The following is a 57,671-nucleotide window of genomic DNA, read 5'->3' as shown; positions in this document are numbered from 1 at the left end:
AAATTTTGGAAGTGGCTTTCCAAACCTCAAATCAACAAGCACAAGCCATAGCCTTAGCCGGACTGGGTAGTCTACTCACTTGTTGTTATCAGTATGAAATGGCAATTGAATATTATCAACAACAATTAACTGTTTCAGTCAATATTAACGATTTTGTGTGGCAAGCAGATGCAATATGTAGCTTAGGCTGTCTACATTATTTGCTTAAGAATTACGACAAGGCTAGAGAATGGCAAGAGAAATGTTGTGGTATTTTGAATGAAATTGAAATTCCCGAGATAAAAGCAAGAAGATTACGTTGTATGGGTATGATTGATTGTGAATTCCAATGGTATAAAATAGCAATAAATTTTTATAAACAATCTATTGCTATTTATCGAGAAATTCAATTACCACTAGAAGAGGCGGAAACTTTAGTAAATTTAGCGTTCGCGGAAAGAGAAGCCAAACGTTCTCAATCTGTCGGAAACTTAAGCCTAGTCGATTTAGAGTCAGTTGTAGACAATTTATATAAAGCCTACTCTATCTCTGATACACTAGGAGATAGTGCTTTGAACGCAAAAGCTCTGAAAGAATTAGCAATAACCTATGAACTAACAGGTAAAATAGATATAGCCAAAAGCAAATGTAATCAAGCCTTAAAGGCTGCTACAAAAATTCAAAATCATTATTTAATCAATGAATGCCAAGAAATGATAAAAAAATATACAACCTATGAAAATGAACGAGAAGAAGAATATAGTCTAGAGGAGCAAAAGTGGTACTCGCCATCTTTCCCACAAACCAAAGTAATTGATGAAAAAGAATCTCAAACAATAAAAGATAGTAGTGATGTTGTAATAATTACTGCAACAGGTGTTGAACTGCAAGCAGTATTGAAATTGCTTGAACCTTATCCTGACCAAGAACAGGTTTTACGGGTATACGCTAAATCAGGAACATACTATTGTGGAAAGTTAGGCCGTTACAACACGGTTGTTACTAAATGCAGGATGGGAGCAGTCGATGAGGGTGCATCTACCTTAGCAACTAATCAAGCTCTGGATATGTGGAATCCTAAAGCCGTGATTATGGTGGGTATTGCTTTTGGTAAATGTACGACAGAGCAGAAAATAGGAGATGTTTTAGTTGCGTCAGCAATTATTTTCTACGAAAGACAGCGCCAGGGAAGAGAAATAACACCGCGAGGTAGTATTCCGCCCAGTGACGGCACACTACTGAATCGCTTTGAAAATGCTTATGAATGGGAGTTTTTTCTTCCCAATGGCAAGCTATCTGCAATTATTCCTGGCGCTATTCTCTCAGGAGAAAAGTTAGTTGACGATCCCGAATTTAAAGCTATGCTATTTAAGCAGTTTCCGCAAGCCAAAGGAGGAGAGATGGAAGGCTCGGGACTTTGTGCAGCAGCCAGAGAATCAAGGACGCCGTGGATTTTAGTGAAATCCATCTGCGATTGGGGAGACGGGACAAAACATAAAAAACACCAACCATTGGCTGCTGCTGCTGCTGCTAACCTAGTGCATTATGTGTTGTCTCAACCCTATGTACTCGATGCAATTAAAAAGCCTTGCGTTTGACAACTTACTACTTATTAAAATTTTCCTAAATCATTCACACTAATTACGTCTAGCTTATGATTAACAAAACCGAATTAAATAATCAAGATGAATTGACTTTACAGGAAGTTAGCATTACACCTTCCAGCGATTTAGTTTTAGCAAAACTTGGAATCGATCCAGCCGATTTAAAATCTATCAAACCCCGTTGGAAACGCACCCAATACAGAGCGATAGTTAATTGGCTAACCAAGTATAAGCCTAATCCTGATGCTTCCAACTTGGAAAAAGTAAGAGGTTTATTAGAGGCATTTCACCATCTTTGCGAAGTAGAAGCTTGGGAACAAGCTAAGAATCTCCTCTCTATTAACCTCAATACACCTACTCATGAAGAATTGCACGTGCAGATGCGCCTTTGGAGTGAGTATGATGAAGTATCAGATCTGTACAAGAAACTATTAGGCAAGTTAGATTCTAGATGGGATGCTATTTGTTGGAATGGTCTAGGCATTGTTGCTAATTCTACTGGAAACTACCACCGAGGAATTGAGTGCCATGAGCAGCATCTGGAACTCGCGCCATCGCTAAGTGATAGTCAGCAAGAAGCAATGGCACTGGGGAATCTTGCTATTGCCTACAATTCTTTAGGTGACGTTACCCATGCGATTGAATTCTACGAAAAGTGTTTAGCCATTGTACGGAAAATAGGCGATCGCCAAGGAGAAGGAAGGGTATTAGGGAATTTAGGCATTGCGTACAATTCTCTAGGGAACTTTTCCCGCGCTATTGAATACCATCACCAGCATTTAGATATAGCGCGCGAAATCGGGAATCATCAGGGAGAAGGAATAGCACTCAGCGGTTTGGGTTTTGCTTATTACGAGCTTGGAAATTACAAGCAAGCAATTGATTACCACCAGCAGCATTTGGCTATTGCACTAGAAATCGGCGATCGCCAGGGAGAAGGGATGGCACTAGGAAACTTAGGCAATACTTACAATTCATTAGGAAATTACAAGCAAGCAATTGAATACCACCAGCGGCATTTGACAATCGCACGGGAAATCGGCGATCGCCAGGGAGAGGGAAATGCGCTGGGAAATTTGGGTAATGTTTACCATTTGCTGGGAGATTACAGTGGTGCAATTAAGTACCACGAAAAATATTTAACCATCGCACAGATAATAGGGGATTTTCAGGGACAAGGAACTGCATTAGGTAATTTGGGAAATACCTACTATTTTCTAGCAGAATATGCTAAAGCCACTGATTGTTATCAGAAGCATTTGGCTATTTCGCGGGAAATCGGCGATCGAAAAGCAGAAGGGAATGCACTAGGCAATTTGGGCAATGTCTTTGATGCTCTAGGAAATTACGAGCAAGCCATTAATTACCAGCAGCAGCATTTGGCGATCGCGCGGGAAATCGGCGATCGACAGGGAGAAGCTGGTGCTTGGGGTAATATTGGCAATATCTGTGATTCATTAAGAAATTACGAGCAAGCCATTGAATACCACCAGCAGCATTTGAGAATTGCACGGGAAATTGGCGATCTCCAAGGAGAAGCAACTGCATTGATGAATTTGGGTAGTGCTAATTATTCCCAAAAAAATTTTTCTGGTGCAATAGATTACTATCAGCAGGCTTTAATAATCGCAAATGAAATCGGAGATAGACAAGGAGAAGGAATGACATTGTGTAATTTGGGAGCTATTCTCATTGAATGTGGTCAGTATTCACAAGCGTTAGAATCTTTGCAGCAAGCCCTAGACATTTTGCATGAAATTGGTGATATTTCTACTGAGGCTACTGCTCTATATAACTTAGCAAAGCTTTATAAGAAGTTGACGTATTCCGAGCAAGCGCTGATGTATTGCGATCGCGCCTTGTCCATTGCCACCGAGTTAGATATCCCTCTACAAAAAAAATGTATAAAATTAAAACAACAATTGGAGCGCCGCCATAATTGATTCAACATCAAACTTCTGATTGGTACTAAAGAATGGATCAAATAACACCCTGTATCGAGACATTTTTAGCTGAACTTGGTATTGAACAAGCTACTTTAAAACTTATTACTCCTAAGTGGAAACTTACTCAATACAGAGCGGTAATCAACTGGCTCACAAAGTATAAGCCCGCGACAGATGCTTCAAATCTAGATCAGGTACGAGGTTATTTGGAAGCATTCCATCATCTATGTGAAGTCGAAGCTTGGAATCAAGCTTTAAAAATTTTAGTCATTAATATTACTTATCCTGAAAATGAACAGTTACATAATCAACTATTTACTTGGGGATATTATAGAAATCTATTAGAATTGTACAAGAAATTTTTAGAAGACTTAGCTAATATCCATCCCTATTATCAGACTATTTTCTTATACGGTATGGGCAAGGTATATTACGCTCAGGGATACCTGGAAAAAGCCATTGAATATTATCAACAGGCATTAGAACTTGCACGTATACTTCCCGATTGTCAGCAGGAAAGTGCAATTTTAAATAGCCTCGGACTTGTTTACTTATATTTAGGAAATCACTCCCAATCAATTAATTACACTTGGCAAGGTTTAGTTATTGCATGGAAAAATCATAACTATCAAGGACAAGCTATCGCTTTGAACAGCTTAGGGCTGGTGTTTTGTCAAAAGGGAAAATACTCCAAAGCAATTAAGTACCTGCAGGAGAGTCTGAGGATTTTACGTCAAAGCTACAACCCTTCGTATGAGGGAAGGGTTTTGGGAAGCCTCGCGCAAGCTTATGGTGGTTTAGAAAATTACGAGAAAGCTATTGAATACCAGCAGCAACATTTAACCCTTATGCAAACTACCCAAGATCGTGCAGGAGAGGGGGACGCATTATTTAACTTAGCAACTACACTAGCAATTTGTAAGCGGGATTCAGAATCCATGAAATATTTTCAGGAATCTCTGGACATCTGTAGAGAAATTGGCAATCGTTTGACAGAAGTTAATGTCCTTTTAAATTTAACAGCCTTTTATCAAAGATTAGGTAATAAAGATTTGGTTCGTAAGTATTGTCAACAGGCTTTTTCCATTGCCGATCAACTAGGTATACCGCTTGACTCCTTTCAGCAGTTAGGCCTAAGATTGCAAAAAACTCAAAAAGAGGCTGCTCAATGAACAGGCAGGAACAAATGATTCTGGAAACAGATGACCTGGTTCAAGCTGGGCAAACAATTCTATTTCACTTAGGGCTTTCTACTGCCGGTGGGCGACACACACTCGTTTCACACCTGGAGCGTGCCCACTATAAAGCCGTTAAGAACTGGCTGACAAAATATCAACCAAAGGCTGAGGCAACCAATATAGAGCAAACGAGAGGTCTTCTGGAATCGTTTCACCACTTGTGTGAAGTAGCCGCGTGGGAACAGGCAATTGAGTTAATGTTGATCTCAGTCAATCTTGTGAATAAGAGCTTGGAAGGCTCTCTCATTGAGCCATTCCACCATCAGTTAGGGCGATGGGGATACTATCCCGAGCAAGTCCTGCTTTATAAAAGACTCTTAGGTCATTTGACTCCAGAGACAGAAATGGTTTGTTTGAATGGTTTAGGTCTGGCTTATCAGACTCTAGGTGATTATTCGAGGGCTATTGAATATCATTCCCAGCATTTGAACCTCGCCAGACAAACAGGTGATTTGGAAGCCGAAAAAAACGCGCTTGTTAACTTGGGAAATGTCTATGGTGCAACGAGGCAATACCTTGTGGCAGTTGCTTGCTATGAAGAGGCACTAAACTTGGCGCGTCAGTTGGGCGATCGCAAAGGGGAAGGAAAACTTTTGGGTAACTTCGGCGTGTTGCAACGATTGCAGAGCAATTTTGAGGAAGCTATCGCGTATCATCAGCAACACTTGCAGATTGCCTGGGAATTAGACGATCAAGAGGGGGAAGCAAACGCTTTAGAAAACCTGGGAGTCGCTCAGTATTACCTGGGAGTCCACGATATTGCCAGAGATCTCTTCCAGAGCAGTTTACGAATTAGCGCTCAAATTGGTAACAAAAAGGCGATGGCGGTGACTTTAGGCAGTTTGGGCAACGTTATTACCGAATTGGGAGATATTCAGGAGGGCCTTCATTACTATCAACAACAGCTTGAAATATCTCGTGAAATCAACTATCTGGAAGGACAAGAAAAGGCTTTGGGCAATATTGGTACGATTTACAAAGACTTGGGTAATTACGAAGTCTCATTGGAGTACCTTCGACAAAATCTTTCCCTTGCTCGCCAACGTCAAAGCCGTCAGAGTGAAGCCTATGCTCTCAGCAATATGGGTAACACCTACACTTGCTTGGGTCAGTATAAAGAGGCAATTCGATGCCAGCAAGCCAGCATAGAAATTACTCAGGGGATGGGCGATCGCTGGGGATGCGCGGCTGCTATGTATAATTTGGGGGATGGCTATCGATTGTCCAAGCAGTTCGATCTGGCTGTCTCCAGTCTGCTGAATAGTCTACTCATTTTTGACTCACTGCCAGCCTCTCAAATAGAAACAGTAATCGTACTGCTAACCCAAATCGCTTTTGAGGTTGGTATTGAAGAGTATATTGAACTGGTGGAAAAACATTTGGCGACCATTCAGGAGGCTCAGGGCGAAGATGCAGTATTTAGGTTAAGAAAACATTTATTTGAGGAGTAAATCATAACCACAAGTGGGCAAAATTCTCTGAAATTCTTAAAATAAAATAATAGACAGTGATACAAAAGTATTTACCAATGCCTCGTGCAGTCATCCTAACCTCTCATCCTGATGATTACCAAGCTATTCGTGTTCATTTAACGCACCTTGCAGAGGAAACGCATTCGCAAGGTACGGTCTATGAGTTAGGGCAATTTTCTACAAATGGACAAACGTGGGAAGTCGCAATCGCTGAGATTGATAACAGCAATACCAGTGCAGCTTCAGAAGCGGAGCGAGCAATCAGTCATTTCAAGCCAGATGTCATCTTTCTGGTAAGCGGTGCTACTGGCATCAAAGATGTATCTCTGGGTGATGTCGTAGTTGCTACTAAAGTTTATGGTTACGAGTTGGGTAGAGCAGAAAATAAATTTTTACCCCGACCAGAGACGCAAAAGCCATCCTATCCGCTTGAGTCAAGAGCCAAAGCGGAACGGAGACACCCTCACTGGCGGAATAGGCTATCTCCTGAAATATCTAATTCATCACCTTCTGTTCTTCTAGCACCGATCGCATCTGGAGAAAAAGAAGTTGCTGATGAACAGGCGGATCTTCTAAAGTTTTTGCGTTCTCAATATAGTGATGCTGTCGCTGTTGAGAATTTAGGATTCGGCTTTCTCAAAGCTGTTGATGCTAACCAGAACGTTCTTGCATTAACAGTACATGGTATCTGCCGTCTGATTAATGATAATCCAGACTTGGGAATTCAAGCAGATTCCAGATCCATTGGGTCACAGAATGCAATTGCATTCACTTTTGAGATTCTTGCTAAGTACAAAACAGATAATGCAGAAACCACTGAACGAGTTCAAGGAGTTGTGTCATACGGCATAACTCCTGATGATCTGCTAGCTGGAATTGGAAAACGAATTAAAGAAGCAGTGAATGGTGGCTCAAGCAGCCTTATGGATGAACGTCATAAACGTATTGATTATGCACAAACCTTAATCCAACAGGGACAATTCAATCAGGCAGTTCAATATCTAGAAATGCTGAATGCGGACCTATGGTATCAACTAGATGACATACTCAAGTATCGTCTTCTAACAAATTTAGGTATGGCAAAGCTGGGTCTTGACGAAAGCAGTGATGCTGCTGCTGCAAAATTTGTGGAAGCACAGCAATATAATCCGCAAGATGACGCAGCATTAGCCCTAGCAGCAATGGGCTATGTGTTTCAAAAAGACTATCCCAACGCTGAGAAATTTATTGAGACAGCATTGCAGAAAAACCCAGCGAATGCCCTTGCATACTCGTTGCGTGTTAGGATAGCTTCAGTCACAGAATCTATTGAGTCAGTGCTAGAACAAATTCCTCCTGCGTACCACGAATGCACAGATGTTTTGGTAGCACTTGGAGAAGCAGCTCTGAAACGTGGACTATATGAAAAGGCAGAAGAATGGTGGCAAGCTGCTCTTAATAACAACAATGGCAACAGCATGGATAGCGTCAAAGCTTTTCTGGCTGTTGCTTTAATGGAACCTATTATTCAAAACTATCCACTTATTGCTGCTGGTCAGCTATTAGATTCCCAAAAGCATAGTTTGGAACGGGCTGTTTCCCTCTTCACTGAAGTTTTGGGAGGAGCCTACGTAAATCCAAATGATTTATCACCCCTAAAATTCACAGCGTTGGTTAATAGAGCAGGAACTCTGCGATTGCTAGGTCATTATGATGAAGCAATTCGTGACATTGAAATTGCTCTTCGGAAAAAACCCAAAGAGCCTTACTTGATTAAACAACGTGCTCTGTTAGCCCATGAAAAAGGAAACGAAGAAGAAGCTTATAACTATGTGCAGCAAATTTTGTTTTCTCCCGAAACACCAGAAGCATCGTTGTTAGCTGCTAGCTCCTTAATGGCTCTCAAGCGCGTTAAGGAAGCGGAAGACATATTGAACCAGTTTTTGCAAACAGACAGTCCTGAATATCTCAAGCAGGAAGCTAAGCGCCTCAAGTTTGACCTGTTCTTAGAACGTGACGATCGCAAGAATGCAGAGGACATACTTCAACAGGTAAACAACGAAGACCCAGAAAGCGTTTTTACACTTATTCAAAACATCCGGTGGCAGAAGTATATTGGTTCAGAGGAAAATATTCCAGCGTTAGTTGAACAAGCTAAAGCGGCTCTTTTTTCCAAAAGTTCTACTCATGCCCAAATTATTCTTGCTGATGTTCTTTATTCATTGAGTTACTATCGGGATGCAGCCGAAGTTTATGAGCACTTTGTTGATAAAACCCTTAATACTGCACTTTCTCGCCAGTTGGTACAAGCTCACTATTTCGCAGGAAACTACAGAGATGCGCTGAATTTATGCCAACAGCTTCTCGATAAATATGGTGTTCTACCGACTCTCTCCGAAATAGCTGCCTCTATCTATAGCGATATAGGTAATATGGATGCTACTAGGCAAATTTGTGAGAATTACCTCAATATTTTTCCCGATAATGTAGTAGTGCAGTTGCTATTGGCATCAGTGCACTATGCTACAGGAAAATATGAGGAATTAGATCGATTTCTTGATTCAAGACCAAGTATTAAAACTTTAAAATTAGCTAACATTAAGAAACTTGCTCAATTTTATAAAGTTAGGGATCGGATCGATAGCTTTTTTGAAGTGATTTATGAAATGAGGCATTGTTTCTATAACGATGGGCAAGTTCATGCCTTCTATCAGATATCATATCTTGAGGCAACCAAAATCCAATCGGGCATTCAGAATTTTGAGACAGTAAAAGATGGATGCGGAGTTCTCTTGAGGAATATTTTTGGTAAAGACCAGTGGTACATCCTTGAAGATCGACCAGATGTAAATTTAACCCAGTATGAACTTAACTCTAGCCAATCACTTTATCAATACTTGATTGGTAAGCATATTGGAGAAGAAGTTGTTCTAGTAGAAGATAACTTCGGACGCAATACTCTCAGAATTTTAGCTATCACAGATAAATACTGTGCGGCAGGTAAGCAAAGCTTCTCTGTATTAGAAAATCAGACTAATATCAAGGGTTTTAGGATAGTTCCTGTTCCAATGGAAGGAGATAGTCCCTCCTCTAACTGGGTGCAACAGTTTATTGAAGGATTGAAACAGCATCAAGAGGACTTCAACCTCATTAAATCTGAATATGTTTCAGGTAAGCTTCCTTTTGGTGCTGTTGCCATTCTGGTGAATCGCAATCCAATAGAACTTTGGCAGATTTTGGCATTTGGATCGTCACCTTTCATTCATGCATGGTCTAACTACCAACAGGAGAAGTTTGAAGATGCTTTAATCACTCTTCAAAAGGGTGGACTTATCGTTATCGATCCTATCTCATTAGTTACTCTTCACCATTTAGGGGTCGCAGATGATGTTGTGAGACTTCTCGGAAAATTTGGAATTGCCCAGTCAACAATCGACCTGTTTCAAGCAAAGCTCGACACAGCACAAGGTTTACAGGGTGAGGGATTTACAACTTTTGGAGTAGAGGATGGGCAAGGTATCAAACAAGAGGTTACTTCAGAACAGATTGCTCGAGAAAAAACTTTTTTTGGACAAGTTATTAATTGGGTTAGAGAGAATTGTTTTGTTTTACCTTGCCAGAGAAAACTGGATATCAACCATGACGAGCGAACCAAACTATATGAGTCGATAGATGCAGTGTTTATTGATACAATGCTAATTGCTGGAGAGCCTGGACGTATTCTATATTCTGACGATCAGTGGTTACGCTGGTATGCAGGTGCAGATTCGAGTGTACCGGGAGTTTGGACGCAAGTTGTTTTGAGATACTGTTTAATACAGCAAAATATTAACGAATCTCTTTACCGTAAAGCAACACTAGGACTTGCAAATCTGGGTTACAGATACACAATTATTGATGCTAAAACTTTGATGGAGGCAGTCAGACTCACCGAATGGAAATTACAGCCAATTTATGCTTCAGCATTAAAAGCACTTGCTGATAAAAATACTCCTCTGGAATATGCAGTGTCCGTCGCAGCGGATTTTCTCCGTCAACTTTATCTTGACGTTGTTATAACACATACTCAGTTGATTGACCCTCGTGATGCTTTAGTTTTCGAGATGCTGAAGATACTCACAGAAAAACGTTCAGCAACAATTTTTGTCAAAGAACTTGAACGGGCTATTCAAGAAAGATTTCATGTAATTCCTTTGCAACAGCAAGAAGTTCAAAGAGTGATTAATGCCTGGTTCAATTCGCAGTCATTCATCACATAACGGAATTAGGAAATCCGTTGATTGAGTTTATTGAAAATCCCTGTATCAAACCTGAATCAATGTAAATTTAATTAGTTCCGAATCGCTCTTTTTCTACCGGAGTTTTAGGCGAAGGCGATCGCAGCGGTCAAATCCGGTGGGAATTAGAAAAGTGCGATCGCCGGCTCGAAACTAGAACTTAGACCCGCCACTACCGCAGAAAGCAGAATAACAGAGTTCTACAGGTTTAATCAATGCGGCGAAAGCTGGTGGTCTTTGACCGGGGGCTGGTATGTACCGCCCGATTTAACAAACCCCTGCCGTTTATGTGAAGGGATTCTTGTTTCACACCCAGCAAAAGCAACTGACACATCATAGCGATTCACCCCGTCACCAACCAATGCCATTGCTGACAAAACTGCAACAATCGTAATCAACCAAAACCTCGATGTTTTAGTAACAATGGCTATTCCTGGTATGATTGTCACTAAGAAGTAACTTATTAACCCAACAACCGCAGTTACTATCAAAATTGCTTCTTGTTGAACGCGATGGAATTGGTAAAGCGCCAAAATAATGGGAAGCAACCCTCCTGATACATTTAAACCAATATAACCATAAATTTTAGATGGGGTTTTGTATGAAGGTAAGCAACGCTTGAACAATAAAAGCGGAAGTAGTTCAAAGCTGACTTGCTGTTTTGATTGGCCCTTTGCTGTCAATATAAAAAGTGGTAAATTGATAAAGTACCCCAAAAAAACTGCAATAAGGAGAGGTAAACCTAACCCTGGGGCAATGCCCAGTCGAGTAATTAGGGTTGAAAACACAATTGGATAAATTTTGAAAATCATAATACTTGTGACTCCCAAACTAATTATTAGGGAAACCACAAAAAGTAGGAAAAAGATAAGGCATCCTAGACCTGATTTTGGATGAAAAACCCAGCTCGACTGCCCTTCTCTAATGACGTAAAGATTATCGTTTAACCAGCGGATAAATTGTTGCTTTAAGAAATACATCGCCAAGATTAGTATAGTAGATGTTACATCTTTTTCTTCAAGCTCTTATGCTGCTAGAATTACGGATTTATACCGACGTTTTTATTCATAAATCATATTTGCAACGGAAATCTAGTTGGGCGATTTTGATAATTTGAGATTCACTTTAGTTTTGGGTAAAGAATGCTTGATTTGAAATTAATTAACATTATTCCATAAGCGAGATAATCGGTCAATTCATAAAAGTCATAACCTTAATTTCATAAAAGTCATATTTTGAATCCGTGGACTTGTTTAGCATTGAAGGGCTCGATCGATTTTTTCGATCGCCACCGTGGCCACCGCCACCATAACCGCAGCCAATGCTATAACCGTCTCCACCACCATGATTGATTGTCTCTAACTGAATTCAAGAGAAATCGGAGGTGGTATCCGTGTAAGTTGTTGCTTGCGAATCGCATTTATCCTGTACCCGCAGAGCCAACTCAACACCAGATAACATTTTTGGCTCCATCCCGTACAAATCATTCAGAACAAGCTTGACGTTGGGAAACACAAAATACTCTGTCAGGAGAGCCAATTCGATAATTAAAAGAACGATTGCCAATTAGAGCAACGATTAAGGATGTAACAGGGGATTATTTCTAATTTCCGATAAACATTCTTCTAAAGATAAACCATGCAGAATTTCCCACCATTGCCCGGTATGTCTCATGTAGGCAACATTAAAACAATCCTGCCCTACATATTCTAAACGGGCGGAGCGAGACTCAAAAGACGGGGAAATCGCCCTCGGACTCGGACAATTATAAGTCGAGCAAAAGTAAAAATAGTTGCGATACCACTTGCCAAAGATATCCGTTCGATAGTTGAAATCATGGTCAGTGGGGGGAGAATCGATATATTTGGGCTTGAATTCTGTCTCAATTAACTCATTACATTTTTGTTCGATTAATTGTTTCTCAGTATCAGGCACTGTAGGTTTAGACTGTTTGGGAGAAGAAGAAAGCCAGAGCTTTTTTGCTTTTTTTGCCATTGAATTTGTTCCCCTGATTATTCTAAATTTTCTTTAAAGTGAGCGGGGTACAACAAGGGGTCAGACCCTACATTATGCCCCATCGCTAAATATATAACGCAAAAATCGCAGTTTGAGGGTGTCTAGCGTTCTGGAAAGCGATCGGGGTACAGCGAGGAGTCACACCCCCTAATATGCCCTGAACACTAAAAACACAACGCAAAATCAATGGTTTGAGTGTGTCGTTCAAACGCTCGAAGCGATCGGGGCAGAACGAGGGGTCTAACCCTACATTATGCCCCGATCGCCTTAAACACAACGCAAAAATCACAGTTTGAGAGTGTCGAGCGCTTCGAGCGAACAAAGACTGATTTTCTGGATTTGGTGGGACAAGCAGCTCGAACAATCCCTTAACTCATTTACGGGACAGGTTTGCAAAGCCCGTGCGTTCGCCTAGGTTGACTGATTGCCAGCGGAATCTGATTGTTCGCGATTGAGTACATCCACCTCAATCTCACTCAGCAGTTTGGGTTCCATCTCATATAAATCATTCAAAATAGGTTTGACATCGGGAAAGCAAAAATACTCGGTCAGTTTCCCAATCCGGTAATTAAAAGGTTGATATCGGTGTTTGAAATACAGCTCAACATTCCCCCGGTGTTCCCACAATCCCAGTAGGTTAACAGCGACATCCGAGTAATGTGCTCTTACATCCCGCTGCACTTCGGTGATGCGCTGCTCAATCTGACGGGTAGTAACGCCAATTTTGTAGAAAATGTTGCCATCAGCTTTCACCTCTAAAAAATAGAGCGAGTTCACCAGAATCCGACGAAGTTGCGCTCGATAAATCTGCAAATCAGCCCGCCGTTCTTCCAAGCAAGATAACCCCGCAGCAACGGCCATTTCTACAGAGCCTTCTAACTTCATTAACTCCGACAGCAGCAGGGGTTCCTGGACTTTGTTGAACAACGCCAGGGGAAGAGCGCCGACGGGGATTTTACCGAGATTGGTGAACCGGTACGAGCGATCGCCCTCCGACTCTAGCAACCCTTTCAACTCCCACCGAAAGTTTACCAAGTCTTTGGGAATCGATCGCTTTTGGACCCCGTACTCTTTCCACAGCACTTTCAACTGTTCTAGTTCATCACCCTTGAGTTCGATGTTGAAATTATTGTAGAGGGGCAGCGCGGGGAAAGCTTTGGTTTTAATCCGCTGCGAGACTGGTTTACAAGTTTCCCCGGTGTGCGCGAAGTGATGTTCTTTCACTGACCCCTTTTTCGCTGTCAATCCGCCTCCGCAGTAGAGACAAGCGAGGTTAGTTTTTCCGCGCACAACCTCATCAATGCTCGTCAGTTCACCGCTGAGAGCAACACCAAATTTAAGCCACATTGTCAACAATTCTCCTTTCAGCAGGTTTCGCAGGTGCACCCGCTAACGTATTGAGGATTCTAACAAATCTAGGGGTTAGGGCTTCTGCCTTGGGAAAGAAAGCGATCGGCATTCCATTTGGGATGCGTGACTTTCATCCAAAATCCAAAATCCAAAATCTAAAATCTAAAATCTAAAATCTAAATTGCTCGTCACCAGTCGGGAATTTCTTGGGCTGCGTCGGATTGGGCTTGTGACAGTTGGTGAGGGGGCAACGGTTTGTCTGGGGTTAGGGGAGCTGAATCAGGATAAGTGGGTTTCCTGACATAGGAAAGGGTAGAGAGGGCGGAGACAGCCCCGCGCACTTGGTCGGGCCGCACTTCTAAGTATTTCTGCAACTGTTCTAAGTTGCGGTGGCCGCTGATTTCTTGAATAATCCGCAGCGGAATCCCGGCATTGCTCATCTGAGTTAGTGCCGTCCGCCGCAGGCTGTGGGTAGAAGCGCCGATGATGCCAACAAGTGAACAGGCTTCTTGGAATAGGTGAGAGGCGGCTTCCGGGTTCGCGTGTTTCCAGCGGTGGTTGAGGTGGCGGCTGGGGAACAGGTAGGGGTGATCGGGATGCTTGTAGGTTTCTAACAGCAGCCTCAACTCTTGAATGATCGGGATAGTGCGGGTGCCGAGCTTGCCTTTGGTGTTGCCTTTGCGGATGATCATTTCTGAGCGAATGACACCCGCCGGGGTGAAAACATCGATGACTTTCAAGCTGCACGCTTCCGCTACTCGGCAAGCCGTGTACAAACAAACGCCAAACAAAGTGCGATCGCGATCGGTTTGTAAACCTTCGTTGAACAGCAGTTCGATTTCCTCTTGAGTGAGTATCTTGGCTTGTCCGTGTCCCTCAATCTTCATTCGTGGTGTATACCCGACCCGACGCTTGAAAGTCTGGCATATTTGTTGCATTACTGCATCCGTCGGGGGTATTTCTTAACGTGGCGGGTGAGCGGGGTCAAGAAAAAAGAAGAGGCGATGGCATCCGGGGTGAGGAATAATCGGTTCAGGGACTCTAAAAATAAATAATGTTGGAAAGTTCATCGAAAAACACCGCTCGAATGATTGTTCGCGATCGCCAGGAACGAGAATACCGACTGCAAGTAGACCCGGACGAAGAGCAATATTTTACTGCCAAACTCCTGTACCGTAACAGCGCAATTGGTATGCTTCAATGCGTTTTATATCCGCCCGATAAATTGGTGATAGGCGATATCATTATTCACAGCGAGGTCATTCACGCTCCAGATCACTTAGGGACAGCTCTTTTGAGACTGCTAGTTGAACCCAAGCCAATCGATTACCGTCGCCGGGGACTGGGAACTCACCTGTTGCAGTTTGCGATAAAGAAAGCTCGTCAGCGGGGAATTAAGCGGATCTACGGTTCTCTAACTCAAGAAGACATCAACAACAATCCGAACCTTGTCAAATGGTACGAGAAGCATGGATTTAAGGTACTTCCGCCTTCAACGGAGAACATCGAAAATGCAGTTTGTGGGATTTCTCTGGATTTAAGATAGAAATCAAATTAATTGTGTTTTGCGACGGTGTAAATTTGTTCTTGAGGGCGATCGGTGCCTTTCGACCCAATGCCTGAGAATGCCTTGTAGTTGCTGCATGAATGCACCTGTCTGTGGGATGGAGTGCCGGATGCTGTGGACGAGAAGTCAGGAGAAAAAGCGCAGAGAGCAAACACTATTTTGCGTAAATCTACAGATATTCTTATATTTCCTTTGCTCGCTCAATACTTAAAAACTTCAATCTTCTGAAGATTCAACCTCTCGTGAAGATTCGCTATTTATCCCTCGATTCACATAGGGTATTGATTGTTTCGGTATTGCTACTTGTTTCTTTATTTGCTCTATAAATCGATTCTGATTTTCGATAGTTTGATTTACAGAGGCCATAAATTTATTTTGTTCTGACATCAGGCCTGCTATTGCTATATTATCTCTCAATCCATACTTGTCTATATTTGTCAATCGCATCGCTTCAGTGACTGATAATTGTTTAGCAAAGTCGGCTATACTACTCACGGGATTATTGGCAGCAGCCACTAAACGTTCTATATTGCTCACCGGATTATTGGCAGCAGCTATTAAATGTTCTATATCTCTTAATCCATACCCATCAATTGCTGATAATTGTCTGGAAAAAGTATCATGTAATTCTGGTTCAGATAAACTATTTGAAACAGAAACTTCTTCAACTTCTTGTATGGATTTATCGGCTATTTCTAGTTGTAAATAACTTTTAGCATATCGTAAAAAGTTATCTGGTGTATACATATGAAATATAGAAGCACCAGCTTCCAAAATTTCTTCTACTAATTCTGGGCGCGGTCCAATTGTTTTTCCATGCTCCTTTCTCCACCAATCCTCTTTATTGTCTGCGGTAATAAAAATGATATGAGTTAATGACTTGGACTTAACTTGTTTTAATATCTGTTTCCAAACAATCAAGTCGCCATATTCTTTTTTAAAAACCAATCCTTTACAAATATAGTGGTTATCTTTATCTTGATTTTTGTTCTTATCTTTAAAACCTGGGGGACGAAAAATTTTGTACCTTTGCTCGCCTTCTGAATATATTTGATCTAGCTCTTCTTGATTGGCAGGTGACTCACCAATCTTGTCTCCGAATAAATCTGTAATTTTATCTCTTATATAATCTCTACCATCTTTATTAATAAGCTCCTCTCTACAAGGTATTAATTTATCCCAAAAAGTATCAAAAGCTTTCTTGATATCTTCACTCATTTCTCGAACTAATTCGGGAGGAAAACATTTGGATCTGAAAGTCTCGGAAATAGTTTTTGTGATTTCATCTAATTTACTCTTAGCCTCAGTAAAATTAGCCTCTGCTTTGTTTATTCGAGTAATTCTATTTTCCTGATACTCAAGTGCAACTTGATGGGGAATCCATAAACGATTTCCTATAGCTTCTAAAACTTTAAAAAAGTCTTCGCGTGTTGCATTGTGATGTTCGTAAAAATCCAAAAGAACATTAGTATCAAAAATAAAAATACACTTTTGCCACAGTTCAGAAAATTCTTCGTCAGATGGGGAATAATAGCCGGGGAATAAGTCTTTCATTTTTGTCAATTACTTGGTAAATATCTTGCGCGCTCCACTCATATTGAGGCGCATGGTGATGACTTGCTCGCTAACCTGATAAACCCTACTTGCTTCGACCACGCTCATCTTAGTTTTAGCAATGTGAAAGGCTGCTTCCTTTGAAATAAGCAGCGCTGGCCCTAACCAATTCGCTTCATCCTCCTGTTCCACATCGAAGTAGCGGCAGCCGTGCTCATCGAGTACAGGACGCGGAATATGACCGAGGATGCCGTGACCGAGTTCGTGAGCGATATTTGAAGCCTGTCGGGGGAGATGGTGCGAATCATTGTGGATGATACGCCGTCGGTAGCCGTCAATGATGGTGACAGCCGAAAAGCTTTCCCGCTCCTGTTCCATAAAGTGGGCAACCGGCTCTGGTATTTCGCATTTGTAAGCTGATAGGGGGTCTACGGGAATTTCTAAGTGCCGGGCCAATCTCCAGGGGCAAAGGGGGTCGTGAGGTCTGAACCCCAACTCCTTTCTGAGTTCCCGAGCATAAGCATCCGCTTCAGATTTGAACCCGCGGCGTAACTGCTGTTTCATCAATCTATTCGATCCTTGCGTAGACGCTCATAACCTGCTTTGAGAATGGCTTCGAGAGCTGCTGCTCCTTCTGGGGTGAGATTGCGATCGGCCCGTAAGTACGCAGTAATTTGAGTAAGCGGGTCTGATTGGGTCCGAGTATCCCGAACTCCTTTGACAAAAGACTCAGCTTGCAATCCCGACCATTTTAGCAGTGCTGCCAAACTATCCACATCAGGCCTCCTTCCTTGAGCCATGCGGGTCAAAGTGGACGCGCTTACCTCAGACTGTGCCGCTACCTGCTTCCACGTTAGGCGCTGCGACTGTCGCTGGCTATCTAACGCTGCGTAAAAGGACTCTACATCAAACTCTACCTTAGCCACCATCCCTCTCCCATTGCTACCTTGCAATTTTAAGTCACTTGTGTAATCTTGGTAATTGCGAGCTAGCAATTCTTAGTCATTGTCGCAATTATTGGAGGAGTGGTACTGTGATTGCATCAAAAAATTATCGGATTCAGATTGATGAAACTTCTTATGAAGTGGACGATCCAGTGATTACAGGCTTTCAGCTTCTTGACACGGCAGGGAAGAGGCCATCTGAGGAATACCTCATCTTTCAGCGGTTGCAGAACGGGCAGCTTGAGGAAATCAGGCCTGATGAAACGGTCGATCTGCGGAAACCGGGCATAGAGGCGTTTATCACCTGGCAAAGCGATCGCTCTTTTCGTTTTGTAATTGACGGCAGGAAATTTGAGTGGGGCATACCGCTAATTACCGGACTGAAGCTCAAACAGCTTGCGGGAGTTGACTCGCAGTCTTATGGAGTTTGGCTGGAGGTACGGGGCAAAGAAGACCGCCCGGTTGGAAATGAGGAGTCGGTGGAGCTCCAAGCTGCCGGAGTCGAGCGTTTCTTCACGGGTAAGAAGACTACGACGGAGGGTTAATCCATGAGCTTTTTACCGTCGCGAGAGCGGGAATATCTTGAAGGCAAAGGTATTGTCTTTCAGGAAGTTATAGACGGCAGCCAAAAGGGAGTAATTCTCCCTTGCTTTAGGTTGCCGTCCAACAAGTACGATGTCCACCAGGCTGATGTATTGATTGTGCTTCCCCCAGGCTACCCAGATGTCCCGCCAGATATGTTTTACTTGCAACCCTGGGTGAAGCTTGCCACTCGCAACCGTTACCCCACAGCAGCAGACCAGGCTTTTAGGTTTAATGGATTGTCCTGGCAGCGGTGGTCGCGCCACAACAACGAGTGGCGTCCCGGTATTGACGGTATTTGGACGATGCTCAAGCGCGTGGAACACGCCCTGGAGGTGGCTGCATGAGCTTTACTGCCAGTATGGTGTTGCAGGAGGAGCACCTTAAATACCTCCAAGAAAGCCTGATCCACACTGATGGAAGAGAACGGGCAGCTTACGTGCTCTGCGGTGAGGTAGTTGTTGAATCCGATCCTTGGGATGGTCAGCAGCGCCGGAAATATCTTTCCTATGAAATCCTCGCGGTTCCTGAAGATGAGGTAGTTTCCAGTTCCGATCGGCATATTACGTGGAAGACTGATTCTTTTGTTCGAGCATTGAAGCTCGCTCAAACGAGGGGGATGACGGTGGCTCTCGTTCACAGCCATCCGGGAGGTATCGCTGCGTTTTCCGAACAGGATGATAGAAACGAACCCGACCTTGTAGAGCTTGCCCAGCACAGAAACGGTATCCAGACAAAACTCCTGAGCGTAATTCTCACAGACTCAGGAGAGCTTGTCGGTCGCCTGTGGACGAGCCAGCAAGAGTCGATTCCCCTGCAACTGATTGGTGTTGTAGGAAAATCAATTCAGCTCCACTACACGGGGCGGGGGCAGGGTATACCTTCGTCAGTTTTTCAGCGACAATCCCTCGCATTTGGGGAAGCACTTGCTCAGGATTTATCGACGCTCAGGGTTGGAGTGGTAGGCTGTGGCGGTACGGGCAGCGCAGTCGCCATGCTGCTTCCCAAAATGGGAGTACGACAGATTGCGCTCTTCGATCGAGATGTAGTTGAAGAGAGTAACTTGAACCGACTTCACGGCGCAATTCGGGAAGACGCTGAAGCAAAGCACCCGAAGGTTCTTGCTGTAGCGCGATCACTCTCGGAGTTAGGGCTTGGAGTGCAAGTCAAGTCCTATCAATCGTGGATAGGCGATCTGGATTGCCTAAATGCGCTGAAGTCTTGCGATATAGTCTTCGGTTGCACGGATGACCATGCCGGACGGTTGCTGCTTAACCGCTTTGCCTACTATTACCTGGCTCCTGTTTTCGATGTAGGGCTTGCCATCGAGGTATCTCCAACTGAACCGCCAGAAATCAAAGCGCTAGATGGTCGAGTAACGACACTGGTAGCCAGCCCCAACCAGACCTGCCTGTTGTGCCGAGAAGTTATAAATCCTGTGGTAGCGCGGGACGAGGCTTTGAAGCGGAATCATCCGGTCGAGTACGAGCGGCAAAAAGCAGAGGCTTACGTTCTAGGCGAAGGAAACCCAAGTCCCGCAGTGGTACTTTTCACCACGGATGTTGCGATTATGGCGATTGAAGAGTTGGTGCACCGCCTTCAAGGATTTCGAGGCGAGAACGGTGCGATTGCCCAAAGAGTAAGAAAATTTCACCTAATGACCGATCGAAAGCAAGCTGCTGATTCCAAGTCGCATTGCCCTATTTGCGGTACTGCTGAGTGTTGGGGCAAAGGCGATATTGTTCCATTTCTCGATTTGGTGGAGTGAGCTATGTTTCTTCGCAATCTAATTCGATGGATTCTAATCAAGCTGAAAGTAATGGACAAACCAGACTTGTCAGCACGGATAGTTAAAGTTCATCCGACACCTGAAGAAATTATACCGAAACAGGTATTTGTCGTTGGTGAGGCCCGGTATCGGAAATGGGCTTGTTTTCGATGTCCCGGTGAATGCGGGGAGGCAATTTTGTTGTCGTTAAACCAGACGCAGCATCCTTCGTGGAAGGTTACTATAGACTGGTTGGGACGGCCGACGATTCATCCCTCGGTTAGGCAGATCAACGAGTGTAAGTGCCATTTCTGGGTTCGTCACGGCTCCGTTGAATGGTGTTCCGATACAGCAACTATAGCCCAAAGGAAATCCTAGTTGTTCGGAACAGCAATCAGGATTGTTTTGAAACTGCATCCGATCTTGAAGAAGTTTCTACACGCGCTGCTGCATAAGGCACAGCAGTAAAACCTGGGGCGTTACAAATAATCTCACCTAAAGCACAATTATGATTGCAGTGAACCCTGGCTTTTGGTGTTGAGGAACGCGCTTTCCTGACTTTTCCCCGCCCTTGGCTGTTTAAACCGAAGACAGCCAGCGTTCTTCGTGCCGGTACCGAGAATAACCGTTGTTGCTAAAAGTAACAAACACCGGATTTTTGGTATCGCATTCTAAAAAAGTATACGTCCAAGTTGACCCAGACCAAGCAACCTCATCTACTTCATAAATCTGTCGCGGCCCTTGGGAGTTGTAAATGCCAACTCTTTGCCCTTTCTGGAATTTTGCGCTTGGTTTCATCGAACGAATTTATTGTGGATCGGGCGCGCGAGCGTTACACCTAATCGCAATTGCCGGGGAACGCCAAAAAACGAGCGCCTCTATTGTTGTATTACATTAAGGGAATTCAGGACGCTCGGCACGGACGGGCGCGGACATAGGGACGATTAAATAAATTTATCTAATGCGAGTTTTGGGTCGATCGTCAATCGTTCCAATGCTGCCGTCCTGGTTAATTACTACATCGTAATCGTGCGTTAAAAAAGTTTCGATTGTGAGAAAACAATAACCGGGAAGGGCAGGATCGTATGAAACGTTTGCGGTTTCAATAGGAATTTCTCTACCGCTCGCCACTTGTGGACAAAGACCTTGCCTGTAAATTTCATCCAACGCCAACCCTATTAATTCATAAATTGGTTTGTTTTTCGCCATATTTCCCATTGAATTTTAAGATAAACACCTAAATGTTGCCATCTGGTTGCTGGCGGCGATAACAACTATTGCCTTTGCTTCGGACATCATTATAGCAAATGTATTTACTGGTTCAATTGTTCGCAGTAATTAAGGAAAGAACTCATTTTTTTAAACCGCCTGACTCCATATTGCGATTGCCGATGTACGAGGTTTTGCGATCGCCGAACCTATCTGCTTTAGGTTAAGTTGCTTCTTATCTGCGAAAGAGCTTGATTCAAACCCTCACTGTGAATCCAGCCTACGAAGCCACCATAAATCATTCTGCCATCGGGATCGGCTAAAAAAATGTGGTCAACGCCAACGGGGTTCTTCCAAGCCCTAACCGCCGTCCCATCCCTGAGCCTTATTACTGGACGGGAACTTTTAAAATCCCTGTGGTGTGCTGGAGTCATGCCTGGAACAGCTTGTAAAATAGCGATCGCCGAGCCTGTGATATCGTCCATGTTAGTAACGATCGTCGCTGCCACACAACCGCACCCATCCGTCACCGTCATTTGAAGCCTTTCCTTAATGTCGCCGTCAAACAGCGACAATTTCTCAATCTCTTCTAAAAGTTTCCCGTGCGGTTCGGATAAGCGCCTTTGGCAATAAATTGCTGTTAGCAAGTCCTCCAGCCCCACTTTTGTCAAAGCATCTGCAATTAATCCTGTCAAACCTAGCACGGCAATGCCACCTAACATTCCCGCAGGGCCTCCCAGAAATGCTAAAGCTGCTGTAATGGCCGCAGCTCCTGTAAAACCTGTCGCAGCCATCGTCACCACCAGGATGACACCGGGTAAACCCAAACCAGCTACTTTCTTGACGACTTCATCCATTTTACCCACCTTTGCTATTGCTTTGGGAACCTTACCAACCGCTTGCGGGTACGGAACACCTGCTAGCGCAACAAGTTATTTATTCTAGATTCTTGCCTTTACTGCCTTGCTGCATCAATCTGTGGATTTTCTTAACGCGGTAGCTGAGTTTAGGGGACGTTTGAACAAAAGGCAGTTGACAGTAAGGCATTGAGATTTTGGCGATCGCTACAACGTTGCAAGAAGCGATCGCCCTTTCGGACGCCGGCATCCGAATAAAGCTTGGTGCTGCAGCCGAAGCATTATTGGCTGTCTGTGGCGATGAGGGAAAGGAGGTACAGGCGAGTGGTGAGGAAAAACGCGGAGTGCGGTTTTTCCGACACTTTAGGGGCTAAGCATATCGTAGTGTTTGAAGAGAGGGCGATCGCTACCCTATTCCAGGTTTATAAACTACAGTAGCACCTTGTAAATCAGTTTTTATGGTGCAATTAGGAGAGTTTTTTACTATTTAGCTAAAAAAAATGGGTGCGGTAATTAACACAACTTTAAGTTTTTACCTTGCCTGTGTGGCGGAATATAACCCGCTTGTTGTTGTTTTTTAAATAATTTTGAGAACTAATTTATTTGGATAAAAAAATTAGGCTATTTTTCTAATGAATGTATTCTCTTGTTTTAATTTTAACTATTGTTTTACGAAGCTCGCTTGAAAAAAGTTTCATTCTTTTGCCCCGCTCTACTAAAGTAATGCATCATATTTATAGTGAATATGCTGTAGAGTTTAAACTAGGGGCAGTAAGCAATCCAGCTACAAACTAGGTTAACCTCAACCATAGTGAGCGATCACACGCAGTACACCCGCTACACCAACATCCATTGTTCGTCAAGACTAATGCCTACCGAGAGAATCCCCGAAGACACACTTGACAGTATTCTTGCCCTCCAGATAGTGGTCGCCTGGGCTGGTGAAGGAGCTTGTGACCCCAAACGCCTTGACTGGTGGCGTACTGACTTAATTGATAAAGACGGTGGTGGCGACCTATTCCTGCGACTGCTTCCTAAAACCCACTTATGGGCATCTTTAGAAACAGTAAGGCAGGCAGCAATCGCGTTAGACCGACGCAAGCGCTCTGAAATGGCTAGACCAGATCATGTTTGTACATTATTTTTCTGGGGATTCTCTGTGGATGAGCAATTAGCAGAGCGACTGGCTTTTCATAAGCGCAATAGAAAACACCCACGAGGCACTTTACCAATTCCAGTGGATATATATCAGCCTTTTTCTCAAGCTGAATTTAAAATAGCTATTGAGATTCCCAATCAAAAGGTGGAATTTAAGGTTGTACCCAGCGGACGGGAAGTTTTAGGGGAAATGCTAAAAGCACTCGACGAGCGTGCTAAGAAGTTAGCATCTGCGCTTTTACCCCTACCCCAAGCCGACAGCTATCCCATGCCATTCTACCGTTTAAAGGAAAACTAAATTCAATGGCTGGGATAACTAAACATCAAGTTCTTAACAAAGTATCTGCCAACTTCATATTACACGGTAAAGAAGTTGAGCAATTCCATACCCGTTTACTGCGTACATCCTTGGCTTTGGAAGAAAGTCGAGTTTATTGGGAACATTTAAGAATAAATATTCCCAAGGAAAAAAGAGCAGTGGTGGCGTTTGAAGAACGCTGGTTTGGTAGCAGAAGTATGGCACGAGTTCGCAGTCTACTGGTCGAATTGAGCTATCGCTTCGATGCCTATCCGATCGCACTACAGGTTCTTGGTCACTGGTGTCCCTCCGATCCAACGACTCGCCAAAATATCTGCCACTGGTATATGCAGCTAACAGATCCCATGTATCGTACTTTTACAGGTGTCTTCTTAGAACAGCGTCGTCTTCAATCCAATCCAAGTATCGACCGGGATATAGTAGCCCGTTGGGTGACTCAAAAGCTGGAGAATGAGTGGTCAGCAGCAACAACTTTACGAATGGCAACGGGTTTAATTGCTGCTGTGGCAGATGCAGGGCTTTGCTCGAAAAACGTCGGTACGCGCAGCCTCCAGTATCCCAAGGTAACTGATGAAGCACTGGCTTACTGGCTCTACTTTTTGCGTCATCTGTCTTTTGAAGGGTCACTTTTAAATAATCCTTATTTCACATCAGTGGGTTTAAGTGAGAACTTTCTGGAACAGCGGTTGCGCCGCTTACCAGGACTTACCTTTAATCGGATGGGCGACCTTTACGAGTTTGAATGGCATTGCGCTGACCTCAAATCCTGGGCGATTCAAATCTTAGGCTTGAAGTGGGAGGAAGAAGTATGACAGGGTTGTTATTTGAAAGTTCGTCCTTAGAAAGTGCTATACAGGCACTACGCAATGATTTATTGGATAAAGATAGCCCCAAAATTAGCACGATGCGGAATTACCGATTTGCGATCTTGCAATATACCCCTCGTGATGAGTTTAAACTTCGCGCCCGCATTCGCTGGTTAACTGATGACCTAAAAAGTCAAGGGTGGAATGTATTAGCAATTTCTCTTCAACATCTATTTTTAACTCGAATTAAGAAAGAAGAGCAACGAGTTTTAGATAGCATGATTGGCACTGAACATCGTCTTTATCCTAAATCCCCTGAGCGGGCACTTAACCATTTAAAAGATAAAATCGCTCTCTATGTTGAGGGGTCTGAAGGAGTTGCTAAAGACGTAATTGCAGTGATTGATGAATTTGCAAATAGTTATCTTGGAGACAACGATCGTACCTTAATTTTTTTAGGACGTGCTGGAGCTTTATATCCATTTTTTCGCTCGTCAGCTCTTCTTAAACATATTGATGGTAAAACACGCAATTTGCCAGTTGTTCTGCTCTATCCCGGCGACCGCAAAGATTTGAATGCTTTGTCTTTTATGGGAGAACTCCCTGCTGACCGCGACTATCGACCTCGGATCTACTCCTGATTAATACTACTGTCGTAATCACTAGAGAAACAATAATGTTGTTATGCTAATTAAAGATATTTTTGCTGCTGACATTACCCGTGATATTGCTCCTGTTGTTTATTTTCATGAGCAAGACCCCATTAAAGTTTTAGAAGAAGTTTCTGAATATATCATTACTGGCGGGTATCCAGAAAATGACCCGCGTCATCGCCGCGTGCAATCAGGAATTCACGAACAGTTTGTTAAGTTACTCAAAGCACTAGCAGAAGAATTAGAGAAAAAAAAGGGAGCGGAACTTCCAGCATCTTGGATTTCTGGTTTTTATGGTTCTGGTAAATCGAGTTTTGCTAAGCTTTTAGGGCTTGCCTTAGATGGTATGGTCTTACCTGATAATCGTAAGTTAGCCGATGCGCTTTTGGCACGGGATGACTCACCTAATTCTCAGGAATTTAGGGACTTATGGTACAAGATATGCAGTCAGATTAGCCCCATTGCAGTAGTTTTTGATATCGGTGCAATAGCACGGGATGATGAACATATTCATTCAGCCGTGAAGCGTCAGATACAAGTTCGTTTGGATTATTGCACTATTAGTCATTATGTAGCAGACCATGAACTAAAACTAGAGTTAGACGGCAAGTGGGATGATTTTTTGATGTGTGCCCAAACAACACTTAATCAAACTTGGTCAGCAGCAAAGAATGACCAATTGGCAGAGGAAGCTTTTTCTGAAATTATGCACGCCATGAATCCTACTCGTTATATTGACCCAATGAGTTGGTTTGATAGTCGTGCAGGTTCTGAGACAGGCATTGGTACATCAGTCACAGAAACAACTCAAGATATTATTAATATGCTCGATCGCCGTGCCCCTGGTAAAACCGTTTTTATCGTGGTGGATGAAGTGAGCCAATATATCCACCAGGATAACAACCGAATGCTGAAATTACAATCCTTTGTTTCAGATTTGGGACAAAAATTAAAAGGGCGAGTTTGGTTACTAGCAACTGGACAACAAAAACTTGAGGATAGTGAAGATCAGAGCAGTATTGGTAAATTAAAAGACCGTTTTCCGCCGAAATTACGGGTTCATTTAGCACCCACTAATATTCGCGATGTGGTTCACAAAAGGTTATTGAAAAAAGCTGTCTCAAAGGAAGCCGAGCTGCGAGCGCTCTTCCAACACCACCGCAGTGACCTAAAATTATACGGCTATAAATGCGATTCTATCACTGAAGATGATTTTCTTGAAGTCTATCCCATGCTGCCCGGATACGTTGATTTGCTGATGCAAATTACGACCAATCTCCGCACTCGTTCTACTCGTGCTAAAGGAGACGATCATGCAATTCGCGGATTGTTGCAACTGTTAGGTGAATTGTTTCGAGAGCAGAGGTTAGGAGAACGACAGCTTGGTGCTTTAGTGACGCTAGATAGTATTTATGAAGTGCAACACTCTGCCCTTGATGCAGATTTGCAAAATACCTTAACTCGGTTATTTAATCATGAAGAAGTTATTAACAATCCTCTGGCAATAAAAGTGGCAAAAACTGTAGCCCTTTTGGAGTTAATTCAGGAACAGGAACCAACCACAGCGACATTCGTTAGTCAGTGTCTTTATTCTGAATTAGGTCAGGGTAATCAAGAGCCAAATATTACACAAGCATTAGAAAAATTGCGGAATTTAGGGCTGCTTTCTTATTCTGATAAATTCGGCTACAAGATTCAAAGTTCTGCCGGACAAGAATGGCAGCGAGAACGGGATAGTTACAGTGTTATCTCCGATGCTCGAAGTCAAATTGTGGCAGAGAAGCTGAAAACTTTGCTCGGTAGTGTGGAACGTCCTCGCTATAAAAATAAGGGTTTTCCTTGGGGTGCTTTTTTTAGTGATGGTCACCAACGGCAAGATGAACGCCTGCAAGGATTGAACGATCCTGCTGTCTTAATTGTTGATTTCCGCTATCTTTCTAATCCAGAAGATCGCAATTCTAGCACTTGGATACAAAACAGTGATAGTGCTAATTTGCGCGATCGCATTATTTGGGTTGTCGGTAAATTAAGCGATTTGGTTGTCCAAGCGCGAGATTTAGGACGTTCTCGTCATATCGTCAATAAGTACGAATCGCGCCGACACTCCCTTTCGGGAGAAAAACAGCGATTATTGTCTGAGGAAATCACCCGACGAGATAATTTAGAAAAGAAAGTACAAACTACGATCGCCCAAGCTTTTTTAGATGGTGAACTTTATTTTAGAGGGCGGTATATCGATAAGCAACAATTTGGTGCAGCATTTACTACAGTTCTAGAACGGGTGGGAGAAAGTATTTTACCAGAACTCTACAACTGCTATGTTGATATAGCGATTACACCTACGGAATTAACCCAACTTCTCGAACCGAATTTATCAGGGCCATCTCAAAAGTTTATGAAGTCGGAATTGGGTATTTTAGAACTGGATGCAGGTAAATATATTCCCACCTGTAGCGGAGAAGTTCCCTCGCGTATTGCTCAATATATTCAAGACCAAAATGGCATTCCTGGCAACGCCCTACTCGCACATTTTGGGGGCCCACCCTACGGTTATCCGGCAGATGTGGTTAAAGCTTGTTTAGCAGGGTTGTTACGCGCTAATAAGGTGCGAATTCGCCCGGAAAGTGGTCCAGAAATCACCTCGGTGCGCGATCCGGGTGCTAAGGATATGTTTACCAAAGACCGGGATATCAAACGCGCTGATTTATTACCACCGAATCAAACGGAAATTAGTGCGCGTGACAGAATTGCCATTTGTAAGTTTTTCAAGGACTCCCTTGGTACTGACCTCGATCGGGAAAATGATGCGATCGCTGATGCTGTCTTTCAGCAGTTTCCCAATCAGGTAAAACGCTTGCAAGAGTTGGAGAAACGTTACAATCGCTTGCCAAACCGTCCAGATTTGCCCCCAGCTTTGGTAAAGTTACGGGAGGCGCTGGAGAAATCAATGCGATCTCGTCAAGTAGAAGATACAGTTATCACTGTTAAGAAAAATTTGGATGCCCTACGAGATGGCATTCAAGAATTAGGAATTTCCTTGACAGATTTATCCGATTCTGGTATTGAAGTCGTAGCTAAAACAGCTAAAATTCGGGATCACCAAGTGGCGCAACTCCAGCAGATTGACCGCATTGCAGAAGTTAAGCCAGCAATTGATGCTTTGATAGATCACCTAAATTGCGAGCGACCTTGGCGAGATATTAACAGTTTGAAACCGCATTTAGAAACGATTGAAGAGCACTATAAGGCGGTGCGTTTGAGTTTAATTGAACAGCAAGACAAACAAGCGGAAACGATTCGCAGTCGCATAAAACAGCGCCAAGGGTTTATTAAATTAAATGAAAAGCAAGGCGATTATGTACTGCGTCCAATCCACAAAGCCGTTCCTGATACAACTCAAGACTCGCTTTATCCCTCTTTATTAGAGTTACGAGATTCAGCAATTTTACGATTGCAAACTGCTGAACAAGAGGCAAACACTTATTTGGATAATACCTTATCTCAGGTGACAGATGAACAGGTAATTCAGCTACAACTTAACCTGAGTGGACGTGAAGTAAGTACGCCAGAGGAAATAGAAGCTTTAGCAAATCAAATTAAAGAACGCCTCTTAGCGCAGCTTAAACCAAACACTCGCATTCGCATTATCTAAACACCTTAATCTTTTCTGTCTTACTTATGTACCTTACTCCTCAAGCTAAATCTAAATTGTCCAATACCATTCGCATTTTGAGAGAACGATTGCTTATCGACTTTCATAATGCTATCGATAGTGCGTATCGGCTGTCTATCCCTTTAAAGACAGCGGGACTTTCAGAAGAACTACACATGAAACGTCAGCGTTTGGAACAGTGGTTAGATGAACAGTCTCGCAGCGAAACTAAGGCGAAAAAAGATGAGGTACGCCAACGTTATCTAAAAACGGCAGAAAAATTGGCAGCAGCGACATTTTTAAACCGTCTGATTGTGATTAAACAAATGGAAGCGCATGGACTTATTAAACCAGCCGTAATAACGGGGGGTTGGCAAAGTTCTGGGTATCGGGAATTTAGAGATTTTGCGCCGGAATTATTGAAGGATGAAACTGAGGGATATGGGACGTTACTGCAACTTTTATATGATGAATTATCGTTGGAGTTGCCGGGGTTATTTGGTGATGTGGGAGTAACGGCACTATTTCCAATTCCAGCGAGTACGTTACGGGCAGTTATTGAAGCGTTGAATCAACCAGAATTACAGGATGCTTGGTTAGATGATACTACGCTGGGTTGGGTTTACCAATATTGGAATGACCCGGAACGAGAAGCACTGGATGCTAAATTGAATGGTGGGGGAAAGGTGGAACCTCACGAAATTGCTAGCAAAACCCAGATGTTTACAGAGCGTTATATGGTGGAATGGCTGCTACATAATAGTTTGGGGCAAATGTGGCTGGCAATGTGCCAAAAGCACCGTTGGATAGCGGAAGTAGAAGCAGATGGTACGTTACAACGTTTGGAAACTCGGCGCAAGGAATGGCGGGAAAAGCGCGAGAAAGGGGAGGTAAGTTTAGATGCGCTAATGCCAATTGAGTCGGAAAGTGAGGAACTTTGGAAGTATTGGGTACCGCAACCTTTGACGGATGATGCTGTTGAGTATGCGCCAGATAGTGTGCGAGAGATTAAAATTTTAGATCCCGCTTGTGGTTCGGGGCATTTTTTAGTAATTGCTTTTGGGTTGTTGTTTGCGCTGTATCGAGAGGAAGCGCGACACCGAGGGGAAAGTTGGAACGATGTTTCAATTGTAGAATCGATTTTAGAGAATAATCTTTATGGCATTGATATTGACCCCAGCGCAGTGCAAATTGCGGCAGCAGCGTTAATTTTGAAAGCGCGTTTGATTTGTTCTGAAGCGAGTCCGCGATTTTTTAATTTAGTTGCATCAAATCTTCAGTTAGGTTCTTTACCGGAAAACGATCCGGCATTAGTGGAATTGCGGCGAGAGATAACAGAAACTACAGGAATTCCTGAAGAATTAACAAATCAAATTGTTCAAGCTTTGAAAGGGGCGGATTATTTAGGGAGTTTGCTGAAAGTTGATGTGATGGTTGATGTAGCAATTTGGAAATATGAACAAACTTTATTTGACCCGATTCAAGGAGATATCTTTGAATCAGTTTATGTAAAGGAGGAGGCGAGTAGTTTAGCCAGTCGCATCCAGAAAATGAAGGATTTTCTTTTGGAAAAGCTAGAGCAATTTTTAGCACGTTGTACCAATGGCGATGATTTGGGTTTGCGGTTGCGGGGAGAACAATTGGCGGCGGGAATTCGGTTTATTCGGATGATTCAGGAAAATTATTATGATTTGGTAATTGGGAATCCACCTTATCAAGGAACTAGCAAAATGGTGGGTGCTGCTTATATCACTAATCATTATCCGAGGGGGAAGGCAGATTTATATGCAGCATTTTTAGAACGGAGTTTACAATTAGCAAAGGTTGGCGGTGTTTCGGCAATGCTAACAATGCGAAATTGGATGTTTCTTCAACAGTACAGCACTCTTCGACAATATTTAATTGAAACTTTTGACCTCCGATTAATTGGAGATTTGGAAACAGGTGCTTTTGAAGAAGTTTCTGGAGCACAAGTAGTGCTTTCTGTTGCCATGTCTATTTTTAATAAATTGTCTCCACATATTGAAAAAAGTATTGCTTTTCGACCAGCACCTGGAGATTTGAAATCAGCAGGTAATACTGCTCGTAAACGAGCCGCCGTTCTAGCCCAGGTCGGACGATTTGAATTTAAAAGTGATCGTTTCAACGCCATCAAAGAAGAACCCCTCATTTATTGGTGGGACGATGATTTTCTCAAACACTATGCTGAAACTCCTAAATTGGGTGATGAAACCCATGTTCGTCAGGGATTAGCAACTTCAAATAATACTCGATATTTACGATTGCCTTGGGAAGTACGTATTGAGTATATACTACTGAGAACTGCCAATTTTAATGGAAATTTTTGCAACTCCCATAATTGGATTCCTTTTATTAAAGGCGCGGTAGGAAAACTTTGGTTTGAACCACTTTCGGATATTATAGAGTGGTCGAATCACGGTTTAGCTTTAAAAACTTATGCTCAAAAACTTTATAAAAGCTATACCAGAACTATAAAAAACGAAGAATATTATTTGAAAAATGGTATTTCTTATTCAACTATTGGTGCTCTCTTTTCAGCTAGGGTAAGACGGTATCAGAGTATATTTGATGTTTCTGGATCTTCAGTTTTTCCGAGAAATATTTCTAATGCCCTTTGTTTGATGAATAGTCAAAATACTGGTCAAATTCTTACAGCTTTGAATCCAACAGTTAATTTTCAAGTTGGTGATGTTAACCGCCTTCCTCTCTTCCCTATCGAATCATCAGACGAAATCTTCGCCAAACTTGATAAAGCTTTCACGGAACATGAAGCCGCCCGCGAAACATCTGTAGAATTCAAAAAACCCGGTGTATCTGCTTGGAACTATGCCCAAGAATGGGCGCAAAAAGCAGTAGATAGAGAACCCGCAATCCCCTTACCCGACTATCAACCCATTTACGAACAACCCCCCGCTACTAATTTTGTATCCTATTCCATTGGTGTAGCATTAGGGCGGTTTGAGAAGGCAGAGGGCGGAGGGCAGAAGGAAGAAGTTAGGGCAGAGGACAGAGGGCAGAGGGCAGAAGAAAAGGTGGTAGAAGATGTACTTCCGTATGGAATTTTATATCTTTCCAACTACTCCGAACACGACAGTTTAAAAAATCCTGCCAGCCAAATTATCGACGAAACCTGGCAACAATATGGCGTAACCATTGCCAAAAACAAAACCCTGCGAGAATGGCTGAGACAGAACTTTTTTAAAGACGTTCACCTGGGAATGTACGAAAACCGCCCCATTTACTTTCCCCTCTCATCCACTAAGAAAAACTTTGTCGCCTTCATCAGCATTCATCGCTGGCAAGATAACACCTTGCAAGACCTCTTAGCAGAATACCTCATCCCCGAATTAAACCACCTCGAAGGCGAACTCAGCGACTTAATTGATGCCCGACATCAAGGCGATAAAAAAAACCAAACCAAAGCCGAAGAACGCTACAGCAAAATTCAACAACTCCACACCGAACTAAAAACATTTATTGACCTCGTAAGACAAACTGCCGAACAAGGCGCACCCCCCGCCAACCCCAAAGACACCGCCCGCGAAGTCGATGCCCGTTTCAAAATGGATTTAGATGATGGTGTAATGATTAATAGCGCTGCCCTTTGGTCACTTCTAGAACCCCAATGGACGCAACCCAAAAAATGGTGGTCAGAACTCTGCAACGCCCAAGGCAAAAAAGATTACGACTGGGCACATTTAGCCGCCCGTTACTTCCCCAGCCGAGTCGATGAAAAATGTCAAAAAGACCCCTCCCTCGCCGTCGCCCACGGTGTTTTTTGGAAATACCATCCCGCCAAAGCCTACGAATGGGAATTGCGCTTAAAAGATGAAATTTCCTCCGACTTCACCATTGATGAACAAAACTCTGATGAATATCGCCAAACCTTTGAGGAAGAAAACCCAGAATTAGTTAATGACTTAATCGAAAAAGAAGAAAAACGCCGAGAACGCAAACGGAAAAAAGAAGAAGATGATAATGATACGCCTCTTTTAGACCAAATTGATAATTCAGGGGAGGAAGAAGAATGAAAGAACTAAATTTTATTACCAGTGTTTTAGAAGAACAAGTAAAAGGGGAATTACGTCAACAAGGAATTGTTGTTTGGCTAGATAAAGACGGTTACTATAATACCTACGTTGATGATTTAATTGCCCGTTATTCTCGCGGGGAATTTTTTGCCCCCGTCGTCGCCTTTCGCGGTAGCTACCTAGAAATGCTACTCGCCCTTGAACCTTATGGAAACGGACTCGACCCCGAACCATTACTCATTCATCTCCCCGGTCACACCGAAGAAACTGTCCGTAAAACCCCAATCCTAGAACTTTATCACGCAGGTTATCGCTTCCGCAAAGCTCTCGATACCCTCATCCGCGAAGCCGCTACCGGGCGCGTCACCCCTGCCGAAATTGACGCTTATCTGAAAAATGGCATTTCTGACCTAAACTCTGCTGAAGTCTGGTTAGAAAGCCACCTAGCCCAACCTCAAGGCGGAATTGCCGCCTACCTAAACAGCCTTAGCCTAGAATGGATTTTAGACGGTCTTTTAGGCGAAGAAAAAGTTTTACAATCAAAAATTTCTGATTCAAGCGCCCTTGATACCCTCGCCCAACATCTCTATCGTCACACAGGATTAGATCAAGCATTTTTGCAATTTTTTCAGGGCAATAAACTTTTATCTTTTATAGATTTAGGAGATGCTTTTGCAGCTTGGTTAATGTGTGTTGAATATGTCAACGACCTTAAGCGTTCTCCTTATTTAGATACACTCAAGCCTCTGACTCGATTATCTAACCCCCTACGAAAAGCTTGCGAACAATTAATTAATTACCTAAGACAACGCCACCCGGAAATTTATGCGATAAAAGCTACCATTGTCGAATCCCATTTAGAACCTGAACTTAATGCTATCCGTCCGGAAGATTTAGGAAAAATTGATACATTCCACCGCGAAGAAAGTATCATTTTAGAAAGTGCCGTGCGATCACTTCTGACCGGAGAATGGCAAAAAGCGATGCAGTGGTCAGACTCTCGCACGGAAACCCCCTCATTTTGGCTAGAACGCGATCGCACCCGCCGTTTAGAATGGTCGTTAATCCGAGATGCTGCAACCTTGGGGTGTGAGATTGACAAAAATGGGCGATCGCTCAAAGACATTTATACTCTTAGAGAAGCCCTAGAAATTTACACCCAATCTGCCTATGCAGTAGACAAAGCTCATCGCCATTTAGAACAACAACGATTAAAACTTTTAGAACCTACTTTACCACATTTCGCTCAACTTCTAGAAGCGGCTGATAAACTACGTTCTGAATATCGAAATTGGGCAGATACTTTAGCTCAAGACTTTGCTAATATTTGCACTAGAGAAAGCTTTTTACCCGACGATGACTTACAACAGCGTACCTTGTACGATCAAGTTGTTCACCCCCTAACCAAAACTAACAAAAAAGTCGCTTATTTCTTAATTGATGCTTTCCGCTATGAAATGGCAACCGAACTAATAGCAGAATTTGAAGACAGTGGCATTACTGTTAATCTAAAAGGACGTTATGCCGAACTGCCAACTATCACCGCCGTTGGTATGAACCTTCTCGCTCCTGTTCATCAATTCGGCAAATTATCCCTAGCAAATGGAGAAGGGTTTAAAGGATTTAAAACAGGCGAATACACCGTGCGGAAACCCGACGAAAGAGTCCGGGCAATGAGCGATAAAAGCATTGATAATGTTAGTGCAGGTCGGCGGAAAGTGCGGGGCGTAAGTTTAGCAGAAATTTGCGATCGTTCCACCACCAGCTTAAAAAAAAGTTACTCCGATGCCAATCTGATTGTTGTTCACAGTAAAGAAATTGACGATGCAGGCGAAGCAAATGTCGGTTTAGCCACCTTTGAAACTTGGCTGCAACAAATAAAATCAGCTTGGAATTTACTTAAAACTATTGGCATAAATGAATTTATTTTTACTGCCGATCACGGATTTCTTTTACAAGACCAAACCACCCAAGAAAAGCCCTATGGTAGTAAAAAAGATCCCAATCGCCGCTACATTTTAGCCGCAGATGCCCGCCTAGAAGAAGGGATGGTCGTCGTTCCTCTAAATGCTCTTCAATACGAAGGTCAAAACAATTACTTATTATTTCGTAAAGACACAGCAATATTTGCCACTGGCAACCCCGGTGCGACTTTTGTACATGGTGGAAATAGCCTGCAAGAGCGAGTTATTCCTGTCTTAACGGTATCCCATCGCTATCAATCTAATCTAGCGATGGTTAAGTACCTAATTGAAGCCAAACCCGAACGAGAAATCATGGGTCATAGTCGCATTCAAGTACGGATAAAACCAGCGCCCGTAGCCCAAGGAGTTCTCAGTTTTGTGACAGCTAAAACTATTAACCTTGCCTTGCGCGTACCAGAACGACCGGATATTCAAATAATAATTAAAGATGCACCTGGAGCCGAGGTAAAAAATCAACAAATTGAAATTCCGGTTGGTGGAGATTGGATTGAGGTATTATTTGACTTGAAAGGACAGCGAGATGAGCGCGAGCGAATTGAAGTTTTCCATCCAGATAACATTGAAGATGTAGAACCGCTCATCCCTCAAACTTATTTCAATGTATCCGGTTCTCTCCAAAACGCTTCTTCTCCTGTTACCGAGTCAAGTCGCGGCACAAACTGGCAAGATAGTTTTGAAGATGAGGCAATTCGGAACGTATTTCTTCACCTCCAGCAACACAGCTCAATTACAGAAATGGAGCTAACTCAAATGCTTGGTTCAGCCAGACAGGTACGGCGCTTCTCCGTAGAATTTGAAGAACACCTTAAAAAAGTTCCTTTCTCCGTCATAATTGAAACAACCAGTAACGGCAAACGCTATGTCAAACAAAGTTAAAATAGAAGGCAATAACTATGGCAATCAGTGAACGAGATATTGAGCATATTTTCGAGCGTTTACGTTCTGGCGTTGTTCCTGAACGAGGCTTAGAAATCTTTGCAGTTGGCATTGACAAACAACGCACTGAAATTCATCGCCAACTCAAGTTAGCAGCCGATAGCGAAGGAGTTTTTAAGTTCCTACGTGGCGGCTACGGCTGCGGAAAAACCTTTATGTCCCGTCTGGCCATTCTCGATGCCCAAGCACAAGGATTTGCAACTAGCTTTGTAGTTGTGTCTGATAACGACTTGCAGTTTTACAAATTCGATGATGTTTACCGCAAAGTCGTGCAAGAGTTAGGCACTAGCTCCTGCGCCAGAAGTGCTTTAAGTGATATCATCGATCGCTGGATAGCCCGTATAGAAGATGCCCTCATTGCCGGCGGTGCTAACGAAAACAGTGATGAATTTGATGACCAGGTACAGCAACGTATGGAAGAAGAACTCGCCTCTCTAACAGGTGGAAAAGCACCCGAAGACATGGCACGGGTTCTCCGCACCATTTTTAGCCTTAAACAAAAAGGTGAAATTGCCGAAGCCAGCGCCCTACTTTCGTGGCTTTCTGGTAGCGAAAATGTAGCAGCTAGCGCTAAGAAAGTTGCCGGCATTAAAGGTGATATTGGTAGCAGAGATGCCCTCGACTACCTACATGGTGTATTAGAAATCGTCAAAGCTTCAGGCTACAAAGGATTAGTTATTGTCATTGATGAAGTCGAAACAGTCTTGCGAATGCGCCATGATAGTAGAGGCAAATCTTTGAATGGAATTCGCCAAATTTGTGATGCTGCCGATCGCTATAAAGGGTTACTTTGGATATTCACTGGGACACCCGAGTTTTTCGATACTAAACGGGGAGTCGCTGGGTTAGAACCTTTGAGCGAGCGCATCCAATTTCTTGTCTCTGGTGGCTTTGCCAACCCTCGTCAGCCCCAACTAGAACTAAAACCCTTTGACGCTAATCGTCTCAAAGAAGTCGCACTCAAGTTGCGAGAAATCTATCCCACTGCTAATCGAAACCGTCTGATTACTAAAATTACTTCTGAGTTTATCGAACAATTAGTTGCCAAAGTCACTTCTGGTTTTAAAGGAGATGTGGGTGTTGTTCCCCGTCAATTCTTACGTCAGTTCGTCAACGTCCTTGATTTAGTGGCTAATGAAGAAGATTTTAACCCCATGAGTGCCGAGGGTTTTGAAATCAAAGATTTGAATGAAGATGAGCAAAGAATTAACCAAGGTCATACCTACTTTGATGAAGACCCCGCCGATGTTAAGGGCTACGCAGCCATAGAATTTTAATTATGACCTCTACCTTTGCTCGTTTCCCTCCCCGTCTGCAAGAAGCAATTGTCGCTCGTTTAGGCTGGTCTTCTTTGCGCCCAGTTCAGGAATTAGCAGGACACGCAGTGTTAGATGGTAAAAATGCTATTATTTTGGCTCCCACTGCTGGCGGTAAAACGGAAGCTTGTATCTTTCCCTTACTAGCTAAGTTAATGGAACAGGAACCAGAGGGAGTTGGTTTAATTTATATTGCACCCATCAAAGCATTACTAAATAATCAGGCAGAACGCTTAGGGCGTTATACCGAAATGGTTGGGTTGCGACGCTTCCTTTGGCATGGAGATATCAAAGATTCTGATAAACGCGCTTTTATCAAAGAACCAGCCGCAGTTCTGATGACTACTCCTGAATCTTTGGAAGTAATGCTTTTATCTGCCAAAGTTCCTGAAGCGAAACTTTTTAAGGACTTACGAGCTATAGTAATTGATGAAGTTCATGCCTTAGCAGGGACAGACCGAGGTGCTCACCTAATGTCTGTGATCGAGCGAATAGTACGTTACACCACCAATGACGTGCAACGCATTGGATTAAGTGCTACTGTAGGCAACCCTGCTGATATTCTGTGCTGGCTTCAAGGAACCTCAAAACGCCCCAGCAGTGTCGTAGACCCTCCGAAAGTTCCTTCTAAAAAGGATCTGCACGTTTATTTACGAGATACATTAGGAGCGATCGCCCAAAATGCCAGCCAAATCGCAGCCGGCAAAAAAAGCTTGTTTTTTTGTGAGAGTCGGGCATTAGCTGAGGATATTGCTGAACGGATGTTAAACCGGGGTACTGAAGTATTTGTTCACCACAGTTCTGTTTCCCTAGAAGAACGAACCGAAGCGGAAGAACGCTTCAACAGAGACACCAATGCCAGCATTATCTGTACTTCTACCCTAGAATTGGGCATTGACATAGGCGACCTCGACCTTGTATTTCAAGCTAATGCCCCTTCTACTGTCTCATCATTTCTACAGCGTTTAGGGCGCACCGGACGGCGGGAAGGTCAGCGAGCTAATACAACCTTTTTTTGTGAAAGTGTGGAGACGGTGCTACAGGCGATCGCTATTATCGAACTAGCAAGAAAAGGTTGGATAGAACCTATCCCCACCCAAACGCGAGCATGGCCCGTATTGGTGCATCAGTTACTTGCCTTAACCCTTCAGTTTGGTGCCATTAGCCCCGAACGTTGCTGGGAGCAGTTATCAGTTGTGACTGATTTTTCAGGCATTACTCATTCAGAATTTGAAATTCTCATAAAACATATGATCCAGGAGGATTTTCTATTTCATGCTGGAGGACTGCTATCAATGGGAGATAAAGCCGAGCGAGTATTTGGTCGTAGGAATTTCCTGGAACTTTATGCCGTCTTCAGCAGCCCGCTTCTCTACAAAGTACAAACGTCAGCAGGCTACACAATTGGTACTATAGAACAAGCCTTCGTCGATAAGCTAGTAGCAGAAATTAGTTCTTTCCTTCTCAGCGGTCGGGCTTGGACGGTTATGCACATTAACCATCAAGAACGGACAGTACGAGTCGTTCCCGCTCCTCGTGGAAAAAAACCAAGCTGGGGCGGTTTTGCTCCTCAACTTTTAGGCTTTGAACTTTGTCAGGAAATTGGTAGAATTCTTCGCGCAGAAAACAATATCTCCTATATTGATGCCACCACACAAGCAGCACTGGACGAATACCGAACTGAGCTTAAGCCTTTTCTAGCCAATTCTCAAACTAGCATCCAAACAGAAGGTAGCCGGATTCTTTGGTGGACTTTTGCAGGGGGGCAAATTAACTACACCCTCAAGTATGGTCTTCAATTCCACCATGACTGGAAGATTGTCTCGGACAACTTTCAGATCAAGATAGAAGGTGATAGCCTTAGCTCTGGTACTCTAAGTTTAGCAATCGCTCAGATGAGTGATGCAACTTTTTGGAAAAATCCATCCACTCAACGCTTTATTCTGTCTCAGTTACCAGAGTATCGTTTGAGTAAATTCCAGCAAGCTTTACCCGATATCTATTCTATAGAAATGATTAGCAATTACTTACTAGATTTAGTAGGAGTCCTCCAATTTTTACAATTATTTTCTTTCTTCTGTGACTGAACAAAAATTAACTTTTATCTGGCTTTCCCATAATTTATTTAGCAAACTCTATTTATTATTCATTGTTACGCAAAGCTCGAAGTAACAAAACTATTTTCCAGCCTCCGTGTAGCTGATTAGCAGGTAATTCTTGAACTACTCTAGAGAGGCGATTAGCACATACACTTGTAAAACGTGGCCAAGCAGAAACAATCCTTTCAAGTAAAATGTTTAAAGAATGGCTTGTTGTACGTGGATCGTTTGCCCTGACAGCAAGGCTCAGCGCACTTTCAAGAATATGGTTCGCAATCTCCTGACTTACTATTTCTTGCTGTTCTTGAAAATTGATTAGTCCAGCTATTTCAACTAATTGCTGCTCTAACTTATATCTAAGGTTTTCATCTCCACTATTTAGTGCATGAGCCGAGGCAACCCTCAAGGCATAAAATAAAGTAGATGGTTCTGCTCGGTAAATATCAACCATCTTAAGGTTGTTCAATAAGTTGCTAAGTTTTTCTGCTAAATCCTTGTAAATTGGTAAGTCTCCAACCAGAACAAGAATCAACTGCCATTTATCTCTAGAAACTGACGGATTTAAAAGTGCATCATCTATTGCATTTTCTACTATTGCTTTCAAGTCCTCAGAATAAATTTGTTTTCCTAACTCTTCACCCAAAATGTAACCAAAATATTCACTACGATTACCTCCTAAAAAAGATCCCAAGTTATCTTGAGCAAGGGTTGAGTAATCATTAATTAACTCTGGGGTAAGGTACTGCTGATCTTCAATAGTTATAACGGCAAATGCAATCATTTTTTCAGCTACTCTTACTGCTTTGAGAACCTCAGCATTATGCTCTGCTAAGATTGCTGCAAGTCCGTGAACAACCAGCGCCATTCTGTTCAGCCGTCTCGGGTGGAGAACGTCATTCCAGAATTCAGGATTACAATCAAAAAAATCGGCGTTAATTGCTCTCTGCTTAGAATAGTTCTCTAATTGTTGAGCAAATTCCTCTAATGGAATTGTGGGGTTATATAGTAGATTATATAGCTTGCTCGCCTGTGCCCAAATCATTGCTAGCCGCATTGAAGGCAACCACTTTTTAGTCTCGTGCCAATAACTAAACTCACCACTGAGGAGATTGAGGATTGTCTGAAATAACCGGAATTGAAGTTCACCGACATCGCCATAAAGTTCGTCAAGGATATGTTGAACTAAGGTAGTTGAGTCAGGAGAAAGCAGGCCTAAATCAATCAGATGTAGCTTGCATACTGAAGAATTTAATCGGGAGAAAAGTCTATTTAGCACAGCCAATCTCTCGCTTGATGGCAACTTTCTAAATTCCTCTCTTACCTGTACAGGAAGTTTAATGGGAAGGCAAGAAAGGCGTTCTATGCAAATTTCAAGTCCTTCAGCAGCTAACAAGGATTCTGCTGCTAGACTTTGTTTTTCAATAAAATTCAAGCTTTCTGCTGCATAGTGTTTGAGGTGAAAATGTCTGAGTAATCCCGCGCATGAAGGAGGAATTAAGTCATCAATTGTAATACTGTGATTCTGATGAAGCTTTTCCTCAAAAGATGAGTATAAAACTGCTGCAGAGTGCTCACGCCATTCATTTGCTTGGTCAACGCGCCTGCGGGAATCTGTAGTAGATACGATTTCACTGACAACGCTTTCAAAGGTTGCATTATCACAGTCAAACCAGAAACGATGAGATCGCAAGACTTGCTCACGTACATTAGGATCGTTTGATGTCAGCAGCATCACATCATCATGCAATGAGTAGATAGGTAAATCGGCTTGATTGATAAAATGAACTTGAATAGAAGAACCATCCTGAACAGCCCGAATTTTAAAAGTAACTTGCGGCTGTAAAGCTACAAGGTTTGCTTCTTCACCATTAACAGATGTGGCGATTGCAGGAAAAAAGTCTGATGCAGGAAATACAAGGGGAGTAGATAAATCTGGCAGCGTTAAGTTGATAGATTCAACTATTTGAATCTGCAAATAAGCCATCAACTCAGGATGGGTTTTCATTTCACCCTGTAAAATACTCGGAAGAGCCCAATAAAAATCTTCCCATATTAACCTTATGACTTGCAAGGATTCGTCCCCTTCTTGCTTCCACCCGTGAAGAATAATATCTTTAATTAATCGTGCTACAGCAGGAACTACTTCTGGATTTCCTCTAAAACGTTTTTCTGTAATCCGCTGTTCAAGCCAGTTAAAATATTGCTGACAACGACTGAGAGTCTTATGGTTATCATTATTTTCTATTCTCCACAAGTGAATACCTCGAAGGTACAGTTGGCAAATGTCAGTGCTAATTAGATCGAGTCCATCACTGTTTGAATCAACGTTGGGCCATAGATGGCGGACACCAAAAGTACCAGTATATAAATTGGCTAAAATCCAATCTGAATAGGCAACAGCAATCTCTTTGGAAAAATTGATATCTGCCCAAATATCGCTTATTGCACTTTCTGTTGCGGAAATGCACTCAATAACAAACCTTATTTCACCTTCAGGACTATTTGCTCCTTCAGGCATTGGAGGACGTTGAAGTCTGTGTGAATCCAGCAAACACGAAGCGACATAACGGCGGATAGTAGCGAGTTCTTCAGTTTCCAGAACTCTGCCATCTCTTACTCTAGCTTGCTTCAGATGATAAAGGATTTCTTTAGTCGTGATGGGAATATACCGAATATTACCTGCACGTAGCTGCAAAATTTTTTCGTAGTATTTCGTTTCACTTAGATCATCGCTAACCTGTAGCGCCTCTAAAATTTCCAGTACGCCGATAATTGGTGTTCTGCTATCTAGATGTGGATATTGGCTGAAGAAGCGATCGTCAATCCAGATCACGTCACCTGGTTGAGGTGTATAGGTGAAGAGGTGGTACGCTGTTAATTCATTTGCACTCGAACACTGCTGCAACTCAAGTTCTCTGTCAGAGCCAGCATTGGGCAGTACGATCACTTCGTATATTCCTCGCTCTAGTCCCGTTGAGACTCGCTCTCTAAGCTCTCCAAGCCATCTCAAAGACTTAGCCGAAGATTCGCTGTCATTAAGTGCCGCCTGTGCATCACAAACACACTGATGCGTCACAAATACTCGAAAATAGCCACATACTTGTGTTAGCAAATTTGAGCCAGCTAAGAGAAGAGCCAGTTCAGAGTTCAAGCATATCAAGTCATTCCGAGTCGGTAACTTTGGTGGTAAATCTGCCGATCTCTCATCTCCCAGATTATTCAGCGCCGTTTTATAGGCCCCATCAGATAAAACTCCCTGTTCTTTCAGCGCCTCGACTAGCGCACGACAATTGATTAACCTTTGTCGATATGTCTCGTCTAACACAACGGGTTGTATCACACCATTAGCATCAAGCCGTTCTAATGGCAAGAACTCAACCACGAACCCATTATCAACACAAGCTTTCTCTAGCAGAATGGCTGATTGCTTACCTAATTTTTCGATTAGTTCATCAGAATTTATGTTCAAAGACTGAGGAATTTCGTGTAATTTTCCAGATTGGTTCAGTTGCAAGATTTGGCGATAACTATCTACTTGAGAGGGCTGATGCGACACAAAGTGCTCGCCTTCTTGCAAAAGGGCAGCCGGTAGCATCGCTGAAATCCGAATTGGACTAAATCGCTGTTCCACTGCATCCAAAATTCCCAGGTGAGCAGCTAGCAATAAAGCTGATATGTCTAGATGCAAGCGCCACTGAGTGTTTGAGTTCGCTAACCCTTCTGGGAAGGGACGGGCACCATAACGCGCCAGCACTGCTGGCTGATAATGGGGATTAGGATTGTTCGCGTTCTCTCTAGGAAGGATGTGGAAAAAGTGAGTAAGCGCCAATTTTTGCTGGGCAATCAAGTGAATAGGAAGTTCTGCGTTATCGTATTTTTGATTGATTAAAGCTGCATTTTCTGCCCACTTCTGCTGTAGCTCCAGAAATTCCCTAATTCTCACTGCCTGAAACGGACCTTCTCCTTTGATAGCAAGGAGCTGTGCCTGACGCACAAAAGGCTCAATCTCCCGATCTAGTCCCAGGTTAGATCCCAGGCTAATGACTTCTCCTAAAACCTCCGTTTCAATCGGTGCGGTCACTGCCTTCTGCCATAGCTGATGTGCTAACTTAGGGTCTTCTGGCAGTAGACATCTAGCTGCCCAGAGCAAGGAAATTGGATGGACATCTTCTTGCTTTAATAGACGAGAAGCAGTCATCGCTAGTCCTCGCAAGTTTCCCTGATTTAGGTAAAGAGTCATCAAGGTTACAAGATTTTCGACTGTTTCGTGCGATCGCGCTAACTCCTCTGCATCAGCAACTGCCTCTGAGATCAACCCCAACTTTGCCTGACAATTGGCTCTCAAACGGCGCAAATAGGGAGGTAAATTACTACCTGGAAAAAAGTTTTGGTGATCGTTCAATAGCTGAAAGCATTGCTCGAAGCGACCCGCTTGTCCAGCACATTGTGCTGCTAGACTAAGGGCATCAGGTGTTGCCACCGAATTCACTAAATCATCTGCTCTATCCGCAACATAAGCCCAGTTTTGTAAACTAGCTTGGAGCTGGCAAGCTTTGGCTAAATATTGACCGTTACGGCTTTCCTGCCAGCATGTCTCTAGATACTCAGCAAATGCCTGCCAGTTACCGTTCACCCGAGCCTGTTCTCGCAGAATTGCCGCTTGAATGCTGCGACAAACAGCAGGGTTGCTAAACGTTTCGCTTTCTTGAAGCGCGATTTCCACCTCTCCATCTATCGCTAGGGTTTGTATATGCCAGAAGAGCCAGACATCTTGATGCCCAGTCTGCTCAAACGTTTCTTTTGTACGATGTAGAAGTTCTAAGGCAGGCTTGGGAGTCTCCAAGTAAAGGTATATTCCGAGCAAAGCAACAATGCGATCGAGATCATTACTTCCTTCCTGCACCAATGCTTCTAAGGCTTTTTGACTCGTAGATAAATCAATGTCGTAGTTGCGACCCGTTCTCCAAATAATTGCTTGTGGGTTAGTTGGATCTTCGGTAATTAGCACGGAACATAAATCGTGAGCCTCTGATTGACGCTCTGGATCGTTCGCTAAGCAAGCCAGATGCCATATTTGCCAATATTTCCGTTGTTTCTCCCCTCGCTCAGTTTGAGAGACAAGTTGCTTATACTCATTTGCTGCTTTGCGTAGGCGCTGCAAACTTTCGTCATCACGTTTAATGAGTGACCAATCAACAGGTTGAGGAAAGTCAATTAACTGTTTGGGAATGGCAGGTGAAAGTACACTAAAGTAATGAATAGTAGCCTCAGATGCTCTAATATTCTCCCAATTGGGTTTTTCATAACGAGCTTGTTGAATCTTTACCAAAGCACTGGCAATGTCTCCTTTGTTCAGAAGTGCCAATGCGTGTATGCGGTTAGTTTCAGCATCTGGTTCTAAACCTTGAGGCAAGGTTTGCAGCTTGGTAATAACCTCCTCTGTACGTCCTAGTTCTAATAACAAGCCCAGTTCGAGATTGAAAATATCAATACTGAACGGGCTGCTAATCAGTCTTAGGGCAGCTTCTGCACCTTGAGTGTAATAGCTAATCAAAGCTTGTAGGAGAGTATCATCTCCCTCTGGAAGAATGGCACGGGCTTGTTCTGCTAATTTTTTAGCTTTCTCAATATCATGTTCGACACTAAGGATATAGCTTGATAGGGATTGCAAAATCTGTGCTTGTAGGGGCTTATCGAAGACATCCCAGTTTGGGTCATCCCGCAGGACTTTGAGACAGGCAAATGCACGCTGCAAATATCCTTGCCGATATGATTCCCGGAATTCGTCTAGCTGTTTAGCTTTTTCCTTCGACAACTCAGAGGATAAATGTCCAATCTTGGAAATAAGAACACCAAACGCCAATTGTGTTTCTTGAGATTTTTCTGGGGATTGTGGGTATTGCTGTGGTACACGACCACAAATTTTTTCCACCCACTCCTGCGACTTTAGGTAGCGATAAACAATTTCAGGATGAGGACCTAATTTGTTGCGTAATATACTTGCTGACCAAACTTCATATTGAATGCCATCGTTCACGAAACGTTGCTTTTGTGCCAGAATTTCTTGTTGTTGTTTCGTTTCAGTTAACTCACAGCTAACCAATAAGATGAAGCGCTTAACCTTATGAGAGCGCCAGTAGTCAATATGTTTCAGAAACTCATCAGACGCTTCCTTGATTTTGGGAGGTGGAAACTTTTCATAACACTTGCACTGAACTACTTCAATGTGAATACCATCATCACAATGAGCCAAAAGGTCAATCCCCTGCTGTTTTTGTCCTCGTGTACCATAGACGTTGCAAGTAGCTATTCCCGGTTCTTCCGAGAACACATCACAGGACATATCTTGGAAGTCGTACTCTCCCAATTCATAAAATGCGGGGGGGAAGTTGGGGTTAACTCTAGAAGATACCATCAATATTCAGAGATTCTGTGTATTTAACTGTAGAGTTCCTACTGGCTGAGGACTCTGCAACCGCCATGAGTCTTAGTGGACTCAGCATTGCCGTAGATTGGGTAGAGGGATAGCCAAATCAACACCGAAGGATTCAATTTTTCCTTGCTTTCTTCGACTTGTTACTCGTATCTTCACCGAAATCAATCGGTTGATCCAGATTGGAACTAGCAAGCTCGGACAAGATAAGCTTAACGAATTTACGTCGTTTTAGCCATGCATATTGACCTGTCTTGTAAATGATGTCATTTTAGTAAGTTATATCTCGTTGGCCAGATGTTCATCGACGCAAGGTATAATTTCTTGCCCTTCTTTGTGGGTGGTGTGTAATTTCTTGACAAAAGAACCCCTTCAATAATAACAGGCTACTCAACTGCGATCATCACTTAATGATACCAAATAACGCAGTTAATCGTTTTTAGGCGATCGCATGAACAAGCTATGGTCAATAAACCTGTCAATAAGCTGTAATTTTTGCCCTTGCTCTTATGGCACAATCATCTTTATAGAACTCATTTGACATCTTTTACGGTCTTGTGGTAACGTGACCGTAAAAGCATTATCCAGTAGCAGCCATGCCTTATTATACAATACTCCGGACAGTTTTTAAGCAGCGAGAGTACCATAGGATAGGACTGACGGAAGGTTAGGGTGATTTAAAATTAAATTCGGGTCTAAATCTAACTTATCAATAAAGGTGTAAAGTATATGCCTATTGAATTCAAGGCGTTTATAAGAAGCCATCGAAAACACGAATGTATCGGGAGATGAATGACGATTATAAGCTTCATATTTGGCTAAATTTAAAGCAATCAAACTGGCATTAAAATGAAAATTAAGGCGTTGACCACTACGAGATTGACAATCGGACAAACCTGTAAATTGTTTGGCATCACGAAAAATAAATTCAATTTGGAAACGAGCCTGATCATACTCAAGTATTTGCTCACTTGTTAAATCTAGAGCAGTGCTAAATAATAAAATATTTTTGATTTTACCGTTAGGTTGAACTTCTTTAAGGCAAGCTAAACGTATTTGACATTTTAAACAAACACTCCATACTACTAACGAATAAAGCTTGACCCCGGGCTTAATTTCTTTAACAAAAGTTAAGTTTTTCAATTTGTTACAGTCTACTTTTTCATCATATTTGCGAGGAGCACCTATTTTGTTTTTTTCACCTGTATAGATGTAATTCAAGTTGGCGTCAGACCGTAATTTACTAATCAAATGTAAATTTGAATCCCGTACAGCATCCCAGAACTTGGCGCGACAATAATAACCGTCAGCTACCAAATAACGTACAGATTCTGGCAATATAAAACGAGTTTCTTTTAAATGCTTAGCATAGTCGTCAACTCTTGTTAATTCAGGCGTTGAGGTTTTGACGGTCTCTTTTTTTCTCTGTTTTTTTGACGTTTTTTTCCCTTTAGGAGTTAGAGGATTTTTGGGTAGTTCTGTGGGAGGACGCCAGGGTGTTTGTTGTACACTCACACTATAAGATAAATGAGTTTCAACTTCGATCAGAGAAATGACGGAAATTTCTAATCCCTCTTCAGGTCTACCAGCTACACCATTATAAAATGTAGCTTTACCTTCAGTTTTTTTGCCACTTTTTTTAAGAAATGAACAATCGATTGCAGCAATAATTGTTTGCTCAGAATTCAATGCTTTCTTGATAAAGCATTGATGGAATTCACTAAAATTAAATTTTTTCAAAAAATGACGACGATAAGTTTTTTCACTCAATGAACTATAACGGCTCAGATTGGTAAAATTAACTTTGCCATAAACAAGTAATATGGTGGAAAATAAAATTACAATAAATTTTTTTTGGAATTGACTAATCCCTGACATTTGTTGTAAGATAGATTCTAGAATATTCATAAGGCATTTTTTTAAGTTCGTGTGTTTTTTGAGCTTAACGTAAAAAGTGCCTTTTTTTTATTTTCGGTTAAAATTTCAGGGAATTTTTGGCTCTGCTCGCGGAGCGCCCCTGTTCCAAAACTGTCCGAAGTATTGATTATAGCAGTCTAACGGATTCAGGAGGGGAAACAATTGAACCAATACTACATGAGATATTGCCCAAAAAGAACCGAACTAGACCATATAACTGGACAAAAAGAGTAATCTTAGATGGCATCTTCTATCAACTAAAAAATGGCTGCAATTGGTAAGAGTTACCGAAAGAATTGCCCCCCTATTCTACTGTATATTGGCATTACAAGCAGTGGCAATCACAGGGAGTAATAGAAGAGCTGATGATGGTATTACATGAGCAAGTGCGCGAGCAGGTAAAAAAAAAAGCCAAATGGACTACATTGATGATGATAGACTCACCAGCCGTAAAAAATACTTGTAATGCTAGCATTGAGTCAAAAGGCTTTTGCTTCTACAAATTTACAAATGGTATTAAAAGACACCTAGCCGTTGATACATTTGGGTTTCCATTCTTTACTCACTGCACAAAAGCTAGTGTATCATATGATGCTGGGAGAGATGGAAAGGTTGACTTTAAATATCGATTATTTTAAGTCCAAACCTCTAAATATTACGAAAACTACACTCTTACTAGACAATGGCTCTCATCCCAAACATCTCACAAAAGAGTTAGAAAAAAAATATCCAGAAATTATGACAAAAATCAAGTTTGAACTTTCAAAAAAGCCATGAAAAGCTAAAAAAAAACTCAAGAGAAATCAGGATTTGTCCCAGTTAAAGCAAGGTGGGTCATTGAACAGTCAAATGCTTGGATGGAAAAATGTAAAATTTTGGTGAAGAACTTTGAGAGAAGTTTGACAGCAGCGACTGCCAAGCTCAACCTTTGTTTTATTAGGCTGCTGATTAGAAGGCTTGCACCCTCTTCTTAGATGTCAAAGCGACTGCCAAGCTCAACCTTTGTTTTATTAGGCTGCTGATTAGAAGGCTTGCACCCTCTTCTTAGATGTCAAATGGGTTCTATAAAGAGCTGTCAAGCTGATGGCGGGGCTTTAAGCCTCCGCAATGCTTGGTCCAATTTGTTCGGTAACTCCAACTCAAGCAGTTATGTCTCAAGAGTTAGACACCAGTCGCTACAAAACTCCAGTTTCAGCCCCAGCACGGTGGCAAGCAACAGATAAACTGCTAAAACGCTACTCCAGTAGAATGATTCTCAACGAAAAAAAGTTGTTTCAGCGTTCGGCACTCGACGAAAAACAGGCTGCGAACCTAATACTGCAAGTTCTGCCGGACTGATACTCTAGCGGCTCGATCGGAATATTGCGTCCCCAACTCAGAGCTAATTGCATAATTGTCGGCTGGTGATGCCGATAGATAAGTAGTACACTTTCACAGTTCTTTCACAGCCTGTATGCTGAAATCGATCGCACCGTTCCTCAACTGCCACTCAGCAATATCTCAGACCCGTACTGGCGAACAGCCTGCGATGGCGTAGCTGCCTAGGTTGAGGCATCGCCCCGAACAAGGCGAGTCAAGTTTCAAATAAAAAATCCCGCATCAATTTTTCTTTTATTGTTATTGGAGAATCGGCTAAGATGCCCAACCCTTTTAACCAGGAAAGTATTCCCAGACTGCCCGAACATGGAGATAACGCCGAGAATTTTTTTACCTATCTCATGTTGGCAACCCGCAATAATCGCCCTGTCCTTAAGTGGCAAAATTATCCTGAAGTGAAACGCAACTTTGAGTTATATAAAGAACGAAATCGGACGCTTTCACAGTTGTGCGACCAGCCCGATGGAATTCAAAGTATCGCCGAATTTTGGAGGCAGATAGCGATTGACGCTCCTTCATCGATCGCCCTAGAATGGGAACCAAAAAATAGAAAAACGCTAGCTTTAAAACACTTAGCTAGTTACTTTGAAAAAAGCTGCTACCACGCAGCTAGAGAAGTACGGTTACAGTCAAGCACACTCCCGTGGGAGGAGTATCTCTGCTACGCTCGCATTTTTATTTACAATTCCGACAATCTTTTGAGGCTGTTAAGGTCTTATAATATTTCAGAACGAGCTTCTTTAGATACTTACATTCAGCAAAGTTTGATAAAGGTTATCAAAGCGGAATCAGATATCGGTAAGTTTTCTCCCTGGCGGCTGCTAGACAACAAAAGTGATAAAGAGCTTTATGAATCTCTCCAAAAATACGATTATCGAGAACCTAACATTTCTCAATTTATATTTGCACGCAAATACTTTAAACAAGTTTATCGCTTTAACAAGGTTAATAATCCCGCCATTCGCCAAAGAGGGCAAAAATGGCCGGATGCGGACAGCGAAGACTTTCAGGCAGCGGCGGAGTGTTACAATGCAGAAAAGTCCTTGCCTTCAGCGCCACATGAAGTCTTGGCAGGTGCAAACATTAGTGGAAAGCAAATGCAAGCTTGGATGAAAATCTGCATTACTGCGTTACAAAATTACCCCAAATTCATCAATCTTCCATTATCCTTAGAAGTGCTTCAAAAGCAAGGTCGTGAAGGATTGTTGGATGAGTCAAAGCTAGAAAACCTAAAGAGCGACGAACTGGAGGATTCGGATACAAAAGCAAGAGCAGCGTTTAACAGAACTAACTCTGCTTTTCACAAACAGTTAGAAAGCTTTAAACCAGAGCAGCACGCAATTCTCTTACTTTATTACGGTGCAGGTTTAAAGCAAAACACGCTAGAAAATCTATTAGGAATAGACCAAACATCTATTTCTAGAAAAATCCGCAAGATGAAAATTAACTTGTTAGAAACTTTAGGAAACTTGTCCAAACCCGATCGATGGGTTGCTAAATATGTAGTTGGGTGGGTGCAGAAAAATTTCCGCGCGCCCCTGCGATCAGATTTAATTCAAGCGGCTTTAGTTCAAGCAACCAAAGAACTTGACTCTAAAGAGCAAGAAGTTTTGCGCCTTCGGTACGGTCAGCAAATAGCGGAAGAGAACATTGCCCGTCAGCTTGACATGAATTTGTTAGAGGTAGCTGACACGATCTCTCAAGCTCAGCATAAATTACAGGCAAAATTGATAAAGAATCTGAATAATTGGGAGAAGAAGTATGTAGAAGAGTGGCTGGCGAAGTTTTATCAAGCTCAAATTTTAGCTGCTTGTGGAACTCTGAATATATCTCTAGATGGCGAAGATGCTTCTCAAATCATTGATTCGATCGTTCAACAATGCTTGCAAACTTTAACTGCATCTAAAAAAGGAGAATAAAAAAATGTTTGAATTCAACAAATCGCAGCTTTTTAACTTTCATAATTCCTACCGTTTGCGCTTGACAATTGATGAAGCATATCGAGAAAATGTGTGGGATCAGGCTCAGCAACATTCTAATCCGATTTCTCGCTACAATGCTTATCTTAATGGCGTTTGTTTAAAAACATTCTCGAACTGGTTGTCAGAATGGCTGGCAGAAGAAAGACTTCCTCAACCTTCAGTTTTGCACGGTCAAGATATTGCTAGTATTTGGGAAGTGGTGAATGGAACCGCCTTTCAAATTGGCGAAATAGGGTTGGTGTTAATTCCCAGTGATGGTGGAGAGTTAGAAGAGTTTTGCGTGCCACAGGAGTGGGTGGATATTCCGAACTGGAGTGCTGACTATTATCTCCCCGTGCAAGTGAATTTGGATGGAGATGATGGTGAGTGTTGGATCGAGTTGTGCGGGTTTGCGACGCACCGCCAACTGAAGAATGAAGGTAGGTATAATGCGGGCGATCGCACTTATTCTATAGCGATCGAGGAGCTAACAGAATCGCTTACCGTGATGCAAATTACTCTCGGGTTAAACTTGCAGCAAGAACTACCACCACTGCCAAGCTTATCTGAATCAGAGGCCGCAAATTTGTTACAGATTTTGGGCGATTCAGCAGTATATTCTCCCCGGCTGAAAGTTGCGTTTGAGCAGTGGGCTGCATTTTTTGTAAATGATGAATGCAGGCAAAAGTTGTACGATAGGCGTTTGGAAATTTTGGAGAAAAAGAAGGTAGCTGGCGGATTAATTGCCTCCAGTCCAACTAAAGAAAGTTTAGTTCAGCGGGTCAATAATTATTGGAAAACTGGCTGGCAGACAGTGGAGGAACTCAGAGAAAAATTAGGAATTTTAGATCCGAAATTTGTTTATACTCTAGAAGGAAATCAGCGGTACCGGGACGGTTATTCCAGCACGCAGAATAAAATTCCCTCACTGATTGAACTGTTGCAGGACAAGCGAAATAAAGGGAATCAATGGCGGGCTGCTGAATTATTAGGCCGCGTCGAACCGGGAAATGTAGAGGCGATCGCAGCGCTGGCTGACTTGCTGCAAACAACCCAAGATGATGACACTTTGCGCCACCAAGCTGCCGTGAGTTTGGGAAAAATTGACCCGAAAAATTCCGCTGCCGGCGTGAGAATTGGTAAGATTATTAATCTGGAAATGCAGCTCGATATCGAGCGCGTCGTGCTGGTAGTGACGCTGTTGCCGGAAGGTAGTGATGAAACGAACGTTCATTTGCGAGTATGCCCCGCGCGATCGCAAACTTTGCCACCACATCTCGAAGTTGTTGTTTTGGATGAAGAAGGCGAAATTTTTTGGGAAGAACGTGCGGATAGAGCTAGTGATAGCCTTCAATATGAATTTAGGGCCGAGCTCGGCGATTATTTCCAGGTGAAGGTTGCTTTGCAGGGAGTTAGCGTTACGGAAGATTTTACTATTTAATTCGATCGGTATTGGAAGGTCAAAAGCTATGAGCAAGCTTGTAATCTTGGAAATAAGGGATGCTAACAGCGATTGGCGCTATCCTGTTACCTTGAGAATTGGCGATAGCATTCACTCGGCTACCTCCGGGCGGTTGCCGCCAGCTAAAGATGTTTTGAAAGCTTGTGAGGATTTGCGATCGGAGCGGGCCGCACGCGGTTTTGGTGCTTCTCGCAAGCTAAAACATATTAAAAAGGGGCAAATTACAAAAACTTCGGTTCGAGACTTAGCGATCCAAGTGAAAAATGGTGTTAATACTTGGCTGAATTCTGGGGACGCTGATTTTCAATCTGTCAGGGATAACTTGTTACAAGTATTGAGCGCCGAGCAAGGAAATGTCAGGTTGATGGTTCAAACCGATGATGTTTCTTTCTGGGGTTTTCCTTGGCATCTGTGGGATCTGCTCGATCGATTTAAAATTGAGCCTGTTTTTAGCAAGTTAACCAATACAATTTGTAATTACCCGCAAACTTCCTCTAAAAATAAGGTAAGAATCCTGGTAATTTTGGGAGAACATACAGACATCAACATTCAGGCTGATTTGGAAATTTTGAAACAGTTAATCGAACCGTATGCCGAAATTACACCTTTAATAGCTACTCGCAGCAGCCAGCTCAACGAAAAGTTATGGGAGCGCAACTGGGACATTTTATTTTTTGCAGGTCATAGTTCTAGCAATCCAGATTACAGCCAGGGCGAGATTGCTCTCACTGAAAGTGAAAGTATCACAATTGAAGATTTAAAGTATGGTTTAGAAAATGCGATTAAGCACGGGTTAAAATTAGCAATTTTCAATTCTTGTGATGGCATGGGATTAGTGCAAGAACTAGCTTCGCTACAAATTCCCGCAGTAATTGCCATGCGAGAGCGAGTGCCAGATGAAGTTGCTCAGAAATTTTTAGAGTATTTCCTGGAAACATTTGCTATAGAAAAGAAGAGTTTGCGCGACTCGGTTCGGAAAGCGCGGGAAAGGCTGCACGGGATGGAGGGTGATTATCCATGTGCTAGTTGGCTGCCGATGATTTATGAAAATCCGGCTGTTGAGCCTCCTACTTGGATTGAGTTGCTCGAAGGAAATGAGGAAGAGCGGAAACGTGTATCGATTTGGCGCAACCTCCGGACTTTGTTGGTAGCTAGCGTATTAGTCACAGGTGCTGTCATGGGAGTGCGAACGCTGGGATTGTTAGAACCTTTAGAAACAAAAGCTTTCGATCGACTCGCACAGATAATGCCAGATAAAGGGCTAGATTCTCGCTTATTAATTGTTGAAGTTACCGCCGATGATTTTAAGCAATTGAATAATGAATATCCCTTACAGGATAAAACAATAGTTCGGGCTTTAGAAAAATTAAATAAGCATCAACCACGAACTATAGGCCTTGAGATATATAGAGATATCCCGCAAGGGCAAGGGCGTACTGACTTAATTAAACACTTACAGCAGCAGGAGCGTGTAATTCCTATATGTGTGTTTCCTTGGAATAACAATCCTGAAGGGGTGGCACCGCCTCCCGGTCTGCCCGACGGTCGCCCTGGATTTGGGGATATTGTAGAAGATGCCGATCGCACGATCCGGCGACATTTATTGTCTATGAAACCATTCCCGTCTTCTCAGTGCAAAACCTCATCTTCACTTAGTTTTAAGTTAGCTTTACATTATTTGCAAAACAACCAAAATAGTACCCAGAATCAAACTTCCCGACTTCCAGTAGAGTTTCAAGAAAATTATTGGAAAATCGGAGATGCCAAATTCAAAAATTTAGAAAAAAATCCAGGGGTTTATCAAAAAGAAAAACTGGGGGGGTTTCAAATAATTTTGAATTATCGATCGCGCCAGTCACTTACTGACATTGCTGAGCGAGTAACGCTTATGCAAATTCTCAACGATCGGGTTAACCCATCTTATATCAGGGATAAAATCGTTTTAATGGGTGTTACAGATCCAACTAGGGGCAGCACAAATTACAACACACCTTACAACCAAGAAATTCCTAGCTTAATGTTTTTAGCCCAGAGGGTGAGTCAAATTATTACTGCTGTTGAGGATCGCATACCTCTCATGTGGTTTTTACCTCAGTGGGGCGATACTCTCTTAATTTTACTCTGGTCTGTGGCAGGGGGTTTTTGTGCTATCCGCCTCCAATCGCGACTGCATTTAGGATTAGCTCAAGCAGCGTTACTGGGTCTTTTATATGGTAGCTGTGGGTTCTGTTTGCTGACGGTAGGATGCGTACTACCCCTTGTACCATCAGGATTTGCTTTGTTAGCTGCCAGCGGATGTCTAATAGTCTACAATGCTTCTAGTAAGGACACATAGCAGCTTCTACAGCATACCTATATGAAGACTCAGCTCACCTGCGCCTGGACGCTGGGGGTGATTAACGCGACAAACTGCTTAGTTTTGGGACAGGTGCAGCTTAGTTTAAACAATCTCGTAGTTTCTCAACCCCAAAAACCACAACAAACGACCCAACAACCACCTGTGGATAGTAGACCTCCCGATCGAAAACCCACAGGTAGTCGCGGGCCTTGTGAAGAGACAGCAGGCGTACCTTTTACTCCTTTGTTACCCCCTCGCAGTTCAGATTTTTTAGTTTCGACAATTACCAATCATCCGACTTTCTGGTTTTATGTTCCCTACACCAGTCAAAGCGTCAGTTATGGAACTTTTTCTTTAGAAGACGCAGCAGGAAATCGACTATACAAAATGGATTTTAAGCTACCTGAAATCCCCGGCATTGTAAGTGTTAACCTTCCAAACGAGCGAAAATTTTTAGAAGTTAATCAGACCTATCGGTGGCACTTCCGACTTTACTGTTCATCTCAAACCTCGTCAGCATCGAATTCGGTTTTTCGTACAGGTTTAGTGAAACCGATCGATCGAGGAAATCTTGAGGCTCAATTGCAGGCTGCGACGATAGAAAATCGTGCTGCAATCTATATTAATAACCAGCTTTGGCATGATATGCCCGATCTAGCGCAGATTCGCAGTCGCCCTAATGACTGGATTAACATTTTGAAAGCTATGGACTTGGAAGAGTTGAAGGAAAAAAAGATAGCAGGCTCGGTGCTGCCTCGCTAAAAATTTATAGATAGTCTTCATCCTAACTGGAGTTTAGACTAAACAGACCCGATTGAGGGCGATCGTCACTTCACTCAAGAACGGCAACGGTCGCTGGCGACTAACTATGAGGCTCAACCATCAGATTCAGTACCAGCGACCGTTGACGTTCTCTTTAAGTAGCTCCCGGTGCTGAGTTCTTCCTGGCGCTAGCGATCGAAAATTAACGCACGCTTAAGTGTGAAGATATCGCTATAGTTGAGTGAAATTTCACGCCCGCGATCGTCCACAATCAACAGACTCCAGTTAAAACTAAAAAGAACGGTACGATCGCCCTAGAACTGCATAGCGAGATCGCTTGCAGAGGGTGCTAGTCGCTCGGATGCAGGCGCAACAAAAATACCGGGTCAACTCATGTTTGAATTGACCCGGATGGCGGAAGATGGGAAAGTATCACCAACCCCGATCGACCGCTATGAATGTTGTCACTCAATTACAACAGTTTCGTCAAGCCATTTACAAGAATCTATGCACAGCCCAAGATGCTACCTTTGAATTAATGGATGCACTCTTGCTCACCAGAAAAGCTCAAAGTTTAGCTGATTTATCGTCCAGATTGCGTCTTTCGCCGCCAGTGGTCGAGCGTCTATGAGGCACTACAAGATACCCGGCCTGCGAGGGAACAATTAATGAAACTGTACATCGCACAAATTAAGCCGTCAGAACCGATTGTCTTAGCAGGCGACCATACAAGGAAAGTCCAGACCTGATGCCAAAACCCTTCAAGAACGCACTTATGAACATTCACCTTCACAATTAGGATCTCGTCCGATAACTGTAGGGTATGGCTACAGCACATTGGCATGGATACCAGAAGAACAAGGCAGTTGGGCTGTAAGGATTCAGGTCTAAAAACTTGCGGCTCCAACGCTTGTATGGCAAGGGTTTTAGGACAAAATAAGGGTTTTTGTCTTTCGTGGTTGATTGTCAATAAAGGACGAAAAACTGTCATTTTTTGTCCTTTATTGAGAATAGAGATTTATTTAGCATCAAGCTCCAGATCTAAAGTCTTTGCCCAGCAAGGAGTTCAGTGACCTGAATCCTTACGTTGGGCTGTACCATTTTTGCACGAACGAATTACCAGTTGGGACAGTCCAATCTCGATGGCAGCTCAACAATTATCGAGGGTAAGTTCTCAGTTACCATCAAGAGCAATATCTTTGTGGGATAGCGAATACGGCTGTGCGCCGTTCCTCAATCAAACCGCATCCGTTGCTGTAGATAAACTGATGCGCCTGCGTTCAAATTTATGTTTGTGGGGCGCACCTGGCGTCTATGAGGGTCGAGGCAGACCCAGACTTCACGGCGATAAATTCAAACTTAACGCTCCCACAACTTGGAGTTCTCCTGCACAACAAGTTGAGATTGATGACCCCGAGCTTGGTCAATTGCGAGTGCGGGTTTGGCACAATTACCATTTTCGTTTATCCCCATCTCATTCGATGTCTGTTGTGCTGGTAGAAAGACTGACAACCGACGGTTGTACCACGACCTCGAAGCCAATGTGGCTAGCATTTGCGGGATTAAAAATGCCTCCACCCGATCGAGTTTGGCGGCTCTATTTACGAAGATTTGCGATTGACCATTGGTATCGTTTTGCCAAAAATCGTCTTCATTGGACTGTTCCTCGGTTAAGTACACCCGTTCAATGCGATCGGTGGAGTGATTTAATGCCCATTGTCACTTGGCAATTATGGTTGACCCGTCAGCTTGTGGCACAACGCCCATTGCCTTGGCAGAAAGCTCAAACCAAACTAACCCCTGGACGGGTGGCTCAATCTTTCGGGAGTATTTTAGCGGTGTTAGGTACACCGGCTCAACCTCCCAAACTTCGAGGTAAATCTCCTGGTTGGCAAGCGGGGACGTAAACGACGACCCAGAATTCGATATCCCACAGTCAAAAAAGGGTTTGCTCGACCGAGAAAACCCAACAAAAAGTCTCTTTAATCTGAAATTCTCGATCGGTCATTTTTAACGGGACTTAAACCAATACTTCGGACAGTTTTTAAAGAGGGATACGATCGCAATAAAACAGAGAAGTGAAAAAGTGAGTGAAATCTGAGC

General features: G+C 42.9%; 39 protein-coding genes (1 of these 39 running past the window's edge). 26 read left to right on the top strand and 13 right to left on the bottom strand.

Annotated elements, in window-relative coordinates; translation table 11 throughout:
• The 5 genes from QUA77_RS10765 to QUA77_RS10745 all read left to right on the top strand — a co-directional run.
• Positions 1-1,577 carry the 3' portion of a phosphorylase family protein gene (locus tag QUA77_RS10765; RefSeq protein ID WP_333450110.1) on the top strand. Its footprint begins 130 nt before the window's first position, so only the last 1,577 of its 1,707 coding nucleotides appear in the window; its start codon lies off the left edge, out of view; the stop codon is at positions 1,575-1,577.
• A gap of 56 nt (positions 1,578-1,633) precedes the next feature.
• A complete protein-coding gene (locus tag QUA77_RS10760; protein ID WP_333450109.1) occupies positions 1,634-3,526 on the top strand; it encodes a tetratricopeptide repeat protein in 1,893 nt (630 codons plus the stop codon).
• A gap of 32 nt (positions 3,527-3,558) precedes the next feature.
• A complete protein-coding gene (locus QUA77_RS10755; RefSeq protein ID WP_333450108.1) occupies positions 3,559-4,701 on the top strand; it encodes a tetratricopeptide repeat protein in 1,143 nt (380 codons plus the stop codon).
• Positions 4,698-6,218, top strand: coding sequence for a tetratricopeptide repeat protein (locus QUA77_RS10750; RefSeq protein ID WP_333450107.1), 1,521 nt, complete (start codon positions 4,698-4,700; stop codon positions 6,216-6,218). The genes QUA77_RS10755 and QUA77_RS10750 overlap by 4 nt, the downstream gene beginning before the upstream one ends.
• Positions 6,219-6,295: 77 nt before the next feature.
• Complete coding sequence (locus tag QUA77_RS10745; protein ID WP_333450106.1) at positions 6,296-10,477, top strand: PIN domain-containing protein; 4,182 nt, start codon at positions 6,296-6,298, stop codon at positions 10,475-10,477.
• Between the two features lie 230 nt (positions 10,478-10,707).
• On the opposite strand, the gene QUA77_RS10740 is transcribed toward QUA77_RS10745, so the two are convergent.
• The 5 genes from QUA77_RS10740 to QUA77_RS10720 all read right to left on the bottom strand — a co-directional run bounded on the left by QUA77_RS10740 (position 10,708) and on the right by QUA77_RS10720 (position 14,748).
• Complete coding sequence (locus tag QUA77_RS10740; protein ID WP_333450128.1) at positions 10,708-11,475, bottom strand: DUF1614 domain-containing protein; 768 nt, start codon at positions 11,473-11,475, stop codon at positions 10,708-10,710.
• Between the two features lie 388 nt (positions 11,476-11,863).
• Complete coding sequence (locus QUA77_RS10735; protein ID WP_333450105.1) at positions 11,864-12,061, bottom strand: hypothetical protein; 198 nt, start codon at positions 12,059-12,061, stop codon at positions 11,864-11,866.
• Positions 12,062-12,073: 12 nt separating this feature from the next.
• Positions 12,074-12,490, bottom strand: a complete 417-nt coding sequence (locus QUA77_RS10730; protein WP_333450104.1) for a DUF3024 domain-containing protein — start codon at positions 12,488-12,490, stop codon at positions 12,074-12,076.
• A 432-nt stretch (positions 12,491-12,922) separates the two neighbouring features.
• Positions 12,923-13,858, bottom strand: coding sequence for a GIY-YIG nuclease family protein (locus tag QUA77_RS10725; protein ID WP_333450103.1), 936 nt, complete (start codon positions 13,856-13,858; stop codon positions 12,923-12,925).
• Between the two features lie 191 nt (positions 13,859-14,049).
• Positions 14,050-14,748, bottom strand: a complete 699-nt coding sequence (locus QUA77_RS10720) for a tyrosine-type recombinase/integrase (RefSeq protein WP_333450102.1) — start codon at positions 14,746-14,748, stop codon at positions 14,050-14,052.
• A gap of 167 nt (positions 14,749-14,915) precedes the next feature.
• Between QUA77_RS10720 and QUA77_RS10715 the strand changes: the two genes are divergently transcribed.
• Positions 14,916-15,407 carry a GNAT family N-acetyltransferase gene (locus QUA77_RS10715; RefSeq protein WP_333450101.1) on the top strand — a complete coding sequence of 164 codons (492 nt, stop codon included), beginning with the start codon at positions 14,916-14,918 and terminating at the stop codon, positions 15,405-15,407.
• Positions 15,408-15,644: 237 nt separating this feature from the next.
• Here QUA77_RS10715 and QUA77_RS10710 read toward each other — a convergent pair whose 3' ends face one another.
• From QUA77_RS10710 to QUA77_RS10700, 3 genes are read right to left on the bottom strand one after another with little or no spacing between them, the layout of a single operon-like run.
• Positions 15,645-16,982, bottom strand: coding sequence for a PIN-like domain-containing protein (locus tag QUA77_RS10710; protein ID WP_333450100.1), 1,338 nt, complete (start codon positions 16,980-16,982; stop codon positions 15,645-15,647).
• 9 nt (positions 16,983-16,991) lie between these two features.
• Positions 16,992-17,546 carry an ImmA/IrrE family metallo-endopeptidase gene (locus QUA77_RS10705; RefSeq protein ID WP_333450099.1) on the bottom strand — a complete coding sequence of 185 codons (555 nt, stop codon included), beginning with the start codon at positions 17,544-17,546 and terminating at the stop codon, positions 16,992-16,994.
• Entirely contained in the window at positions 17,546-17,935 is a 390-nt protein-coding gene (locus QUA77_RS10700) for a helix-turn-helix domain-containing protein (RefSeq protein WP_333450098.1), read from the bottom strand. Before QUA77_RS10700 ends, QUA77_RS10705 begins: the two co-directional genes overlap by 1 nt.
• 80 nt (positions 17,936-18,015) lie before the next feature.
• On the opposite strand from QUA77_RS10700, the gene QUA77_RS10695 reads away from it, so the two are divergent.
• The 4 genes from QUA77_RS10695 to QUA77_RS10680 are packed head-to-tail and all read left to right on the top strand — an operon-like array spanning position 18,016 to position 20,654.
• Positions 18,016-18,471: a multiubiquitin domain-containing protein gene (locus tag QUA77_RS10695; protein ID WP_333450097.1), complete on the top strand. Its 456-nt coding sequence runs from the start codon at positions 18,016-18,018 to the stop codon at positions 18,469-18,471.
• 3 nt (positions 18,472-18,474) lie between these two features.
• Positions 18,475-18,855 (top strand): E2/UBC family protein, encoded by a 381-nt coding sequence (locus QUA77_RS10690; protein ID WP_333450096.1) that lies wholly within the window; start codon positions 18,475-18,477, stop codon positions 18,853-18,855.
• Complete coding sequence (locus tag QUA77_RS10685; RefSeq protein WP_333450095.1) at positions 18,852-20,276, top strand: ThiF family adenylyltransferase; 1,425 nt, start codon at positions 18,852-18,854, stop codon at positions 20,274-20,276. The genes QUA77_RS10690 and QUA77_RS10685 overlap by 4 nt, the downstream gene beginning before the upstream one ends.
• Before the next feature lie 3 nt (positions 20,277-20,279).
• The gene (locus QUA77_RS10680; protein ID WP_333450094.1) at positions 20,280-20,654 is read left to right on the top strand and encodes a DUF6527 family protein; all 375 of its coding nucleotides are present in this window, start codon (positions 20,280-20,282) and stop codon (positions 20,652-20,654) included.
• 201 nt (positions 20,655-20,855) lie between these two features.
• On the opposite strand, the gene QUA77_RS10675 is transcribed toward QUA77_RS10680, so the two are convergent.
• From QUA77_RS10675 to QUA77_RS10665, 3 genes are all read right to left on the bottom strand, one after another.
• The gene (locus tag QUA77_RS10675; RefSeq protein WP_333450093.1) at positions 20,856-21,074 is read right to left on the bottom strand and encodes a hypothetical protein; all 219 of its coding nucleotides are present in this window, start codon (positions 21,072-21,074) and stop codon (positions 20,856-20,858) included.
• A gap of 156 nt (positions 21,075-21,230) precedes the next feature.
• Positions 21,231-21,485 (bottom strand): hypothetical protein, encoded by a 255-nt coding sequence (locus QUA77_RS10670; RefSeq protein WP_333450092.1) that lies wholly within the window; start codon positions 21,483-21,485, stop codon positions 21,231-21,233.
• 218 nt (positions 21,486-21,703) lie between these two features.
• Positions 21,704-22,342, bottom strand: coding sequence for a hypothetical protein (locus QUA77_RS10665; RefSeq protein WP_333450091.1), 639 nt, complete (start codon positions 22,340-22,342; stop codon positions 21,704-21,706).
• Positions 22,343-22,539: 197 nt separating this feature from the next.
• On the opposite strand from QUA77_RS10665, the gene QUA77_RS10660 reads away from it, so the two are divergent.
• The 9 genes from QUA77_RS10660 to QUA77_RS10620 all read left to right on the top strand — a co-directional run bounded on the left by QUA77_RS10660 (position 22,540) and on the right by QUA77_RS10620 (position 39,306).
• Entirely contained in the window at positions 22,540-22,716 is a 177-nt protein-coding gene (locus QUA77_RS10660; RefSeq protein WP_333450090.1) for a hypothetical protein, read from the top strand.
• A 494-nt stretch (positions 22,717-23,210) separates the two neighbouring features.
• On the top strand, positions 23,211-23,798 hold the full coding sequence (gene brxE, locus QUA77_RS10655; RefSeq protein ID WP_333450089.1) for a BREX-6 system BrxE protein: 588 nt from the start codon (positions 23,211-23,213) through the stop codon (positions 23,796-23,798).
• A 5-nt stretch (positions 23,799-23,803) separates the two neighbouring features.
• Complete coding sequence (locus QUA77_RS10650; RefSeq protein WP_333450088.1) at positions 23,804-24,631, top strand: BrxA family protein; 828 nt, start codon at positions 23,804-23,806, stop codon at positions 24,629-24,631.
• On the top strand, positions 24,628-25,266 hold the full coding sequence (locus QUA77_RS10645) for a BREX protein BrxB domain-containing protein (RefSeq protein ID WP_333450087.1): 639 nt from the start codon (positions 24,628-24,630) through the stop codon (positions 25,264-25,266). Before QUA77_RS10650 ends, QUA77_RS10645 begins: the two co-directional genes overlap by 4 nt.
• 43 nt (positions 25,267-25,309) lie before the next feature.
• Positions 25,310-28,930: a BREX system P-loop protein BrxC gene (gene brxC, locus QUA77_RS10640; protein WP_333450086.1), complete on the top strand. Its 3,621-nt coding sequence runs from the start codon at positions 25,310-25,312 to the stop codon at positions 28,928-28,930.
• A 26-nt stretch (positions 28,931-28,956) separates the two neighbouring features.
• On the top strand, positions 28,957-32,982 hold the full coding sequence (gene pglX / locus QUA77_RS10635) for a BREX-6 system adenine-specific DNA-methyltransferase PglX (protein ID WP_333450085.1): 4,026 nt from the start codon (positions 28,957-28,959) through the stop codon (positions 32,980-32,982).
• The gene (pglZ, locus tag QUA77_RS10630) at positions 32,979-35,843 is read left to right on the top strand and encodes a BREX-6 system phosphatase PglZ (protein ID WP_333450084.1); all 2,865 of its coding nucleotides are present in this window, start codon (positions 32,979-32,981) and stop codon (positions 35,841-35,843) included. The genes pglX and pglZ overlap by 4 nt, the downstream gene beginning before the upstream one ends.
• 17 nt (positions 35,844-35,860) lie before the next feature.
• Positions 35,861-37,180, top strand: a complete 1,320-nt coding sequence (gene brxD / locus QUA77_RS10625; RefSeq protein ID WP_333450083.1) for a BREX system ATP-binding protein BrxD — start codon at positions 35,861-35,863, stop codon at positions 37,178-37,180.
• Between the two features lie 2 nt (positions 37,181-37,182).
• Positions 37,183-39,306 (top strand): DEAD/DEAH box helicase, encoded by a 2,124-nt coding sequence (locus QUA77_RS10620; protein ID WP_333450082.1) that lies wholly within the window; start codon positions 37,183-37,185, stop codon positions 39,304-39,306.
• A 55-nt stretch (positions 39,307-39,361) separates the two neighbouring features.
• On the opposite strand, the gene QUA77_RS10615 is transcribed toward QUA77_RS10620, so the two are convergent.
• Complete coding sequence (locus QUA77_RS10615) at positions 39,362-45,733, bottom strand: HTH domain-containing protein (protein ID WP_333450081.1); 6,372 nt, start codon at positions 45,731-45,733, stop codon at positions 39,362-39,364.
• Between the two features lie 645 nt (positions 45,734-46,378).
• Complete coding sequence (locus QUA77_RS10610; protein WP_333450080.1) at positions 46,379-47,659, bottom strand: transposase; 1,281 nt, start codon at positions 47,657-47,659, stop codon at positions 46,379-46,381.
• 1,158 nt (positions 47,660-48,817) lie between these two features.
• On the opposite strand from QUA77_RS10610, the gene QUA77_RS10605 reads away from it, so the two are divergent.
• From QUA77_RS10605 to QUA77_RS10575, 7 genes are all read left to right on the top strand, one after another.
• Entirely contained in the window at positions 48,818-49,006 is a 189-nt protein-coding gene (locus tag QUA77_RS10605) for a hypothetical protein (RefSeq protein ID WP_333450079.1), read from the top strand.
• A 299-nt stretch (positions 49,007-49,305) separates the two neighbouring features.
• Entirely contained in the window at positions 49,306-50,964 is a 1,659-nt protein-coding gene (locus QUA77_RS10600; protein ID WP_333450078.1) for a hypothetical protein, read from the top strand.
• Between the two features lie 4 nt (positions 50,965-50,968).
• Positions 50,969-52,447 carry a DUF1822 family protein gene (locus QUA77_RS10595; protein ID WP_333450077.1) on the top strand — a complete coding sequence of 493 codons (1,479 nt, stop codon included), beginning with the start codon at positions 50,969-50,971 and terminating at the stop codon, positions 52,445-52,447.
• Positions 52,448-52,475: 28 nt separating this feature from the next.
• Positions 52,476-54,803, top strand: coding sequence for a CHASE2 domain-containing protein (locus tag QUA77_RS10590; RefSeq protein ID WP_333450076.1), 2,328 nt, complete (start codon positions 52,476-52,478; stop codon positions 54,801-54,803).
• A 21-nt stretch (positions 54,804-54,824) separates the two neighbouring features.
• On the top strand, positions 54,825-55,568 hold the full coding sequence (locus tag QUA77_RS10585) for a DUF928 domain-containing protein (protein ID WP_333450075.1): 744 nt from the start codon (positions 54,825-54,827) through the stop codon (positions 55,566-55,568).
• A 454-nt stretch (positions 55,569-56,022) separates the two neighbouring features.
• Positions 56,023-56,199 carry a hypothetical protein gene (locus tag QUA77_RS10580; RefSeq protein ID WP_333450074.1) on the top strand — a complete coding sequence of 59 codons (177 nt, stop codon included), beginning with the start codon at positions 56,023-56,025 and terminating at the stop codon, positions 56,197-56,199.
• A 511-nt stretch (positions 56,200-56,710) separates the two neighbouring features.
• Positions 56,711-57,475, top strand: coding sequence for a transposase (locus tag QUA77_RS10575; protein ID WP_333450073.1), 765 nt, complete (start codon positions 56,711-56,713; stop codon positions 57,473-57,475).
• The last annotated feature ends 196 nt before the right edge of the window (positions 57,476-57,671 follow it).

The sequence above is a fragment of the Microcoleus sp. K5-D4 genome (assembly GCF_036704575.1).
Classification (GTDB): Bacteria; Cyanobacteriota; Cyanobacteriia; order Cyanobacteriales; family Microcoleaceae; genus Microcoleus.
This window is presented reverse-complemented; position numbering and strand designations above follow the sequence as displayed.

What these genes read in the sequence shown, in the direction of transcription:
- QUA77_RS10600 (WP_333450078.1), top strand. Translation starts at nt 49,306, where the DNA reads ATGCCCAACCCTTTTAACCAGGAAAGTATTCCCAGACTGCCCGAACAT.
- QUA77_RS10615 (WP_333450081.1), bottom strand. Translation starts at nt 45,733, where the DNA reads ATGGTATCTTCTAGAGTTAACCCCAACTTCCCCCCCGCATTTTATGAA.
- QUA77_RS10680 (WP_333450094.1), top strand. Translation starts at nt 20,280, where the DNA reads ATGTTTCTTCGCAATCTAATTCGATGGATTCTAATCAAGCTGAAAGTA.
- QUA77_RS10595 (WP_333450077.1), top strand. Translation starts at nt 50,969, where the DNA reads ATGTTTGAATTCAACAAATCGCAGCTTTTTAACTTTCATAATTCCTAC.
- QUA77_RS10670 (WP_333450092.1), bottom strand. Translation starts at nt 21,485, where the DNA reads ATGGCGAAAAACAAACCAATTTATGAATTAATAGGGTTGGCGTTGGAT.
- QUA77_RS10580 (WP_333450074.1), top strand. Translation starts at nt 56,023, where the DNA reads ATGAATGTTGTCACTCAATTACAACAGTTTCGTCAAGCCATTTACAAG.
- QUA77_RS10575 (WP_333450073.1), top strand. Translation starts at nt 56,711, where the DNA reads ATGGCAGCTCAACAATTATCGAGGGTAAGTTCTCAGTTACCATCAAGA.
- QUA77_RS10715 (WP_333450101.1), top strand. Translation starts at nt 14,916, where the DNA reads ATGTTGGAAAGTTCATCGAAAAACACCGCTCGAATGATTGTTCGCGAT.
- brxE (WP_333450089.1), top strand. Translation starts at nt 23,211, where the DNA reads ATGCCTACCGAGAGAATCCCCGAAGACACACTTGACAGTATTCTTGCC.
- QUA77_RS10750 (WP_333450107.1), top strand. Translation starts at nt 4,698, where the DNA reads ATGAACAGGCAGGAACAAATGATTCTGGAAACAGATGACCTGGTTCAA.
- QUA77_RS10740 (WP_333450128.1), bottom strand. Translation starts at nt 11,475, where the DNA reads ATGTATTTCTTAAAGCAACAATTTATCCGCTGGTTAAACGATAATCTT.
- brxC (WP_333450086.1), top strand. Translation starts at nt 25,310, where the DNA reads ATGCTAATTAAAGATATTTTTGCTGCTGACATTACCCGTGATATTGCT.
- QUA77_RS10745 (WP_333450106.1), top strand. Translation starts at nt 6,296, where the DNA reads ATGCCTCGTGCAGTCATCCTAACCTCTCATCCTGATGATTACCAAGCT.
- pglX (WP_333450085.1), top strand. Translation starts at nt 28,957, where the DNA reads ATGTACCTTACTCCTCAAGCTAAATCTAAATTGTCCAATACCATTCGC.
- QUA77_RS10645 (WP_333450087.1), top strand. Translation starts at nt 24,628, where the DNA reads ATGACAGGGTTGTTATTTGAAAGTTCGTCCTTAGAAAGTGCTATACAG.
- QUA77_RS10730 (WP_333450104.1), bottom strand. Translation starts at nt 12,490, where the DNA reads ATGGCAAAAAAAGCAAAAAAGCTCTGGCTTTCTTCTTCTCCCAAACAG.
- QUA77_RS10705 (WP_333450099.1), bottom strand. Translation starts at nt 17,546, where the DNA reads ATGAAACAGCAGTTACGCCGCGGGTTCAAATCTGAAGCGGATGCTTAT.
- QUA77_RS10690 (WP_333450096.1), top strand. Translation starts at nt 18,475, where the DNA reads ATGAGCTTTTTACCGTCGCGAGAGCGGGAATATCTTGAAGGCAAAGGT.
- QUA77_RS10650 (WP_333450088.1), top strand. Translation starts at nt 23,804, where the DNA reads ATGGCTGGGATAACTAAACATCAAGTTCTTAACAAAGTATCTGCCAAC.
- pglZ (WP_333450084.1), top strand. Translation starts at nt 32,979, where the DNA reads ATGAAAGAACTAAATTTTATTACCAGTGTTTTAGAAGAACAAGTAAAA.
- QUA77_RS10620 (WP_333450082.1), top strand. Translation starts at nt 37,183, where the DNA reads ATGACCTCTACCTTTGCTCGTTTCCCTCCCCGTCTGCAAGAAGCAATT.
- QUA77_RS10585 (WP_333450075.1), top strand. Translation starts at nt 54,825, where the DNA reads ATGAAGACTCAGCTCACCTGCGCCTGGACGCTGGGGGTGATTAACGCG.
- QUA77_RS10755 (WP_333450108.1), top strand. Translation starts at nt 3,559, where the DNA reads ATGGATCAAATAACACCCTGTATCGAGACATTTTTAGCTGAACTTGGT.
- QUA77_RS10685 (WP_333450095.1), top strand. Translation starts at nt 18,852, where the DNA reads ATGAGCTTTACTGCCAGTATGGTGTTGCAGGAGGAGCACCTTAAATAC.
- QUA77_RS10725 (WP_333450103.1), bottom strand. Translation starts at nt 13,858, where the DNA reads ATGTGGCTTAAATTTGGTGTTGCTCTCAGCGGTGAACTGACGAGCATT.
- QUA77_RS10605 (WP_333450079.1), top strand. Translation starts at nt 48,818, where the DNA reads ATGTCTCAAGAGTTAGACACCAGTCGCTACAAAACTCCAGTTTCAGCC.
- QUA77_RS10710 (WP_333450100.1), bottom strand. Translation starts at nt 16,982, where the DNA reads ATGAAAGACTTATTCCCCGGCTATTATTCCCCATCTGACGAAGAATTT.
- QUA77_RS10590 (WP_333450076.1), top strand. Translation starts at nt 52,476, where the DNA reads ATGAGCAAGCTTGTAATCTTGGAAATAAGGGATGCTAACAGCGATTGG.
- QUA77_RS10610 (WP_333450080.1), bottom strand. Translation starts at nt 47,659, where the DNA reads ATGAATATTCTAGAATCTATCTTACAACAAATGTCAGGGATTAGTCAA.
- QUA77_RS10675 (WP_333450093.1), bottom strand. Translation starts at nt 21,074, where the DNA reads ATGAAACCAAGCGCAAAATTCCAGAAAGGGCAAAGAGTTGGCATTTAC.
- QUA77_RS10760 (WP_333450109.1), top strand. Translation starts at nt 1,634, where the DNA reads ATGATTAACAAAACCGAATTAAATAATCAAGATGAATTGACTTTACAG.
- brxD (WP_333450083.1), top strand. Translation starts at nt 35,861, where the DNA reads ATGGCAATCAGTGAACGAGATATTGAGCATATTTTCGAGCGTTTACGT.
- QUA77_RS10720 (WP_333450102.1), bottom strand. Translation starts at nt 14,748, where the DNA reads ATGAAGATTGAGGGACACGGACAAGCCAAGATACTCACTCAAGAGGAA.
- QUA77_RS10665 (WP_333450091.1), bottom strand. Translation starts at nt 22,342, where the DNA reads ATGGATGAAGTCGTCAAGAAAGTAGCTGGTTTGGGTTTACCCGGTGTC.